Origin of the sequence: Paraburkholderia sp. (assembly GCF_035948235.1) — a bacterium.
In the GTDB taxonomy this organism is placed as follows: domain Bacteria; phylum Pseudomonadota; class Gammaproteobacteria; order Burkholderiales; family Burkholderiaceae; genus Paraburkholderia.
In genome coordinates this window covers 1-41,356 of sequence record NZ_DASZJJ010000145.1, presented here as the reverse complement: position 1 = coordinate 41,356, position 41,356 = coordinate 1, and the positions used below count along the sequence as shown (strand labels likewise).

Genomic DNA, 41,356 nt, shown 5'->3' with positions numbered 1-41,356 from the left:
GTTCGATGACGATCCCAACCGCTCGAACGAGAAAATCCTCGAAGCGATCCAGGCCGCATGGATCGAGGACGCGGGCTACTGATTCCACCTGATCCCGCGTTCTTGTAGTCGATATGAAAAAGGCGATTCACCTTCACGGTGAATCGCCTTTTGTGTTTTGGCGCGGGCTTCAGCGCATCACGCTTCAGGCTGCGGAGAGCGTGCCGTGTTCGATGCGCACGCGCTGGCCTTGCTGGAACGGCGGCGCTTCGTGATAGGTGAAATAGCGCGTCTTGCCGTTATCCATGCGCACGCGCACTGAATACGCCGTGGTGCTGCGCAGGTGCTTCTCGACCGAGTTGCCGGCCAGACCGCCGCCGAGTGCGCCAAGCAGGGTCATCGCCGTGCGGCCGCCACCGGCGCCGAACTGGTTGCCGACCACGCCGCCCGCCACCGCGCCGCCCACCGCGCCAATCCCGGTGCCGTGGCCTTCCTGACGCGTAGCGGAAATGCCTTCGACGACGCCGCACGATGCGCACGCTGGCTGTTGCGGCTGCGCCTCCTGGGCGTATTGCTGTTGTTGCGCGGATTGCGGCGGCGGGGCGGCCGGGGCTTGCGCCTGCGCTTGCTGCTGTTGAACGGGCGTGGGTTGCGGCTGCGTCGGCGCGTTGTTCTGCGCGTACTGGGCGCTCGTTGCGGGCGCAACGGCCTGCGTGGAATCGACCACCGGCTGGGAGGCCATCACGGTCGTCTGGCCGGTCTGGCTTTGCGCGCTTTGTTCGGCGTTGCTGGACGCTTTCGGGAACACGCCGGTGATGGCCGCCGTGGCTGCGAGGCTTGCAACGATCACCGCGCCCGCTGCCGTTGCAACAAGCGGATGAATCCGGCGATGTCCGGCCGGCGTGGTCTGTGTGGTCAGTTTCGGATCAGGATTGTTCATGACAGGCTCCGTCTTTGGCAGAGTTGGCTGGAAGTGCTACTGGTCAAACCAGTCTGAGCCAATTCCGCGACCCGGGCGTTTCAATTTGTAAGCCGTTGTGCATGAGCCGCGTTACGAAAACTCCCAAACGCTGAACAGTCATCGCGCAGCCCTGCATGACGGGGTTTTCGGAGATAACGCAAATCACATACCCAGGCCCTCCCAACCTTTGCCGGAAGGCTTTTACGCCTGGTTACAAACAATCCACTCCAATAGCGCCCAAAAAAACGGGGCGCATGCGGAATCAACCGCATGCGCCCCATCAGGCGCGCCGCCCGCGTTTCCCGGGCAGCATAGTCCTTCACCAACTCAATCTTCGCGGCGCAGATGCGGGAAGAGAATGACGTCGCGGATGCTCGGGCTGTCGGTGAGCAGCATCACCAGACGGTCGATGCCGATACCGCAGCCGCCCGTCGGGGGCATACCGTATTCCAGCGCGCGGATGTAGTCGGCGTCGTAGAACATCGCTTCCTCGTCGCCGGCGTCCTTCTGCTCGACCTGCTTCTTGAAGCGCGCAGCCTGGTCTTCCGGATCGTTCAACTCCGAGAAGCCGTTGGCGATTTCGCGGCCCGTGATGAACAGCTCGAAACGCTCGGTGATGCCCGGCAGCGTGTCCGATGCGCGCGCGAGCGGCGAGACTTCGACCGGGTAGTCGATGATGTACGTCGGTTCCCACAGTTGCGATTCGGCGGTCTCTTCGAAGAGAGCCAGTTGCAGCGAGCCCACGCCCGCGTTGAGGAACTGCGGCTGGTTCGCGTCCACGCCGAACTTCTTCAGCTCGGTGCGCAGGAAGGCGGCGTCGGCGAGTTGCTCGGTCGTGTATTGCGGCGCGTACTTCTGGATCGCCTGCACGATCGTCAGACGATGGAACGGCTTGGAGAGATCGAGTTCGCGGCCCTGATACGTCAGGGTGGCGCTGCCGCGCGCGTCGATGGCGGCCTGGCGGATCAGCTGTTCCGTGAAGTCCATCAGCCACGTGTAATCCGTGTACGCGGCGTAGAACTCCATCATCGTGAATTCCGGATTGTGACGCGGCGAAACGCCTTCGTTACGGAAATTCCGGTTAATTTCGAACACACGCTCGAAGCCGCCCACGACGAGGCGCTTCAGGTACAGCTCGGGCGCGATACGCATGTACATCTGCATATCGAGCGCGTTGTGATGCGTGATGAAGGGCTTGGCCGCCGCGCCGCCCGGGATCGGGTGCAGCATCGGCGTTTCGACTTCCATGAAGTTCGCGTCCGACATGAAGCGGCGCACCGACGAGATCGCCTTGGTACGCGCCACGAACGTTTCGCGCGCTTCCGGCGTGACGATCAGGTCGACGTAGCGCTGGCGATAGCGCATTTCCTGGTCCGAAAGACCATGGAACTTGTCCGGCAGCGGACGCAGCGACTTCGACAGCAGACGCAGTTCCGTGCAGCGTACCGACAGCTCGCCCTTGTTGGTGCGGAACAGCACGCCGGTGGCGGCGACGATGTCACCCAGATCCCACTTCTTGAACGCGTCGTAAGTGGCTTCGCCCACGTCGGCGGGCGTGATGAAGAACTGGATCTGGCCCGAGCCGTCGCGCACCGTCGCGAAGCTCGCCTTGCCCATCACGCGCTTGAGCATCATGCGGCCGGCGATTTTCACTTCGAGCGGATTCGCTTCGAGCGCGTCTTTATCCGTGTCGGCGTGGTCGCGTTGCAGGTCGGCGGCGTGGTGAGTAGGGCGGAAGTCGTTCGGGAAGGCGACGCCCGCCTCGCGCAGCGCGCGCAGTTTCTCGCGGCGCTCGGCGATGATCTGGTTGTCGTCGATGTCGGGCACGGCGGTGGTCTGCGCGTTCTGCTGGGTCGGTTCGGTCATGATGGCTCGGGTTCTTTGAGTTCGGTTCCCGCAGCGCCGCGCATCGTCACGATGCGGGGCTCAGGGAGAGGGCGGCCGCTGCAGGTCAGGGCCGCCGTGGCGCATAACAATCTAGACGCTGTTACACGCCCTGTTTCAGGCTTGCGCTGATGAAGGCGTCGAGATCGCCGTCGAGCACGGCCTTGGTGTTGCTGATTTCGACGTTGGTACGCAGATCCTTGATACGGCTGTTGTCGAGCACGTAGGAGCGGATCTGGTGGCCCCAGCCCACGTCCGACTTGCCCGCTTCGAGCTTGTCCTGCTCGGACTGGCGCTTGCGCATTTCGGCTTCGTACAGGCGCGATTTGAGCATGGCCATGGCTTCGGCGCGGTTGCGGTGCTGCGAGCGGTCGTTCTGGCACTGCACGACGATGCCCGACGGCACGTGCGTGATACGCACGGCGGAGTCGGTCTTGTTGATGTGCTGACCGCCCGCGCCCGAAGCGCGGTAGGTATCGATACGCAGATCGGCCGGATTGACGTCGATCTCGAACGAATCGTCGATTTCCGGATACACGAACACCGACGAGAACGACGTATGACGGCCGCCCGACGAGTCGAACGGCGACTTGCGCACGAGGCGGTGAATGCCGGTTTCGGTGCGCAGGAAGCCGTAGGCGTATTCGCCTTCGACCTTGATGGTCGCGCTCTTGATGCCGGCGACGTCGCCTTCCGATTCTTCGAGCACTTCGATCTTGAAGCCCTTGCGCTCGCAGTAACGCACGTACTGGCGCAGCAGCATGGAGGCCCAGTCGCAGGCCTCGGTGCCGCCGGCGCCGGCCTGGATGTCGATGAAGGCGTTATTCGGATCGGCCGGGTTCGCGAACATGCGGCGGAACTCGACGTCGGCTACGCGCTTTTCGATTTCCTGGGCATCGGCTTCGATGGAAACGAGCGTGTCCTCGTCGCCTTCTTCGCGTGCCATCTCGAAGAGATCGAGCGTATCGCGCGTGTCGTTTTCGATGCCGTCGAGCGTGTGCACCACGCCTTCGAGCAGCTTCTTTTCCTTGCCGAGACCCTGGGCGTGCTTGGAGTCGTTCCAGACGTTAGGGTCTTCGAGTTCGCTGTTGACTTCGACGAGCCGTCGGGCTTTTACGTCGTAGTCAAAGATACCCCCGGAGCTCGCCCGCGCGTGAGCGCAGGTCCGCCAAGAGGGCTTCGATCGCGTTGAGACGTTCCGCTTCCATTTTTTGTCGTGATCCGGCGTGTAAAACCTTGAATTATAGCCGATTGAACAGGGCTTGGCCCGGCCCACGGGCCGCAGCGCAACGAGCTTGCGGCCCGTTGCGGCGTGTTTTCAGATCACGGTCTGATGGATCGGACGACGGAATTGGATGACGGATGAAGCGCGCGTCGCGGGGTCAGAGCAGCGCGTGCTCCACCACCAGTTGCACGCGCGATACGCCGTTCCAGGTGTCGCTCACGAGCCGGTAGGCGATGGTGGTGTGCTGGGGCAGCGTTTCGGTGTGGTTGAACCAGATGGCGTTGAAGCGCTGGCGTCCGCGCAGCAGTTGCAGCTTCAGATGCTTGTCCTTCACGAGCGCCTGCGAGGCCACCTCGAATTCGCCCGAAAACACCGGTGCCGGAAAGCCCTGACCCCAGACCGCCGCGTCGATCATCTGGACGAAATCGGGCGAGAAATACGCGTTTTCCAGATCGCCGTCGGTTTCCACGGTTCGTGCGAGCGCCTCGGCGCTGAGCCACTCGCGGCCCACGCGCTCGAACGCGGCGGCGAAACGCGGCACGTCGGCGGCGGCGATCGTCATGCCCGCAGCCATCGCGTGTCCGCCGAACTTGTGGATCAGGCCCGGTTCACGCTTGGAAATCAGGTCGACCGCGTCGCGCAGGTGGAAGCCGGGAATCGAGCGGCCCGAGCCCTTGACCAGCTCGCCCTCGTCGTCGGCGGGGGCGAAGGTGAAGGACGGGCGATGGAATTTTTCCTTGAGCCGCCCCGCGACGATGCCGATCACACCCTGATGCCAGCCCTCGTTGAAGAGGGTAATCGTGGCGTTGCCTTGCGGATCGACATCGGCGAGATCGGCGAGCGCCTGCTGCTGCATGCCGGCCTCGATTTCACGGCGCTCGCGGTTCATCCCGTCGAGCTGCTGCGCGAGTTCCCAGGCGCGGCCCGCGTCGTCGGTGGTCAGCAATTCGATGCCGAGCGACATGTCGGAGAGGCGGCCCGCCGCGTTCAGACGCGGGCCGAGCGCGAAGCCCATGTCGAAGCCCGAAGCGGTTTTCGCCTCGCGGCCCGCGGCGCGGAACAGCGCGGCGATGCCCGGCTGCATGCGGCCGTTGCGGATGCGTTGCAGACCTTGCGCGACCAGCACGCGGTTATTGCTGTCGAGCTTCACGACGTCGGCGACGGTGCCAAGCGCCACCAGATCGAGCAGGCCGTCCAGACGCGGCTCGGGGCGTTCGTCGTTGAACGCGCCGCGCTTGCGCAGTTCGGCGCGCAGCGCGAGCAGCGTGTAGAACATCACGCCCACGCCCGCGATGCACTTGCTCGGAAACTCGCAGCCCGGCTGATTCGGATTGACGATGGCGCGCGCGTCGGGGAGCGTGTCGCCGGGCAAATGGTGATCGGTCACGAGCACTTCGATGCCGAGCTCATTGGCTGCTTCCACGCCTTCCACGCTGGCGATGCCGTTGTCCACCGTGATCAGCACGTCGGGCGGGCCGCCCTTGCGCTGCGCGGCCAGCGCGACGATTTCGGGCGTGAGGCCGTAGCCGTACTCGAAGCGATTCGGCACCAGATAGTCGATCTGCGCGCCCATCATGCGCAGGCCGCGCACGGCCACGGCGCAGGCGGTTGCGCCGTCGCAGTCGTAGTCGGCGACCACGAGCATGCGGCAGTCGGCTTCGAGCGCGTCGGCGAGCAGTTCAGCGGCTTCGTCGAGCCCCTTCATGCTGGCGGGCGGGATCAGGCGGCCGAAGCCGGTTTCGATGTCGTCGGGCTGGCACACGCCGCGCGAGGCGTAGAGCCGCGCGAGCACCGGATGCAGGCCGTGACGGATGAGCGCTTCGGTATCGGCGGGGGAACAGGCGCGGGTGACGATTCGGGTCATGCGTGAGCGCTTTTAGCGTTGAGTGAAGCGGTTATTTGGGCTTGATCGGGCTTATTCGATAAAGAGCGACGCGAATTCGCGGCGTCGCCAGAATTTGCGCAGGTCGCCGCGCGTGGCGTTGAGCGTGACCGAGCCGGTATCGCCGCACAGCGTCACGGCGAGTTCGGCCAGTTCGCCGCTTTCGAGCGCGGCGAGCGCGGGCGCGAACCAGTCGCGTTCGAGCTGCGCGAAGGCCGCGTTCCAGCGGCCCCAGTCCTGCTGGATATAGGCCGCGGAAAACGGGTCCAGCTCGATGAGCGTCGTGCCTGAGGCGCTGCTGTTCGTGGCGGACTGCGCGTTGAACGCGGCGGGCACTGCGCCCAGTTCCGCACCGCAGGCGAGCGCCAGTCCGCGCGTGGCCGCCGCGTCCGAGCGCACGCGTGCGAATGCACGCTGCACGGGGCGCAGCGCGCCTTGCGCATGGAACCAGATCGAATTGACGGCGGGCAGGCCGCGCGACTCGCGCGCTTCGTTGACGGGGTGTTCGAACCAGGCCATCTGCACCTCGTTCTGCACCTTCATCCACGCGCGCGAGCGCTGGCCCGAATGGGCCTCGTGCGGCAGCCAGATTTCAATGTTGCGGCCGCTCGCGCGCAACGGCGAGGCGCCCGCGAGCGTGCCGAACTGATCGCTCGACAGATACCAGCGCTGCGGCGTGGGGGCTTCGACGCGGATGCCCAGCTCCTCGATCAGCGGCTTCGCCACCGCGAAGAGTGCGGCGGCGTCGGCATCCGTCAGTTCGAGCGAAGCGGGGTCGATCAGCACCAGATGATCGTGCGCGATGCGCACGTGCACGGGCTGGATGCAGGCCCAGGTGGCGTCGCCGGGCGTGCCGCCGTCGGCGAGCAGCATCCACGGGGCGAGCGGCGCTTCATCTTCAGCGGCGGCGCCATTTGTCCTGGCGGCCGATCCGGGCGCGGCGGCACCGAAAGCGCGCGCCACCCAGCGCTCGTGCGGCAGCGTGCGCTGGAAATCCTCGCCGATCACCTGATCGCCCAGACGCCCGCGGGCGATCAGCTTCGACAACGCAGGGTACTGAAGGCCGGCGAGGGCGGTGGACGCCACGGCCGCCGAGGGCAGCGCGAACGGAACGAGAAGATGGAGACGGTCAGCAGGCATGATGGAGCGCATTGTACTTCGGAGCCGGGTGCGCACGGCTCGGGATTCGGGACGAGTATCCCAGCGCACATCGCAGCGCGGCAGCCCGCTTCCATACGAATCAGCGACTTACGTACGCCCTGATACAAATCTGCGCGGCACCTGCGGGCGCAATGCGCGTCCAACCATCGGGGCGCGAGGGGCCGCGCGCGATGCCGCAAAGTCCTTCGGGGGGCGGTAGTGTGGCAAACTTCGCGCTTGATCGGCGATCTGCTCCGGCACGTAATAACGTCGCATGCGCAGCGCATTGACGAAGCAGAAGCAACGAAGCACAAAAGGATTCGCTTGAAACTTCCCTACGAATGGCAGATAGGCTGGCGCTACACGCGCGCCGGCAAGCGCACGACCGGCAACGGTTTCATCTCGTTCATCGCGCTCATTTCGATGTCGGGCATCGCGCTCGGCGTTGCGGCGCTGATCGTCGTGCTGTCGGTGATGAACGGCTTCCAGCGCGATGTGCGCGACCGCATGCTCTCCGTGCTCGCGCACGTCGAGATCTTCTCGCCGACGGGCTCGATGCCCGACTGGCAGCTCACGGCGAAAGAAGCCAAAACCAATCCCGAGGTGATTGGCGCTGCGCCCTACGTGGACGCCCAGGCGCTGCTCACGCGCGGCGACAGCGTGAGCGGCGTGGCGCTGCGCGGCGTCGAGCCGTCCGAAGAGCCGCAGGTCTCGGATATCGGCAAGGAAATGAAGCTCGGCAGCCTCAACGACCTGACGCCGGGCAGCTTCAATATCGTGCTGGGCGCCGATCTGGCGGTGAGTCTGGGCGTCACGGCGGGCGACAAGGTCACGCTGGTCGCGCCCGAAGGCACCATCACGCCGGCGGGCATGCTGCCGCGCCTGAAGCAGTTCACGGTGGTGGGCGTGTTCGAATCGGGGCACTACGAGTACGACAGCACACTGGCGCTCACCAACATCCGCGACGCCGAGGTGCTGTACCGCCTTGCCGCACCCAGCGGCGTGCGTCTGCGCCTGAAGGACATGCAGCGCGCGCCGGCAGTGGCGCGACAGCTCGTGCATACGCTGTCGGGCGATCTGTACATCCGCGACTGGACGCAGCAGAACAAGACCTGGTTCTCGGCCGTGCAGATCGAAAAGCGCATGATGTTCATCATCCTCACGCTGATCATCGCGGTGGCCGCGTTCAATCTGGTGTCGTCGCTGGTGATGACGGTCACCAACAAACAGGCCGATATCGCCATTCTGCGCACGCTCGGCGCGCAGCCGGGCTCGATCATGAAGATCTTCGTGGTGCAGGGCGTGACGATTGGCTTCGTGGGCACGGCGATCGGCGTGGCGCTCGGTTGCCTGATCGCCTGGAGCATTCCGTGGCTTGTGCCGATGATCGAGCATCTGCTCGGCGTGCAGTTCCTGCCGCCTTCGGTCTATTTCATCAGTGAACTGCCCTCGGAACTCGTCCCCGGCGACGTGATCCGCATCGGTTTGATTGCGTTCGTGCTGTCCGCGCTGGCGACGCTTTATCCCAGCTGGCGCGCGGCCAAGGTACGTCCCGCGGAGGCACTGCGTTATGAATGAGCGTCAATCGATCCAGGCCGCCGCAGGCGATTACCCGTACGTGATCGAAGCGAATGGCATCTCGAAGGTATTCGGCCAGGGCGCGCTTTCGGTGCAGGTCCTGCACGACACCGACATCACGGTGAAGCGCGGCGAAAAGCTCGCGATCGTGGGCGCGTCGGGCTCGGGCAAGAGCACGCTGCTGCACGTGCTGGGCGGCCTCGACGAGCCGGGCACGGGCAATGTCAAGCTGCTCGGCAAGCCGTTTACGGAGCTGTCCGAGCGCGATCGCAACGATCTGCGCAATCGCGCGCTTGGCTTCGTCTATCAGTTCCACCATCTGCTGCCCGAATTTTCGGCGCTCGACAACGTGGCGATGCCGCTGCGCATCCGCCGCATGCCGCAGGAAGCGGCGCGCGCCGAAGCGCTGGCGATCCTCGAGCGCGTGGGTCTGGCGCATCGCGCGCGCCATCGTCCGGGCGAGCTGTCGGGCGGCGAGCGCCAGCGTGTGGCCATCGCGCGTGCGCTGGTGACCAAGCCCGCCTGCGTGCTAGCCGATGAGCCGACCGGCAATCTCGACGGCGGCACGGCAGACAACGTCTTCAATCTGATGATGGAACTGTCCGACCAGTTCGACACCAGCTTCGTGATCGTCACGCACGACGCCGAACTGGCAGCGCGCTGCGATCGCATCGTGCGCCTGCGCGACGGCATGCTGCACGAAGAGCCGGTCGTGCCGGTCTGAACGCAAGCTGAGGCGCGCCCGCGATGTGGATCGATACGCATTGCCATCTCGATGCCGGCGAGTTCGACGCTGACCGCGATACGGTCGCGTCGAATGCGCGCGCCGCGGGTGTCTCGCGCATCGTGATTCCGGCGGTTGCGCGCGAGAATTTCGACACGGTGCGCGCGCTGGCGCATCGCACGCCCGGCGCGGTCTACGCGCTGGGGATTCATCCGCTCTACACACCGAACGCGCGCGACGAGGATCTCGCCGAACTGCGCACGCAGATCGAGGCGAGTCTCGACGATCCGAAGTTTGTCGGCATCGGCGAAATCGGGCTCGATTTTTTTGTGCCGGGTCTCGACGAGACGCGCCAGCAGCACTTCTACGACGCGCAATTGAGGCTGGCACGCGAGTTCGATCTGCCTGCCATCTGTCACGTGCGCAAATCGCAGGACAAGGTGCTCGCGGGCTTGCGCCGCAATGGCGTGCGCCGCGGCATCGCGCACGCGTTCAACGGCAGTTTCCAGCAGGCCGATGCCTTCATCGCTCAGGGCATGCATCTGGGCTTTGGCGGCAACACGACTTTCGAGCGTGCCTTGCAGATCCGGCGTCTGGCCGAACAGCTGCCGCTGAAAGCGATCGTCATGGAAACCGACGCGCCCGATATCTCGCCGTCCTGGCTTTACAAACAGCGCAACACGCCGGATCAGGTGCCGCACATTGGCGCCGTGCTGGCGGCCTTGCGTGGCATGACGCCCGAGGAACTCGCCCTTGGCACAACGGCTAACGCTGCGGCGGCGTTGCCGCGGCTCGCGCTTTCGTCTGCATAATTTCCTCGTGAGGTGAGGCGCTTTTTGCGCTTTGAAGCGGTGACGTGATCTTGCGTGTGCAAGATTGCGCGGGCCGTGTTTCGCCTCGTTCGAGGAGGGGCGATGCGGGCTGTGTGGTGCGGATTTGCGCTGGGCGTGATCGTGTTGCAGCGGCAGGCGAGCTTGCCGGGGTGGGGCGCGTGGGTTGCGCTGGCGCTTTGCGTGATGCTGCTGGTGGTATGGGCCGTTTGGGCCACGCGCGAGCGCGAAAGCGCACAAGGCAGGCGATCGCTTCGCCGCGCTTCGGCGTGGCTGGCGATCTGGCTCGCCTCGGCTTGTATCGGCCTGGGCTACGCGGCCTGGCGCGCGGAACTGCGGCTTGCGCAGACGCTTCCCGTTGCGTGGCAGAAGCGCGATATCGAAGTGATGGGTCACATCGCTCGCATGCTGTCGCGGGATGCGGGCGCCGCGAGCTTTCTCTTTTCGGTGGAGTCGTGGGGCGCGGTTGAGACGACGGCGCAAATGCTGCCCGATCTGCTCCAGTTGAGCTGGGTCGCGCGCGATGCGCCATTGCCATCGCTCGTGCCCGGCGCTCGCTGGCGGCTGAACGTGCGACTCAAGCGCCCGCATGCGGAAGGCAATTTCGGCTTGCGTGACGGCGAGGCGACGTTGCTCTCGCGCGGTGTGCGTGCAACTGGCTACGTGAGCGACGAGCAGCACGCCCGCCGGCTGCTGCCGGACGCCCAGGGCCTCGGCGTGCGCATCGAACGCTCGCGAGCCTCAGTGCGTGCGCGAATTGACCGGGTCCTCGCGGGTGCGCCGCATCGCGGCATTGTCATCGCGCTCGCGACCGGCGCGCAGGACGCCGTCAGCGACGATGACTGGCGGCTGCTGCGCAACACGGGAACGAGTCACCTCGTCGCGATCTCGGGCCTGCATCTGGCCTTTGTGGCCGGGCTGGCGGGCTGGGCCGCAGGGGCGCTCTGGCGGCGTGCGCGCTGGCGTGGCGTCGAAGCGCCGCTCATCGTCCCCGCGCAGCAGGTGGCGGTGACGGGCGCGGCGCTGGCCGCCGCCGCTTACGCAGCGCTCGCGGGGTTCAACGTGCCGGTGCAGCGGGCGCTGTGGATGCTGGCAGTCGCGGCCGTTGCGCTCTGGCGCTCGCGAGAAGTGTCGCGAAGTCATGTGCTCGCGTGGGCGATGGGGCTGGTTCTGCTGCGCGATCCGTGGGCGGTGACGGCGCCGGGCTTCTGGCTGTCGTTTGGCGCGGTCGGCGCGATTCTGTTTGCGGCCAGCGGGGTGCCGCGCGTTCGTCACGACGACGAATCCGCGCTGTCGCCGGACGAACTCGATCCAATGCGCGACCACGAAGTCCCGCCGCCGCGCGTGGGCCGGTGGCCTGCGATCTGGCTGCGCGTGGTGGCGGTCGGTGCGATCTTCGATTCATCGCGCTGGCGGCAGGCTACTCGTCGCATCGCGGGTCGCATGGCCGATAGTGCGCGCGTCCAATGGGCGGTCACGCTGGCGCTCGCGCCGCTTACTGCCTACTGGTTCCTGCAGATCCCGCTGATCGGCCCGCTCGCGAACGCGGCGGCGATCCCGTGGGTGAGCCTGTTCGTGACGCCGATGGTGTTGGCGGGCGCGGTGCTTCCCGCGCCGCTCGACGGCTTTGTCTGGCAGGCCGCGCATGCGATGCTGGGTTGGCTGCTTGACGCACTAGGGATGCTCGAAGGCTGGCCGTGGGCCTTGTTGCGCTTGCCGCAGCCAGGCGTCTGGGCGCTGGCTTGCGCGGCAGTCGGCGTCGCATGGATGCTCGCGCCGCGTGGCTGGCCGCTGCGCTGGCTCGCTGCGTTCACCTGGCTGCCTTTGTTGTTGCCGTCGCCGCACGGGCCGCCGCCGGGGGCGTTCCGGCTCACCGCGCTGGACATCGGTCAGGGCACTTCGGTGCTCGTCGAGACCTCGGGCCACGCGCTGCTATTCGATGCCGGGCCCGGCCCCGAGTCGACCCACGCCGGCGAGCGCATCGTCGCACCGTATCTGCAGACGCATGGCGTAAAGCGGCTCGACACGCTCATGATCAGCCACGACGACTCCGATCATTCGGGCGGCGCGCCCGCCGTGCTGGACGCCGTGCCGGTAAGCGAGTTCGTGGCCGGCATTCTGCCGGCTCACCCGCTTTGGGCGAGCGCGCGCAAGCTGGGCGCGCAGACCGTGCAATGCGCGGCAGGGCAGCGCTGGCAATGGGACGGCGTGGCGTTCGAAGTGCTCTGGCCCGATCCGGGGCCGCTCGTCGGCAAGCCCAATATGCATTGCTGCGTGCTGCGCGTGTCCACGGCGCAAGGCGATGCGGGCGCAGTGTCCGCCCTGATCGCCGCCGATATCGAAGCAGGCACCGAGCGCACGCTCGTGGCGCGCGCCGCCGCTGGGCTGCATTCGCAGGTGCTTGTGGTGCCGCACCACGGCAGCCGCACGTCGTCGACTGAACCGTTCCTCGATTCTGTCTGGCCGCTCGTCGCGATATTTCAGGTAGGCTATTTGAATCGCTTTCATCATCCGCATCCTGCCGTGTACGCGCGTTACGTGTCGCGTCATATCGTGCTCGCGCGCAGCGACGCCGATGGTGCGGTGCGGATCGATGCCGCGCCCGGCGCGCTTGCCGTCGAACGCTTTCGGGACACGCAGCGGCGTTACTGGATGGAAGTGGCGGCTGATTGACGAAGGATCGCGATACGCGAATGCGGCACAAGCGCGGCGCAACAAAACCAACAAAACCAACAAGACAAACAGAGGGAGCGGGCGGCGCGTCAGCACGCGCGACGGCGCAACCGCCAACTGGAACGGAGACAACAAGACATTGAAGAACGTCATCCACTTTTCTCACGCCAACGGCTTTCCGGCCTCGACCTACGGCACGCTCTTCGCCGAACTGGGCGACACCTACGAGCTGCGCTATATCGAGCGCATCGGGCACGACACGCGCTTTCCGGTCACGCGCGACTGGCCGCATCTCGTCGATCAGTTGCTGGAGGACGTCGGCCGTCGCTATGAGGAACCGGTCTGGCTGGTCGGCCATTCGCTGGGCGGTTACCTGTCGTTGATGGCGGCGCTTAAAAAGCCGCAGTGGGTGAGGGGAGTCGTGATGCTCGATTCGCCCGTGATCGCCGGGTGGCGCAGCAGCATGCTCAAGGTGTCGCAGTGGACCGGTCTGGACGAACGCCTGTCACCGGCGGCGGCCACCCGCACGCGCCGCACCCAATGGGCGAATCGCGACGAGGCCTGGCGCCACTTCCATTCGAAGCCGGCGTTTGCGCGCTGGGATGAGCGCGTTCTGTCCGACTATATCGATCACGGTATTCCTCAGACTTCGGCCGACGGTACGCGCACGCTCGCCTTCGACCGGCGCACCGAATATCTGATCTACCGCACCTTGCCGCATACCTTCGGCACGCGGCTCGCGCATGGCTCGCCGGTGCCGGTCAGCTTCATCGCGGGCACCCAGTCGAAGGAGATGCGCCAGGTTGGCATGGCAGCGACGCGGCGTCTTGCCGGCGAGCGGCTCGAATGGATCGAGGGCAGCCATCTGTACCCCATGGAGCGGCCGATCGAGACTGCGCGCGCGGTGCAGCGCATGCTCTATGCGATGGATAACGGCCGCTGAAAACCGGCTGACGCGTGGAGCCGATGATGGGACCGATTGTGGCGGGGTCAAAGGGAGCGATCGCTTGCCCAGCATGAATGGGGGAGCTTCACGCGCGTGTGCGGCGACTGCACACGCGATTGCACAAAGTGCTCAAGCAAAATTCAGGGTTAGCCCTTGCTTTACGGTATAATCCGTTTTTCCCGCGAGCATTCAGCGATGACCAAATATGTTTTCGTCACCGGCGGCGTAGTTTCGTCCCTAGGCAAGGGTATTGCCGCCGCCTCCCTCGCCGCGATCCTCGAATCGCGCGGTCTGAAAGTCACCCTCCTCAAGCTCGATCCCTACATCAACGTCGACCCCGGCACGATGAGCCCGTTTCAGCACGGCGAAGTGTTCGTGACGGAAGATGGAGCGGAGACTGACCTCGACCTCGGCCACTATGAGCGCTTCATCACCACGAAGATGCGCAAGGCCAACAACTTCACCACGGGCCAGATTTACGAATCGGTGATCCGCAAGGAACGCCGCGGCGATTATCTCGGCAAGACGGTGCAGGTCATCCCGCACATCACCAATTAGATCCAGGCATTCGTCGAACGCGGCGCGGCATCCGCGACGTGCGGCGAGCCGGACGTGGCGATCGTCGAAGTGGGCGGCACCGTTGGCGACATCGAGTCGCTGCCGTTCCTCGAAGCCGCGCGTCAGATGAGCCTGCGCCTCGGTCGCAACAGCTGCTGTTTCGTGCACCTGACGCTTGTGCCGTTCATCGCGACGGCGGGCGAGCTGAAGACCAAGCCCACGCAGCACAGCGTGCAGAAGCTGCGCGAAATCGGTATCTATCCGAACGTGCTGCTGTGCCGCGCCGACCGCCGCATCCCGGACGACGAGCGCGCGAAGATCTCGATGTTCTCGAACGTGCGCGAAGACTCCGTGATCTCGGTGTGGGACGCCGACAGCATCTACAAGATTCCGCAGATGCTGCACGATCAGGGCCTCGACTCGATCGTCTGCGACGAACTGAAGCTCTCCGCCAAGCCCGCCGATCTGTCGATCTGGTCGGAAATGGTCGAGAAGCTCGAAAACCCGCAGCACGAAGTCACGATCGGCATGGTCGGCAAGTATGTCGACCTGACCGAGTCGTACAAGTCGCTGATCGAAGCGCTGCGTCATGCGTCGATCAAGACCTCGACCAAGGTCAACATCGAGTACATCGATTCGGAACAGATCGACGAAGAGGGCGTGGACAGCCTCAAGCATCTCGACGCGATCCTCGTGCCGGGCGGTTTCGGCCGTCGTGGCACCGAAGGCAAGATCAAGGCGATCCAGTACGCTCGTGAAGCGAAGGTGCCGTATCTGGGCATCTGCCTCGGCATGCAGCTCGCGGTGATCGAATTTGCCCGCGATGTGGTCGGCCTGAAGCACGCCAACAGCACGGAATTCGACCAGGACACGCCGGATCGCGTCGTCGCGCTCATCACCGAATGGGCCGACCGCGAAGGCAAGGTCGAAAAGCGCAGCGAAGATTCGGATCTGGGCGGCACCATGCGTCTGGGTTCGCAGCGTTGCCCGATCAAGCCCGGCACGCTCGCATCGGAAATCTATGGCAAGGACGTGAACGAGCGCCACCGCCACCGTTATGAAGTCAATAACGGCTACGTGCCCAAGCTCGAAGCCAGCGGCCTTATCATCAGCGCCCGTACCCCGAGCGAAGATCTGCCGGAAATGATGGAACTGCCGCGCGATATGCACCCCTGGTTCGTCGGCGTCCAGTTCCACCCGGAATTCACGTCCACGCCGCGCGATGGCCATCCGCTGTTCAAGGCCTATGTCGAAGCGGCAGTCGCGCACCAGCAGGCGCGCGCTGAGGAGAAAGCATGAATCTGTGCGGTTTCGAGGTTGGTCTCGACAAGCCGTTCTTCCTGATCGCAGGCACCTGTGTCGTCGAATCTGAACAGATGACGATCGACACGGCGGGCCGCCTGAAGGAAATCACCGAAAAGCTCGGCATCCCGTTCATCTACAAGTCGTCGTTCGACAAGGCCAATCGTTCGAGCGGCAAGTCGTTCCGCGGTCTGGGGATGGACGAGGGTCTGCGCATCCTGTCCGAAGTGAAGCGTCAGCTCGGCCTGCCCGTGCTGACCGACGTGCACACGGAAGAGGAAGTGGGGCCGGTGGCATCGGTCGTGGACGTCCTGCAGACGCCCGCGTTCCTGTGCCGTCAGACCGATTTCATCCACGCTTGCGCACGTTCGGGCAAGCCGGTGAACATCAAGAAAGGCCAGTTCCTCGCGCCGCACGACATGAAGAACGTGATCGACAAGGCGCGCGACGCGGCGCGTGAAGCGGGGCTTTCCGAAGACCGCTTCATGGCCTGCGAGCGCGGTGTCTCGTTCGGTTACAACAACCTCGTTTCGGACATGCGCTCGCTTGCGATCATGCGCGAGACGGCAGCGCCGGTCGTGATGGACGTCACGCACTCGGTGCAGCTGCCGGGCGGCCAGGGCACCAGCTCGGGCGGCCAGCGCGAATTCGTGCCGGTGCTCGCGCGCGCGGCCGTCGCCACGGGCGTGGCGGGTCTCTTCATGGAGACTCACCCGAACCCGGCGCAGGCGAAGTCCGACGGTCCGAACGCCGTGCCGCTCAATCGCATGGCCGACCTGCTCGAAACGCTCGTGACGCTCGACCAGGCGGTCAAGCGCACGCCGTTCCTCGAGAACGACTTCAACTGACGGGTTGAATAGAATCACGTAGGACCGCACCGGCGCACTTCTTGTGCGTCGTGTGCTTTGTCGTATCGCTTTGTCGTTTTTATGCGCCGCTTCGATTGCATGGGCGGCGCAGATGGAGGAGCCGCGGCGAGCGGCCCGGCGGTGCAGCAGGTGTCATGAAGCGATGCCATGCTGCGCAGACCGGAACGCGCGCCGCGCCGGATGTACAAGGCAGCGTGGCGGCGCAGCGGTTACGGTAAGTGCGTGACCCTCGCGCCGCAACAAGTTGAACCCGACGACCACGCCGCCTGTCCCATGTGACGGTGTGTCCCGTGCAAGCGCGAAAACAGCGCCGTGCGGGCCTGTGCAGAGGGTGTGTGTCTCGCAAGAATTACTGTCATTTCCTGAGGAAACCATGAGTGCAATCGTAGATATCATCGGTCGCGAGATTCTGGATTCGCGCGGCAATCCCACCGTCGAATGCGACGTGCTGCTCGAATCGGGCACGATGGGCCGTGCGGCAGTGCCGTCGGGCGCGTCGACCGGTTCGCGTGAAGCGATCGAACTGCGCGACGGCGAAGCCGGCCGCTACAACGGCAAGGGCGTGTTGAAGGCTGTCGAGCACATCAACACCGAAATCTCCGAGGCAATCATGGGCCTCGACGCGTCGGAACAGGCCTTCCTCGACAAGACCCTGCTCGAACTGGACGGCACCGACAACAAGTCGCGTCTGGGCGCAAACGCCATGCTGGCCGTGTCGATGGCCGTTGCCAAGGCTGCCGCCGAAGAAGCCGGCCTGCCGCTGTACCGCTACTTCGGCGGTTCGGGCGCGATGCAACTGCCGGTGCCGATGATGAACATCGTCAACGGCGGCGCGCACGCCAACAACAGCCTGGACATCCAGGAATTCATGATCGTGCCGGTGAGCCAGCCGACCTTCCGTGAAGCGCTGCGTTGCGGCGCGGAAGTGTTCCACGCGCTCAAGAAGATCCTTTCGGATCGCGGCATGAGCACGGCCGTGGGCGACGAAGGCGGTTTCGCACCGAACTTCGGCAGCAACGACGAATGCCTTTCGACCATCCTGCAAGCGATCGAAAAGGCTGGCTACCGCGCCGGTGAGGACGTGCTGCTCGCGCTCGACTGCGCAGCCAGCGAGTTCTACCACGACGGCAAGTACCAGCTGGCGGGCGAAGGCCTGCAACTGTCGTCGGCCGAATTCGCCGACTACCTGGCAACGCTCGCCGACAAGTTCCCGATCGTCTCGATCGAAGACGGCATGCACGAGTCCGACTGGGCCGGCTGGAAGCTGCTGACCGACAAGCTGGGCAAGAAGGTCCAGCTGGTGGGCGACGACCTGTTCGTCACCAACACGCGCATCCTGAAGGAAGGCATCGACAAGGGCATCGCCAACTCGATCCTGATCAAGATCAACCAGATCGGCACGCTGACGGAAACCTTCGCAGCAATCGAAATGGCCAAGCGCGCCGGCTACACGGCCGTGATCTCGCACCGTTCGGGTGAAACCGAAGATTCGACCATCGCGGACATCGCGGTCGGCCTGAATGCCGGTCAGATCAAGACGGGTTCGCTGTCGCGTTCGGACCGTATCTCGAAGTACAACCAGCTGCTGCGCATCGAGGAAGATCTCGGTGATATCGCCAGCTACCCGGGCAAGTCGGCGTTCTATAACCTGCGTTAAGCGGACCTGAGCCCGGCAGCGGCCTTGCTGTCCACCTTCGTTATCCCTTCCGCCGCCCTGCGTTAAGCGCAGGGCGGCGTGTATTTATCCGGCACTACTCATGCGGCTCGTCACTGTCGTCCTGATCATCCTGCTTGTGCTGATCCAGTATCCGCTCTGGTGGGGCCATGGCGGCTGGCTGCGCGTGCACGAACTGCAAGGCGAGCTGGCCCAGCAGCAAAAACAGAACGACGACGAGAAACTGCGCAACGAACGCATCGCGGGCGAGGTGCAGGATCTGCAGAACGGCACGGCGGCGGTCGAAGAGCGCGCGCGCTACGAGATGGGCATGGTGAAGGACGGCGAGGTGTTCGTGCAGTTCGTTTCGCCGAACCAGCCGTTGCCTGCGACGCCGCTTGGTTCATCGAATACGTCGACGCGCGGCGAGATGTCGACGCCGGTGAAGGTGGTGCCGAATCCGGTGTCACGCGTGCCGGAGAAGCGACACGGTCACGGCAAGGAAGCGAAGAAGGCGGGCTGAACCCGTTTTGGCGAAGGACAAGAAAAAGCGCGGCATCCGTGAGGATGTCGCGCTTTTTGTTTATGCGGCAGTGAACGGCCAAAAAGGCGCTTACCAGCCCCAACCCCAGCCCGGATAGCCATAACCGATGCCGCCGCCCCAGCCGCGTCCCCAGCCGCCGCTGGAGTAGCTGCCATAGACGCTCACAGGCGGCGCATAGGCGCGCGACCAGGCCTCGGCGGCGGCTTCGGCTGCCATGGCGCGGTCCTGTTCGTTGAGCGCCTGCTGGTCAATGGCGTCGTAGCGCCTGAGTTGCTCCGGCGACAGCGCTGGCGCGGTGGCGACACCGCCCGCCGGGTTGGCGAACTGATTGGCGGGCAGCCGGCTATAGATCGGCGACGGCCCTGGCGGATCGAGCGTACAGCCGCTCGTCAGCACGATACCCGCGCCCAGCGCGGCGGTCGTCACGATGGCGATCAGCGCCCGGCCGGTTCGCCTTCCAGACGGTTCTGCAGTTTGATCAGCCCCGAAGCTCTTGTTCATGTCTTTTCCTTCCCCAGTCGAACGAAGCGTCCCACCGGCCTGGCTCGCGCGTCCTGAACCGGAGAAGGCCCGGGATTCAGTGACGCTGGTCCGCTGCGGGGGACACACCTTCTGAGAGCCCAGGCGTGGCGAAAAGTTGCGCCACATCGACGGGATCGAACTCATAGCGCTGGTTGCAGTAGTCGCAATGCACTTCGACATGGCCGCGCTCGACGATCACGCCGTCGATTTCCTCGCGGCCCAGCATCTTGAGCATCGCGCCCACTTTCTCGCGCGTGCAGCTGCACGAGAAGCGCGTGCCGGTGGGCTCGAAGTGCTGCACGTTCTCTTGCCAGAAGAGGCGCCGGAACAGCGTTTCCGGTTCCTGTTCGAGCAGTTCCTCGCGCGAGAGCGTGCCGCCGAGCGTGCACACGCGTTCCCACGTATCGGCGTCGAGTTCGTGCGGATGCGGCACGATGCCGCCGTCGCCAGGCAGCTTCTGCAACAGCATGCCGACTGCGCGATCCTCGTTGGCGCCCAGCCACAGACGCGTATCGAGCTGCTCCGAGTGGTGCATATAGTGTTCGAGCACGTCGGCGATCGAGGTGAGCGGGCCGTCCTCGCCGTTCATCGGCACGATGCCCTGGTACGGCTGCTGGCCGGGCTGCTTGTTGGTCGGGTCGAGCGTGATGACGCAACGGCCCTGGCCGCTGGCGTTGACGAGCTTGTCGAGCGTGAGATCGGCGGGGAACACGGATGCGTCGTCGGCGTCGATGCCATCCGACAGACGCGCGGTCGCGCGCATCGACAGGTCCGAGCTGCACTGCACGACCAGCATGCGCACCGGGCCGTCGCCCATGATCTGCATGATCAGCGTGCCGTCGAACTTCAGGTTGGCCGAGAGCAGGGCGCACGCCGCCATCATCTCGCCGAGCACGGTGCGCACGGGGGCCGGGTACTGGCGGCGCGTGAGCACCTCTTGCCACGTATTGCGCAGCGAGACGATCTCGCCACGCACCGGCGCGGCGCTGAACATGAATTTTTGCAACTGGTCGTTCACAATCTTTTCCTTCGTTTCGTTCCTGGCGGCGCGGCCCGCGGCGCACAGCGGCTTTTAGCCGATGCGCACGAGCTGCGCCTTGAAATACTGCCTGCGCTCGCTATAGACATCCGCGTTGCGCTTGAGACCGGCGATGTCCGCCTCGGTCAGTTCACGCACCACTTTCGCGGGCGCACCGAGAATCAGCGAGTTGTCGGGGAATACCTTGCCTTCGGTCACCACCGCGCCTGCACCAACCAGACAGTTGCGGCCGATTACCGCGCCATTCAAGACCACCGCCTGAATCCCGATGAGTGCGCCTTCCTTGACCGTGCAGCCATGCAGCATCGCCTGATGGCCGATCGTCACGTTCGCTTCCAGCGTGAGCGGGTAGCCGGGGTCGGTGTGCAGCACCGCGCCTTCCTGGACGTTGCTGCGCGGGCCGACCGAAATCAGCTCGTTGTCGCCTCGCAGCGTCGCGCCAAACCAGACGCTCGAATCCTCGGCGAGTTCGACCTTGCCGACGATGGTGGCGTTGTCTGCGACAAACACGCTTTCGTGAATGGTGGGCGCGGCTTCTCCAAGCTTGTAGATCGTCACGGTGTTGCGTCTCCTGTTTTCTTGCGGTGGCTGCGGCCTGCGCGGCATGGGCCGGCGTTGGCACCGAACATGGCGCGGGCGGCGCAGTGCGGGTTAATCGCGTATTGTAAACGGTTGCGCCCGATGCTTCCGGGGCGCCCCTTTTTCGCTCTTCCGAGCGTCCTGCCGATTTTTCTCCGTTTTGCGATGAGTTCCGTGTTTTCCTCCGCCACGTCAGCTGTCCAGCCTGCCGATCCCGCTCCCACCGGTTGGCGCGCCGCCGCCCTCGACGCGCTGTGCGAACGCGATCCGCTCGCCAAAGCCGATGCCGTCAGCGCGCTCCATACGCAGACGCTCGAAGCCGCGGCGCGCGGCGAGTCTCACTGGGATACCGCCCGTGTGCTGGAAGCGCCTGCCGTGCTGCCGGGCCGCCCGCAGCGCCCCGAGCTGGTGGAGCCGCGCAGCCTGCAGCGCCGCAGCATGAGCACGCCGCAAGGACGCGTCGTGCTGCTGCACGCGCTCGCGCATATCGAGTTCAACGCGATCAATCTCGCGCTCGACGCCGTCTGGCGTTTCACCGACATGCCCGACGCTTTCTACGCCGACTGGCTCAAAGTCGCCGCCGAGGAGGCCTATCACTTTTCGCTGCTGCGCCAGCGGCTGGCCGACTACGGTCACAGTTACGGCGATTTCCCCGCGCACAACGGCCTGTGGGAAATGTGCGAACGCACCTGTGACGACGTGCTTGCACGCATGGCGCTCGTGCCGCGCGTGCTGGAGGCGCGTGGCCTCGACGCCTCGCCGCCCATCCGCGCGCGCCTGAAGCAGGCCAGCGACCACGAATCCGCCGCCATCCTCGACATCATCCTGCGTGACGAGGTGGGGCACGTGCGCATCGGCAATCACTGGTTCCGCTTCCTGTGCGACCAGCGTGGCCTCGATCCGCATGCGGCGTGGCTCGACCTCGCCGCCCAATACCATGCGCCGAAGATGCGCGGGCCGTTCAACTTCGAGGCGCGGCGCTCGGCAGGCTTCGACGAAGCCGAACTCGATACGCTGATCGCCCAGGATGCCGGCGAAAAATGACATTCTTGCGGTCCATCTGTCAGAGCGTATCGATATAATCGAACGACCATTCGTTTTTCTGCGAGCGCAATGAACCTTTCCCGATCCGAATTCGTCGCCGTGAACGGCATCCGTTTGCACGTGCGCCGCTGGGGCGCCGAGGACGCGCCCGTGCTCTTCATGCTGCATGGCTGGATGGACGTGGCGGCGTCGTTCCAGTTTGTCGTCGATGCGCTGGGTGGCGACTGGCAGGTGATCGCGCCCGATATGCGCGGCTTCGGCCTGTCGGACTGGCCGGCGGCGCAGCAGGGCGGCGGCAGCTACTGGTTCCACGATTACGTCGCCGATCTCGACGCGCTGCTGGACCATTACGCGCCGCAAGGCGAGGTGAATCTGGTCGGGCACAGCCTGGGCGCGAACGTGGTGTGTTTCTACGCGGGTGTGCGGCCCGAGCGCGTGCGCCGGGTGGTCGATCTGGAAGGCTTCGGTATGCCCGCGACTGTGCCTGCGCAGGCGCCCAAACGCGTGCGCGACTGGCTCGACGAGATGCGCACGCCGCAGCAGTTGCGCCCCTATGCGACGCTCGCCGACGTGGCCGCGCGGCTCACAAAGACCAACCCACGCCTGCTGCCGGCGCGGGCGCGCTTTCTCGCGCAGCACTGGTCGAAGCCGGTGACGGGCGAGGCGAACGGCGAGGGCGGCTACATGCTGCTCGGCGACCCCGCGCACAAGATGGTCAACCCGGTGTTGTACCGGCTCGAAGAGATCATGGCCGTGTGGGCCTGCGTGAGCGCGAAAGTGCTGCACGTGGAAGCGACGAATTCCGAAACGCTGGCGCGCATCGCGGGCAAGGTGCCGATCGATGTCTTCAAAAAGCGTTTTGAGGCCTTTCCCGACTGGCGCGAGCGTCTGATCGAGGATGCGGGGCACATGGTCCACCACGATCAGCCCGAGGCCGTGGCGCGCCTCATCGAGGCTTTCTGCGCTGCTTAGGCAGCGTTGAGGCGGGGCGGAGCGCGTCGGCACGGCTTCGCCGCGTTGCAGTAAAATGGTCGCTTACTCCTATGACGCCCGCAATGAACGCCGATCTCCACTGTCACTCCACTGTCTCCGACGGCCAGATGGCCCCGGCTGCCGTCGCCCAACTGGCGAAGGCGGGTGGCGTGGCGCTGTGGGCGCTCACCGATCACGACGAACTCGGCGGCCAGCGCGAAGCGCGCGAGGCGGCTGAAGCGCTCGGCATGCGCTACCTGAGCGGCGTCGAAATCTCCGTCACGTGGGCGTCGCGCACGGTGCACATCGTCGGGCTGCATGTCGATCCCGAGTGCCCGGCGCTGGTGGAGGGCCTCGCGCGCACGCGCAACGGCCGCGCAGCACGCGCCGAAGCGATCGGCGAAAAGCTGGAAACGCTCGGTATTCCCGATGCCTATGAAGGCGCGCTGCGCTATGTCTCGAACCCCGACCTGATTTCGCGCACGCACTTCGCGCGCTTCCTGGTCGAATCGGGCCGCGCGCAGAATATGCAGGACGCTTTCACGCGCTGGCTCGGCGACGGCAAGGCCGGCTACGTCTCGCACCGCTGGGCCAAACTTGCCGATGCGCTGGGCTGGATCAAGGCGGCCGGCGGCGAAGCCGTGGTCGCGCACCCAGGCCGCTACAACTACACGCAGCTCGAACTCGACGCCTTCTTCGGCGAGTTCATCGACCTGGGCGGCAAGGCAATCGAAGTCGTCACCGGCAGCCACACGCCGGATCAATACGGCGAGTATGCTGCGGTAGCACGCCGCTTCGGCTTCGAGGCGTCGCGCGGTTCCGATTTCCACGCCAAGGGCCCGGATTCGATCGAGCCCGGCACGCTGCCGCCGCTGCCGTCCGATCTCAAGCCTGTCTGGGAGCGATGGCTGTAGGCCGCGTTTGCCGCGCGGCCCGTCGCCTTCGTCTCCAATCACCGTCAAACGGCTGTCCGCCGTGCGCACGCCGCTCTCGCGCGGCATGCCACGGATAGCGCGTGAATAACGCGTAAAGTGCGCCTTCCCATCCGCTTTGCCTTCGTTAGCTGATTACTGCCATGTCACAGTTTTTTCGGCTTCACCCAGAAAATCCGCAGCCGCGCCTCGTCAAGCAGGCGGTGCAGATCATCCGCGATGGCGGCGTGATCGCGCTGCCGACCGATTCGAGCTACGCGCTGGCCGCGCGCATCGACGACAAGCAGGCCGCAGAACGTCTGCGCCGCATCCGTCATCTCGACGAGAAAGCGCTGCTTTCGCTGATGGTGCGCGATCTGTCTGAACTGGCGAACTTCGCGATGGTGGACAACCGCCAGTACCGGCTCATCAAGTCGGTGACGCCGGGGCCGTATGTGTTCGTGCTGGAAGCCACCAAGGAAGTGCCGCGGCGGCTGTCGCATCCGTCGCGCAAAACCATCGGCCTGCGCGTGCCGGGGCACCCGATTCCGCTCGCGATCCTCGAAGAACTGGGCGAGCCGCTGCTCGCATCGACGCTGATCCTGCCGCCCGACACCGACCCGCTCAACGATCCGGAAGAAATTCGCGATCGCCTGGAAAAGCAGCTCGATCTTGTGATCGACGGCGGCGCGTGTCCGTGGGAGCCGTCCACCATCATCGATCTGAGCGGCCCGGAACCCGTGCTGGTACGTGCCGGGCGCGGTTCGCTCGCGCCGTTCGGACTGGAAGAGGAGGCGTGACGCGCGCATTTATCGGGCTGCTTTGTACGCACATCGACGTCCACGAAGCAGCGCACCGCTAGCGCATTGTTACAATACGCCGCCATGGAAGCCTCGATCATTCAGACGCTCGTCGTCTACGCCTTGCCCGTCATCTTCGCGATCACGTTGCACGAAGCCGCGCACGGCTATGTCGCGCGCATGCTCGGCGACAATACCGCCTATGTGCTCGGCCGCGTGTCGCTCAATCCGATGCGCCATATCGATCCGGTCGGCACCATCGCGATGCCGCTGATTCTGTATTTCCTCACCAGCGGCGCCTTCGTGTTCGGCTACGCCAAGCCGGTGCCGATTGCCTTCGGCAATCTGCGCAATCCGCGCTGGGGCACATTGTGGGTCGCGGCCGCGGGGCCGGCCTGCAACTTCGTGCAGGCGCTCGTGTGGGGCGTGTTCGGCGTGGCGCTCGCGGTGATGGGTATCGACGAGCCGTTCTTCACGCGCATGGCCGCTGCCGGCGTGGGCGTGAATCTGGTGCTTGGCGTGCTCAATCTGTTTCCGCTGCCGCCGATGGACGGCGGCCGGGTGCTCGCGGCTCTGTTGCCCACGCGTGCGAGCATTGCGCTCTCGCGCCTCGAGCCCTATGGTTTCATCATCGTGATGGCGCTGCTGGTCTCCGGCGTCTTCACGCGATTCTGGCTGCGCCCGCTCGTTTCGATCGGCTACGACGTGGTGACGGCAGTGCTTACTCCCCTTGTTTCGCTCTTCTCATAACATCATGTTCCCAGACCGTATTTTCTCCGGCATGCGGCCCACCGGGTCGCTGCATCTCGGCCACTATCACGGCGTGCTGAAAAACTGGGTCCGGCTTCAGTCCGAATACCCGTGCTTCTTCTGCGTGGTCGACTGGCACGCGCTCACGACGCACTACGAGACGCCGGATGTGATCGAGAAGAACGTCTGGGACGTGCTGATCGACTGGCTCGCATCGGGCATCGACCCGAACCAGGCCACGCTCTTCATCCAGAGCCGCGTGCCCGAGCATGCAGAACTGGCGCTGCTGCTCGGCATGAGCACGCCGCTGTCCTGGCTCGAACGCGTGCCGACCTACAAGGAACAGATCGAAAAGCTGCGCGACAAGGATCTGGGCACCTACGGCTTCCTGGGCTACCCGGTGCTGATGGCCGCCGACATTCTGCTGTATCGCGCCTCGCTCGTGCCGGTCGGCGAAGATCAGGTGCCGCACGTTGAAATGGCGCGCGAAATGGCGCGCCGCTTCAACTACATGTACGGCCGCGAGCCGGGCTTCGAAGAGAAGGCCAACGAAGCCGCGAAGAAGCTGGGCGGCAAGCGCTCGAAGCTCTATCACGAGTTGCGCGTCGCCTATCAGCAGGAAGGCAACGAGGAAGCGCTCGAACAGGCGCGCGCGATGTTGTCCGAATCGCAGAGCCTGTCGATGAGCGACCGCGAGCGCCTGTTCGGCTATCTCGAAGGCTCGCGCAAGATCATTCTGCCGGAGCCGCAGGTGCTGCTGACCGAGGCGTCGCGCATGCCGGGTCTCGACGGCCAGAAGATGTCGAAGTCGTACGGCAACACGATCGCGCTGCGCGAAGACGCGCAATCGATCGAGAAGAAGGTCCGCACGATGCCGACCGACCCGGCGCGCGTGCGCCGTACCGATCCGGGCGATCCGGACAAGTGCCCGGTATGGCAGCTGCACCAGGTCTACACCGACGCCGAGACGCACGACTGGGTGCAGAAGGGCTGCCGTTCGGCCGGCATCGGCTGTCTGGAGTGCAAGCAGCCGGTGATCGAGGGCATTCTGCGCGAGCAGCAGCCGATGCTCGAGCGCGCGCAGAAGTACATGGACGATCCGTCGCTGCTGCGCGCCATCGTCGCCGACGGTTGCGACCGCGCCCGCAAGTACGCTACGGAGACCATGCGCGACGTGCGCGAGGCGATGGGCCTCTCGTACAGCTAAGGCATGTCGATTCACGGAGTGGGTGAGCCGTCGGAATGGGTGCGCCAGTGGGCGCACCTGATCGCGCCGGGCGGCACCGTGCTCGACCTTGCGTCGGGCGCGGGCCGTCATGCGCGCTGGCTGGCCCAGCGCGGTCACCCGGTCGCGGCGCTCGATCGCGACGCCGACGCGCTCGCGACCTTGCGCGACGTGCCCGGCGTTGGCACGTTAGAGTGCGACCTCGAAGGCGCCCCCTGGCCGCTGCCCGACGATGCGCGCTTCGCCGCCATCGTCGTCACGAACTATCTGCATCGTCCCTTGATGGGGCGGCTGCTCGACGCGCTCGCGCCTGGCGGCGTGCTGATTTACGAAACTTTCGCGCAAGGCAACGAAACGGTGGGCAAGCCGTCGAATCCGGCCTTCCTGCTGGCGCCGGGCGAATTGCTGGCGGTCTGCGCGCCCACCTTGCGCGTTATCGCCTATCAAGACGGATTTATCCTGCATCCTCGTGAGGCTTTCGTGCAGCGCATCTGCGCCGTGCGCGAATGGGCCGTCGAAGCGGCAAACCTTACCAGGCTAACCACGATGACGGGGTCGGACACGTCATCGGAAATACCCGGTCATACACAGACGACTCAGGTACTACCCGTATCGCGTTACGTTCTGACCGCCTAATCCGCTACAATCGCGGTTTAACGTACTCATTTCTTTGACGTTTCATGGCTAACGGCACTCAGCACGGCATCACGCTTGGCGGCAGCATTCCCGCGATCGTCACCCCCATGCACGAAGACGGCAGTCTCGATCTGCCGGCCTTCCGCAAACTGATCGACTGGCACGCGGAAGAGGGCACGGACGCCCTCGTCGTGGTAGGCACGAGCGGTGAATCCGCTACCCTGGACGTCGAAGAACACATCCTCATGGTCAAGACGGCCGTCGAGCACGCTGCCGGCCGCATGCCGATCATCGCGGGCGCGGGCGGCAACTCGACCGCCGAGGCCATCGAACTCACGAAGCACGCGAAGGAAGTCGGCGCGCAGGCTTCGCTGCAGGTCGTGCCCTATTACAACAAGCCCACGCAAGAGGGCCAGTACCTTCACTTCAAGAAGATCGCTGAAGCGGTCGATCTGCCGGTGATCCTGTACAACGTGCCGGGCCGCACCGTCGCCGATATGGCGAACGAGACGATCCTGCGTCTGGCGCAGGTGCCGGGCATCATTGGCGTGAAGGAAGCGACGGGCAATATCGACCGTGCCGCGCACCTCATCAAGCACGCGCCGGAAGGCTTCAAGATTTTCAGCGGTGACGATCCCACTGCGATCGCGCTGATGCTGCTGGGCGGTCACGGCAATATCTCGGTGACCGCGAACGTCGCACCGCGTCAGATGAGCGACCTGTGCAAGGCCGCCATTGCCGGCGACGTGAAGACGGCGCGTGAGATTCATCTGAATCTCCTGTCGCTGCACAAGAACCTGTTCATCGAATCGAATCCGATTCCGGTGAAGTGGGCGCTGCAGGAGCTCGGCCGCATCGAAGGCGGCATCCGCCTGCCGCTCACGCCGCTCGACGCGCGTTACCACGACGTGGTGCGCACGGCGCTGCGCGAGGCCGGCCTGCTCGGCTAAGCCGACGCGCCGCATTTTCAATCGACGTCGCCATCGCCCAACCGCTGACAGACTTCTGACGGCACCAGGCTTAGCGTTCCCGTATTACGAAGGTCCACATGAAACGTTCCGTTCTTTCCCTCCACGCAACCCGCATGGCGGTGCTGGCGCTCGCAATTGGCTCGCTCGCAGGCTGCGAGTCGCTGAACGACATGTTCGCGTCGGATCGCGTCAACTACAAGGACACGCCGAGCGCACCGCCGCTGGCAGTGCCGCAGGATCTGTCGTCGGCGCCTGGCGGCCAGAAGTACGTCGCGCCGGCGCCCACGCTGACGCTTGGCGGCAGCGCGCAGCGCACCGTTACCAGCGCCGGCAATGCCACGCTGGGCGTGCCGAGCTCGCAGGACCCGCTGGGCATGCACGTCGAGCGCGATGGCGATCACCGCTGGCTCGTGATCGACGGCCGCTCGCCTGACGACGTCTGGCCGCAACTGCAGGAATTCTGGTCGGAAAGCGGCTTCACGCTGACCACCGATTCGGCCTCCACCGGCATCATGACCACGGACTGGGCCGAAAACCGCGCCAATATTCCGGACGACTGGTTCCGCCGCACGATTGGCCGCGTGATCGATTTCGCGTATTCCTCGGGTACGCGCGACCGCTTCCGCACGCTGGTGTCGCGCGGTCCGGACGGCCAGACCGACATTTCCGTCACGCATAGCGCGATGGAAGAAGTGCTGACGGGCCAGGACAAGACCGGTTCGAAGTGGGTCGAGCGTCCGCGCGATCCGGCTCTCGAAGCCGCGTTCCTTGCCAAGATCATGCAGAAGTTCGGCCTGACCGATGCGCAGTCGAAGCAACTGCTGACGGACGCTCGTACGTCGTCGGTGGCGGCCAAGGTTGCTGCGGGCCCGGACGGCACGACGCTCGATCTGCCGGAAGCGTTCGACAGCGCCTGGCTGCGTGTGGGTCTCGCGCTCGATCGCACCAACTTCACGGTCGACAACCGCGACCGCTCGAAGGGCATTTACTACGTGCGCTACGCGGATTCGATGCAGGAACTCAAGGGTGACGGCCTGTTCGGCAAGCTGTTCTACAACCCGAAGAAGGACGCGAAGAATCAGGGTCCGGAATTCCTCGTCGCAGTGCGCGCGAAGGGCGATACGCAAACCCAGGTCGCGGTGCTCAACCAGAACGGCCAGGTGGATACGTCGTCGGACGCGCAGCGCATCGTGACCGCGCTGCACGCCCAGTTGAACTGATCCGGCCGTGCGATTTGCGAGCCTCGGCAGCGGTAGCGAAGGCAACGCACTGGTGGTAGAAGCAGGCGGCGGCGCGACGCCCACGCGCGTGCTGCTCGACTGCGGTTTTTCCGCGAAGGAAGTGGAGCGGCGGCTCGCGCGAGCGGGTCTCGCCGCCGACACCCTGAGCGCGATCCTCATTACCCACGAACACAGCGACCATATCGGCAGCGCGCTCACGCTGGCGCGCCGCTGGTCGATTCCGCTCTACACGAGTTGGGGCACGGCCCGCGCGGTTGGCGCCGACGATGCTGCGGGCGTCGAGCTCAACGTCCTCTGGGGCGACGAGACGGTCGAAATCGGTGAGTTGGGCGTGTTGCCCTATACGGTGCCGCACGACGCGCGCGAGCCGCTGCAGTTCGTCTTCAGCGATGGGGCGAGCCGTCTGGGCGTGCTGACCGACGTTGGCGAATCGACGTCGCATATCAACGCGGTGCTCAGCGGGTGCGATGCGCTCGTGCTCGAATTCAACCACGATCTCGACATGCTGGCCTCGAGCCGCTATCCGGCGTCGCTCAAGGCTCGCATCAGCGGGTCATATGGTCATTTGAACAATGACGCAGCGGGGGAGATTCTCGCGGCACTCGACCGGTCGAAGCTGCGGCATCTGATTGCCGCGCATTTGAGCCAGCAGAACAACACGCCGGAACTCGCGCGTGCGGCGATGGCGGCGGTGCTGGGCAATGCGATGACCGAAATCGGGGTTGCAACGCAGGCGGAAGGATTTGACTGGGTGGCGTTGTAACGCCGGACGCCCGAAACGAAAAAAACCCATGATTTGCGTCATGGGCTTTTTATTTGGTGAAGCAGGTCGAATACGATCCGACCCCTCAAGCTTTAGTTACGATTGCCGCCGAAAATCCCGAGGATTGCCAGCAGGTTCGTGAACACGTTGTACAGATCGAGGTAGATCGCGAGCGTCGCCGAGATGTAATTGGTCTCGCCGCCGTTCACGACGCGCTGTACGTCGAACAGCATGTAAGCCGAGAAGATCACGATCGCCAGTACGGACACCGTGAGCATCAGCGCGGGCAGGTGCAGGAACATGTTCGCGATGCCGGCGAGCAGGATCACGATCACGCCCATGAACAGCCACTTGCCCAGACCCGAGAAGTCACGCTTGCTGACCGTGGCAATAGTGGCCATCGCGGCGAAAATCACGCCGGTGCCGCCGAATGCGAGCATGATGAGCGACGGGCCGTTCGAAAAGCCAAGGATGAACGACAGCAGGCGCGAGAGCATCAGGCCCATGAAGAACGTGAAGCCCAGCAGCACGAACACGCCGACCGAGCTGTTCTTGGTGCGCTCGATGGCAAACATGAAGCCGAAGGCGATCGCGAAGAACGCGAGCAGGCTCATGGCGGGGCTGGTGGCGGCGAAAAGCGAGAAGCCCGTGGTGACGCCCACCCACGCGCCGAGCACCGTCGGCACCATCGACAGCGCGAGCAGCCAGTAGGTGTTGCGCAGTACGCGGTTGCGGGTCTCGGCGGAGGCGACGGTGCCGCCGCGGCCGAAGTTGTAGGGATACTCGTTCATGCTTTCTCCTTGCGTGAGACGCGTGGTCCGCGGCGCGCGGCTAATGCGCGTGCCACTCCTCGTAAGATATGCGCGGCGCTCCAGAGTTTCAACGGTTTGCCACACGGTTCGAGCTATCGTGACAGAGCGTATGCCGGGATTCTTAAGCCCCGCTGAAAGCCCCGGCGGCGCGGCTTTTGAGCTTGTTTTGACCGGCTATCCGGCCTAACAGGGTTCAATCGCAATCATACATTGGAACATGCTACAATTGCGGATTCATTTGGATCTGTAACCTCTTAATTTTCTGGAGTTTTTATGGCGATCGAACGCACCCTGTCGATTATCAAGCCGGACGCAGTGGCAAAGAACGTGATCGGTCAGATCTACAGCCGCTTCGAAAACGCTGGCCTGAAGATCGTTGCCTCGCGCATGGTCCAACTCTCGCGCGCTGACGCAGAGAAGTTCTATGCTGTTCACGCAGAACGTCCGTTCTTCAAGGACCTCGTCGAATTCATGATCTCGGGTCCGGTCGTGATCCAGGCTCTGGAGGGCGAAAACGCCATCCTGAAGCACCGCGATCTGATGGGCGCAACGGACCCGAAGAAGGCGGAAAAGGGCACGATCCGCGCTGACTTCGCAGACAGCATCGATGCAAACGCAGTCCACGGTTCGGACGCAGCGGAAACGGCACGCGTTGAAATCGCGTTCTTCTTCCCGGAAGTCAACGTTTACTCGCGTTAATTAACGCGCGGTAAGCGGTAGTTCACAGTAGCATAGGTCGCGAACGGCGATGACGCTTACCGCCCGGTTTCGGGCTTTCCCGAGACCGGCGGTGAGCGCGCTCTCGCACTGAAATGGCAGGATTCGACATGACGAGCAGTTCCACCGTCAACCTTCTCGATCTCGACGCCCAAGGGCTCGTCGCTTATTGCGAAAGCCTGGGCGAGAAGCCGTTTCGCGCCAAACAGCTTCAGCGCTGGATCCATCAATACAATGCCGCCGATTTCGACGGCATGACGGACCTGGCCAAATCGCTGCGCGAGAAGCTCAAAGGGCGCGCCACGATCGGCATGCCCGACATCATTTCCGACAACGTTTCCTCCGACGGCACGCGCAAATGGCTCGTGGACGTCGGCAACGGTAACGCGGTCGAAACCGTGTTCATCCCGGAAGAAACGCGTGGCACGCTGTGCGTGTCCTCGCAGGCTGGGTGCGCGGTCAATTGCCGGTTCTGTTCGACCGGCAAGCAGGGTTTTTCACGCAATCTCACCACCGCCGAAATCATCGGCCAGCTGCGCATGTCGGAATTCGCCCTGCGCGCCTCGCTTCTGGGCGAAGCGGGCGGCCGTGCCAACGGCGGTGAAGGCAAGGGCGAGCGCGTCATCACCAACGTCGTGATGATGGGCATGGGCGAGCCGCTGCTCAATTACGACGCGGTCGTGCCGGCCATGCGCCTGATGCTCGACGACAACGCCTATGGCCTGTCGCGCCGCCGCGTCACGCTCTCGACCTCGGGCGTGGTGCCGATGATGGACCGCCTTGGTGCGGATCTGCCGGTGGCGCTGGCCGTCTCGCTGCACGCGCCGAACGACGCGCTGCGCGACGAGCTCGTGCCGCTCAACCGCAAATACCCGTTGCGCGAGCTGATGGCGGCGTGCCAGCGCTATCTGAAGGTGGCGCCGCGCGACTTCATCACGTTCGAGTACTGCATGCTCGACGGCGTCAACGACACGGAAGAGCACGCACGCCAGTTGCTGGCCGTGACGCGCGACGTGCCGTGCAAGTTCAATCTGATCCCGTTCAACCCGTTCCCGGAATCGGGCCTGTTGCGCTCGAAGAACGAGCAGATCAAGCGATTTGCCCAGATCCTGATGGACGCGGGCGTGGTGACGACCGTGCGCAAGACGCGCGGCGACGACATCGATGCCGCTTGCGGTCAGCTCGCCGGCGAGGTGAAGGACCGCACCCGTCTGGCCGAGCGCACCCAGCGCGCGGGCCAGAAGGTCATCGAAGTCCGGCCGGTCCAGCATTGAAGGGACGGCTGAAGGGCACTGAAGGTTTGGATTGGTGCCAGGCCGCAGCGGCTGCGCGGGGGGAGACGCAGCGCTGTCGGCGGTTTGACAAGTAACGTTGCAGAAGCGATCGGATGCGGCACAGACGCCGCGCATTTTGTTATAAACGGTCTGCGATTCGGGACGGGGCGCGGTGCGCCCGCCGGTCGTGGGTTAGAAAAGAATCGACGCAAGGACTTTGGGATGAGCGAGCCGCAGCACCCTTTCGGGACAGACGGGACAGAGACCAACGCAGGCCGTCTGGCGCACGAGGCTGCGCCGTCGCCTGTACAGGCCGTGCCTGAGACGCTCGGCGCAGTGGGCGCGCGTTTGGCGCAGTTGCGTCAGGCGAAGGGCTGGTCGGTCGAGGATGTCTCGGCGCGCCTGAAAGTGTCGGTGTCGAAGTTGCGCGAACTCGAGGCGGGCGACATCAGCCATCTGCCCGACGCGACTTTCGCGGTCGGCGTGGTGCGCGCCTACGCGAAGCTGCTCGGCGCGGACCCGGCTCCGTTCACCCAGGCGCTGCGCCGCGAACGCGGCGAAGCGCAGCAGGATCTGTCGATGCCGGCTTCTGCGGGCGCCGATCTGCCGCGCGGACGCGTGTCGTTGTCGCTTGGCGGCGGGGGCGGCGTGCGTGCGCCGCGTCGCCGCGCATCGTGGCTTTGGGGTGTTGCGCTGGTCGTCGTGGCGGTGATTGTGATCGGCATGTGGCGCACCAACAGCGGCGATTCGTCGGCATGGTTCGCGCGCATCAAGTCGATGGCGAACGGCGTGGGCAGCAGCACCGCAAGTGGCGACGCAGGCGCATCGTCGGCGACGGTGGCGGAGGGGGCCACATCGGGCGCTTCGGACGCGCAGGGCGTTGACCAGCAAGGCGCACAGAACGGCGCAGCGGCTGACGCTCAGGCCGGCGCGGATCAGGGCGCGGCGAGCGCGCCGCAGGCGGCAGCGTTGGCGCCTGCCGCACCCGCAGCGCCTGCCAGTGCGGCGCCGGTGGCGAATACCGCAGCGGCAGCAGTACCGAAAGCGGCGAGCGCTGCCCAGACCCAGGCGCAGGCAGCAAGCGCGCCGGCAGCGCAGGGCGCGTCGGCACCCGTGGCGGCAGCAGGCGACACCTCGACGTTCGCGATCCGCGTGACGCAGGACACCTGGGTCAGCGTGCGTCAGAAAGACGGTAAAGAGGTCTTCTCCGGCCTGGTTCACGGCAGCGACGCCCGTGAAATCAACGGCGTGGGACCGCTGAAGATTACGGTGGGCAACAAGGCCGGCATCGAGTCGATGACCATCGACGGTCAGCCGGTCGACGCGGCGAAGTACGCGTCGGCGCGCGGCAACGTCGCGCGCTTCGTGCTGCCCTGATAGAGACATGGCATGCGTCGCGGCCGGCGAAGATCAGTTTGCCGGCCGCGACGCTTTTTCAATTCGCGCAGCGTAGCCGTTCGTTGTGAACAGTGGCGCGCGCGAGGTGTAAATGGGTTTTTCGATGCAAAGCGAAACGCAATCCCCGACCAGCAATAGTCAGATCGTGTCCAATGAACCGATCCTCGGCGGCCACGCGCCGCGCCGCAAGTCGCACGCCGTGCACGTGCGCTGGGGCGGTCAACTGGTGACCATCGGTGGCGACGCGCCGGTGCGCGTGCAGTCGATGACCAATACCGATACCGCGGACGCGATCGGTACCGCGATCCAGATCAAGGAACTCGCGCAGGCCGGCTCGGAACTCGTGCGTATCACGGTCAACACGCCGGAAGCGGCGGCAGCCGTGCCGCACGTGCGCGACCAGCTCGACCGCATGGGCGTGATGGTGCCGCTCGTCGGCGACTTCCACTACAACGGCCATCTGCTGCTGCGCGATCATCCCGCATGCGCGGAAGCGCTCTCGAAGTACCGGATCAACCCGGGCAACGTGGGCCAGGGCGCCAAGCGCGACACGCAGTACGCGCAGATGATCGAAGCGGCCATCAAGTACGACAAGCCGGTGCGTATCGGCGTGAACTGGGGCAGCCTGGATCAGGATCTGCTCGCGCGCATGATGGACGAAAACGCGGCGCGCAGCGTGCCGTGGGAAGCGCAAAGCGTGATGTACGAAGCGCTGATCCAGTCGGCGATTGGTTCGGCGGAACGCGCGGTTGAACTCGGCCTCACCCGCGACAAGATCATTCTGTCGTGCAAGGTCAGCGGCGTGCAGGATCTGATCGCCGTGTACCAGCAGCTTGCCAAGCGTTGCGATTTCGCGCTGCACCTGGGCCTGACGGAAGCGGGCATGGGTTCGAAGGGTATCGTCGCTTCGACGGCGGCGCTCTCGGTGCTGCTCCAGCAGGGTATCGGCGACACCATCCGTATTTCGCTCACCCCGGAACCGGGCGGTGCGCGCACGGGCGAAGTGGTGGTTGGCCAGGAAATCCTGCAGACCATGGGTCTGCGCTCGTTCACGCCGATGGTCATCGCTTGCCCCGGTTGCGGCCGCACGACCAGCACGCTGTTCCAGGAACTCGCTTCGCAGATCCAGGGTTATCTGCGCGCGCAGATGCCGGTGTGGCGCGAGTCCTATCCGGGCGTCGAAACCATGAACGTGGCCGTGATGGGTTGTATCGTCAACGGCCCGGGCGAGTCGAAGCACGCGAACATCGGCATCAGCCTGCCGGGCTCGGGCGAGAACCCGGCCGCACCGGTCTTCATCGACGGCGAAAAGGTCAAGACGCTACGCGGCGAGCGCATCGCCGAAGAGTTCCAGCAGATCGTGAGCGACTACGTCGCGCGCAAGTACGGCAAGGCCGAAGCGACGGCGTAAGCGCGCCCGCCACGGACTTCCGGATATCGACCTACGCAACGCACTCGCAACGACAATTCGCATCGCAATGACTGAACAGAAAAGAAAGCCCGAAAAGCTCACCGGCGTGAAGGGCATGAACGACATCCTGCCGCAGGATGCAGGGCTGTGGGACTTCTTCGAAACGACCGTGAAGTCCATGCTCCGTTCGTACGGATACCAGAACATCCGTACGCCGATCGTCGAGCACACGCAGCTTTTCACGCGCGGCATCGGTGAAGTGACCGACATCGTCGAAAAAGAGATGTACAGCTTCACCGACGCGCTGAACGGCGAAAATCTCACGATGCGCCCGGAAAACACGGCGGCGGTCGTGCGCGCGTCGATCGAGCACAACATGCTCTACGACGGCCCGAAGCGCCTGTGGTACATCGGCCCGATGTTCCGTCACGAGCGTCCGCAGCGCGGCCGCTATCGCCAGTTCCATCAGGTTGGGGTGGAAGCGCTCGGCTTCGCAGGCCCCGATGCGGACGCGGAAATCATCCTGATGTGCCAGCGCCTCTGGGACGACCTCGGTCTGACCGGCATCAAGCTGGAGATCAATTCGCTGGGTCTCGCGGAAGAGCGCGCAGCGCACCGCGTCGAACTCATCAAGTACCTCGAACAACACGTCGACCTGCTCGATGAAGACGGCAAGCGCCGCCTCTACACGAACCCGCTGCGCGTGCTCGATACCAAGAATCCCGCGCTGCAGGAAATGGCCGACAAGGCGCCTAAGCTGATCGACTTCCTCGGCGAAGCGTCGCTCGCGCACTTCGAAGGCCTGCAGCGCATCCTGAAGTCGAACAACATCCCGTTCAAGATCAACCCGCGTCTCGTGCGCGGTCTCGATTATTACAATCTGACCGTGTTCGAATGGGTGACGGACAAGCTCGGCGCGCAGGGTACTGTCGCAGCCGGCGGCCGTTACGACCCGCTGATCGAGCAACTTGGCGGCAAGCCCACGGCGGCATGCGGCTGGGCGATGGGCATCGAGCGCATTCTCGAACTGCTCAAGGAAGAGAACCTCGTGCCGGAAGCCGAAGGCTGCGACGTCTATGTCGTGCATCAAGGCGAAGCGGCGCGCGAACAGGCGTTCATCGTCTCCGAGCGTCTGCGCGATACGGGTCTCGACGTCATTCTCCATTGCAGCGCAGACGGCCAGTCGGCCAGCTTCAAGTCGCAGATGAAGCGTGCGGATGCAAGCGGCGCGGCGTTCGCCGTGGTGCTCGGCGAGGACGAAGTGGCGCAGGGCGTGGCCGGTGTGAAGGCGCTGCGCGGTAATGCCGCGGACGCTCGCAGCGAGCAACAAACGGTAGCCTTTGAGGACTTGACCGAATATCTGATCAATGCGATGGTTGCATCCGCCGATGACGGCGAGGAATGATCCAGCGTATTTGATCACCTTGGTGGTGCGCTGCTTCGTCCTGCATTGACCTGCATTGACCTGTGTGGCGCGCCCGAAAACAGGCTTCAGAATAAACGAGGAATCGCTACGCGATGAGTTATCACGACGAACAGGAATCGATCGAGAGTTTCAAGGCCTGGTGGACGCAGTGGGGCAACGCGACCACGTGGGTCGTGCTGATCGTTCTGCTCGCGCTCGCTGCGTGGAATGGCTGGAACTTCTGGCAGCGCCGTCAGGCCGCCGAAGCCGCCGTCCTGTACGACCAGGTGCAACAGGCGGCTGCGGGCTCGGACAAGGCGATGCTCACGCGCGTCGCAACCGACATGGAAGACCGCTTCGGCGGCACGGCCTACGCGCAGATGAGCGCGCTCACGGTGGCGAAGTCGCTCTATATGGACGGTGACACGGCAGGCGCGAAGGCGCAGCTGCAATGGACCGCCGATCACGCCAGGGACGAGGAATTCCGCCAGATCGCCAAGCTGCGTCTTGCGTCGGTGCTTCTCGACGAAAAGGCCTACGATCAGGGCCTCGCGTTGATCCCGCAGCCCGATTCGGGTCCGTTCAAGGGTGTCGTGGCCGATGGCCGCGGCGACCTGCTCGCGGCAGCCGGCAAGCGCGACGACGCGCGCACGGCCTACAAGCTCGCGCTCGACAGCCTGCCGAAGACCGACGCGTCCGAGCGTCAACTGGTCCAGTTCAAGCTCGACGCTCTGGGCGGCTAACGCTGCCGGCATCGATCGCAACATCATTCAACCAACTCCATTCATGCTTCGTTCACCGATGAATCTGCTGAAACGAACCGTTGTGCCTGTCGCCTGCGCGATGACCGTTCTCGCACTGGCGGCCTGCTCGTCGACCAAAGACGAGCGCCGCGTGCCGATGCCGCTGACCGAGTTCAAGCCGGTGCTGGACGTCCAGCAGGTGTGGAAGGCGAGCGTCGGCAAGGCCGGCCGCTATCTGTTCTCGCCGGTCGCCGTGGGCGATACCGTGTACGCCGCGGGCGCCAACGGCTCGGTCGCGAAAATCGATGCGCAAACGGGCAAGGAAGTCTGGAGCGTCAAGCTCAAGGACGATCTGTCGGCGGGCGTGGGCAGCGACGGCAACCTCACGGCCGTCGGCGGCCTGAAGGGCGATGTGTACGTGCTCGACTCGAACGGCAAGCTGTCGTGGCAAGCGAAGGCGCCGGGCGAAATCATTTCGCCGCCGCTGGTTGGCAACGGCCTCGTGGTCGTGCGCACGATCGACGGTCAGGTTGTCGCGTTCAACGCGCAGACGGGCGAGCAGAAGTGGGCCTATCGCAACCGCGCTGTGCCGCTGAATCTGCGCGTCTCGGCCGGCATGACCTTCGCGGGCGACCAGGCGGTGCTCGCGGGCTTCCCGGGCGGCGCGTTCTCGGCGATCAACCTGCAAAGCGGCGACGCCTTCTGGGAAACGCCGGTGTCGTATCCGAAGGGTGTGACCGAAGTCGAGCGTATCAATGATGTGAGCGGTCCGCCCACGCTGATCGGCGCGACCACCTGCGCGGTCACGTTCCAGGGCCAGCTTGGCTGCTTCGACGCCAACTCGGGTCGTCCGATGTGGGAGAAGCCGTTCTCGAGCACGAGCGGTATCGCTCAGGACGACACCACGGTAGTTGGCGGCGACGACTGGTCGGTCGTGAAGGCCTACAACGTTGCAACCGGCGCGCAGACCTGGAGCACCGACAAGCTCAAGAATCGCGATGTCAGCGTGCCGGCAATGCTCGGCCACGCGGTGGCGGTGGGCGACTATCAGGGCTACGTGCATTTCCTTTCGCTCGACGACGGCAGCTTCGTCTCGCGCGTGAAGACCGACGGCAGCCCGATCACCGCAGCGCCTGTGCTGGCCGGCAATACGCTGGTCGTGCAGACGAAGGACGGCGATATCTACGGTCTGCGCCCGCGCTGATCGAATCCTGACGCCAGGCGCTGAATCGCCGGGCGTCACCTGGAGGGGCCGCGCCCGCGGGCAGCGGCCTCTTGTGTTTTTCCGGCGTTTTTTCTGCGTGCAAGCGGTGCCTTGATACTGCACGCCGCCCGCGAACTTAATGAGACGACGGATGGCCGGGGCGGCTACCCCCGGTGTTCCAGTCGAACGTCGAAGCGCGACTTGCCGCTTCGGGCCGGCCGGCGCGATATCGCGTCGGGACCGACAATCGGGTGCCCGGCCCGATTCGTGATAATTTGCAACTATTGCAGCATCTGCGGGCACTCATAGCAGACGCTTGCCGCGCTGCGCGCCGGACGTCCCGGCGCCGCGCCTTACTGTAGAAAAGATCAGATGAAACCCGTAATCGCCCTCGTCGGGCGCCCCAATGTGGGGAAATCCACGCTCTTCAACCGGCTCACGCGTTCGCGCGATGCGCTGGTCGCCGACCTGCCCGGTCTTACGCGCGACCGCCACTATGGCGAAGGGCGCGTGGGCGAGCGCGCCTATCTGGTGGTCGATACCGGCGGCTTCGAGCCGGTCGCCAAAGACGGCATCCTGCACGAAATGGCGCGCCAGACGCGCCAGGCCGTCGAGGAAGCCGACATCGTCGTGTTCATCTGCGACGGCCGTAATGGCCTGGCGCCGCAGGACAAGCACATCGCCGATTACCTGCGCAAGACCGGCCGGCCGATCTTCCTGGTGGTCAACAAGGCCGAGGGCATGAAGTACAGCGCCGTGGCCGCCGACTTCTACGAACTCGGTCTGGGCGACCCGCGCGCGATTTCCGCGGCGCACGGCGACGGCGTGACGGAAATGATCAACGAGGCGCTCGAACAGGCCTATGCCGATCTGCCGGAAGAGGACGAAGAAGACGCCAGCAAGCATGGCATCAAGATCGCCATCGTCGGCCGCCCGAACGTGGGCAAGTCCACGCTCGTCAATACGCTGATCGGCGAAGACCGCGTGATCGCGTTCGACATGCCGGGCACGACGCGCGATTCGATCTACGTGGACTTCGAGCGCAACGGCAAGAAGTACACGCTGATCGATACGGCTGGTCTGCGCCGCCGCGGCAAGGTGTTCGAGGCAATCGAGAAGTTCTCGGTGGTCAAGACGCTGCAGTCGATCGCCGATGCCAACGTGGTGATCCTGCTGCTCGACGCGCACACGGAAATCTCCGACCAGGACGCGCACATCGCCGGCTTCGTGGTGGAGCAGGGCCGCGCGCTGGTAGTGGGCGTGAACAAGTGGGATGGCATGGACGATCACGCGCGTGAACGCACCAAGCACCACCTGCAACGCAAGCTGAAGTTCCTCGATTTCGCGGAAATGCGCTTTATCTCGGCGACGGAAAAGTTCGGCATTGGCCCGCTGATGCGCTCGGTCGACGACGCGTACGCTGCGGCCATGGCCAAGCTGCCGACGCCGAAGCTCACGCGCGCGCTGATCGAAGCCGTGGAATTCCAGCAGCCGCGCCGCCGCGGCCCGGTTCGCCCGAAACTGCGCTATGCGCACCAGGGGGGACAGAACCCGCCGATTATCGTGATCCACGGCAATGCGCTCGACGCGGTCACGGAAACCTACAAACGCTATCTGGAAAACCGCTTCCGCGAAACTTTCTCGCTGAAGGGCACTCCATTGCGAATAGAGCTTCGTTCTTCGACGAACCCCTACACGGAAAAGAGCTGAAGTACGTGCGTTACCGCGCGTAAAGGCGCGTTCAGGCCGTCTGGCCTGGCCGCCGCAAGCGGCGCGGCGTAACGAGAATCAGCTATAGTGTAGCGATTGGTGGTGGATTTCTTTTTCTTCATCCCAATATAAGTTAAACCTGCAAAAAAATACGGAGTTTGCTATGAGCAACAAAGGGCAACTGTTACAAGACCCGTTTCTGAACGCGCTGCGCAAGGAGCACGTGCCTGTTTCGATCTACCTGGTCAACGGCATCAAGCTTCAGGGGAACATTGAATCGTTCGACCAGTACGTCGTGTTGCTCCGTAATACGGTTACGCAAATGGTTTACAAGCACGCCATTTCCACGGTGGTCCCGGCCCGTCCGGTGAACTTCCACCCGGACTCGGAAGCGTCCTGACCCATGACGCGGCCGGTCCTGGGCGCCTCGCAGGCGCTCGCGGGCCGGCCGTTTCCATTTTGATACCAGACAATTTGATC

37 protein-coding genes and 1 pseudogene are annotated in these 41,356 nt (G+C 64.6%); 29 read left to right on the top strand and 9 right to left on the bottom strand.

Translation table 11 applies throughout. The features are described from left to right. Positions 1-82, top strand: an 82-nt coding sequence (gene iscX, locus VG320_RS13005; protein ID WP_327200512.1) for a Fe-S cluster assembly protein IscX, incomplete at its 5' end; no start/stop codon positions are given. 102 nt (positions 83-184) lie between these two features. On the opposite strand, the gene VG320_RS13000 is transcribed toward iscX, so the two are convergent. The 5 genes from VG320_RS13000 to VG320_RS12980 all read right to left on the bottom strand — a co-directional run bounded on the left by VG320_RS13000 (position 185) and on the right by VG320_RS12980 (position 7,083). Then, positions 185-919 (bottom strand): glycine zipper 2TM domain-containing protein, encoded by a 735-nt coding sequence (locus VG320_RS13000; RefSeq protein WP_327200510.1) that lies wholly within the window; start codon positions 917-919, stop codon positions 185-187. A gap of 348 nt (positions 920-1,267) precedes the next feature. Continuing rightward, complete coding sequence (gene lysS / locus VG320_RS12995; RefSeq protein WP_327200509.1) at positions 1,268-2,806, bottom strand: lysine--tRNA ligase; 1,539 nt, start codon at positions 2,804-2,806, stop codon at positions 1,268-1,270. A 121-nt stretch (positions 2,807-2,927) separates the two neighbouring features. Further along, a protein-coding gene (prfB, locus tag VG320_RS12990) for a peptide chain release factor 2 (protein WP_327200508.1) occupies positions 2,928-4,032 on the bottom strand; the annotation gives its coding sequence in 2 pieces (ribosomal slippage) (positions 2,928-3,950 and positions 3,952-4,032; 1,104 coding nt in all). A gap of 174 nt (positions 4,033-4,206) precedes the next feature. Further along, complete coding sequence (recJ, locus tag VG320_RS12985) at positions 4,207-5,913, bottom strand: single-stranded-DNA-specific exonuclease RecJ (protein ID WP_327200507.1); 1,707 nt, start codon at positions 5,911-5,913, stop codon at positions 4,207-4,209. Positions 5,914-5,964: 51 nt separating this feature from the next. After that, positions 5,965-7,083, bottom strand: coding sequence for a regulator (locus VG320_RS12980; protein WP_327200506.1), 1,119 nt, complete (start codon positions 7,081-7,083; stop codon positions 5,965-5,967). Positions 7,084-7,395: 312 nt separating this feature from the next. Here VG320_RS12980 and VG320_RS12975 point away from each other — a divergent pair, with 312 nt between their 5' ends. The 9 genes and pseudogenes from VG320_RS12975 to ftsB all read left to right on the top strand — a co-directional run bounded on the left by VG320_RS12975 (position 7,396) and on the right by ftsB (position 18,728). Continuing rightward, positions 7,396-8,649 (top strand): lipoprotein-releasing ABC transporter permease subunit, encoded by a 1,254-nt coding sequence (locus tag VG320_RS12975; RefSeq protein ID WP_327200505.1) that lies wholly within the window; start codon positions 7,396-7,398, stop codon positions 8,647-8,649. Further along, positions 8,642-9,373 (top strand): lipoprotein-releasing ABC transporter ATP-binding protein LolD, encoded by a 732-nt coding sequence (gene lolD / locus VG320_RS12970; RefSeq protein ID WP_327200504.1) that lies wholly within the window; start codon positions 8,642-8,644, stop codon positions 9,371-9,373. The genes VG320_RS12975 and lolD overlap by 8 nt, the downstream gene beginning before the upstream one ends. Positions 9,374-9,396: 23 nt before the next feature. After that, entirely contained in the window at positions 9,397-10,185 is a 789-nt protein-coding gene (locus VG320_RS12965) for a TatD family hydrolase (protein WP_327200503.1), read from the top strand. A 102-nt stretch (positions 10,186-10,287) separates the two neighbouring features. Beyond that, on the top strand, positions 10,288-12,876 hold the full coding sequence (locus tag VG320_RS12960; RefSeq protein WP_327200502.1) for a DNA internalization-related competence protein ComEC/Rec2: 2,589 nt from the start codon (positions 10,288-10,290) through the stop codon (positions 12,874-12,876). 139 nt (positions 12,877-13,015) lie between these two features. Then, the gene (locus VG320_RS12955) at positions 13,016-13,819 is read left to right on the top strand and encodes an alpha/beta hydrolase (RefSeq protein ID WP_327200501.1); all 804 of its coding nucleotides are present in this window, start codon (positions 13,016-13,018) and stop codon (positions 13,817-13,819) included. A gap of 198 nt (positions 13,820-14,017) precedes the next feature. Beyond that, positions 14,018-15,679: pseudogene (locus VG320_RS12950) on the top strand (CTP synthase). Next, positions 15,676-16,530, top strand: coding sequence for a 3-deoxy-8-phosphooctulonate synthase (gene kdsA / locus VG320_RS12945; protein WP_322043269.1), 855 nt, complete (start codon positions 15,676-15,678; stop codon positions 16,528-16,530). The pseudogene VG320_RS12950 and the gene kdsA overlap by 4 nt, the downstream one beginning before the upstream one ends. A 394-nt stretch (positions 16,531-16,924) precedes the next feature. Then, positions 16,925-18,208, top strand: a complete 1,284-nt coding sequence (eno, locus tag VG320_RS12940; protein WP_103703989.1) for a phosphopyruvate hydratase — start codon at positions 16,925-16,927, stop codon at positions 18,206-18,208. Between the two features lie 100 nt (positions 18,209-18,308). Next, positions 18,309-18,728 carry a cell division protein FtsB gene (ftsB, locus tag VG320_RS12935; protein WP_327200500.1) on the top strand — a complete coding sequence of 140 codons (420 nt, stop codon included), beginning with the start codon at positions 18,309-18,311 and terminating at the stop codon, positions 18,726-18,728. Between the two features lie 90 nt (positions 18,729-18,818). Here ftsB and VG320_RS12930 read toward each other — a convergent pair whose 3' ends face one another. From VG320_RS12930 to VG320_RS12920, 3 genes are all read right to left on the bottom strand, one after another. Next, positions 18,819-19,250 (bottom strand): hypothetical protein, encoded by a 432-nt coding sequence (locus VG320_RS12930; RefSeq protein WP_327200499.1) that lies wholly within the window; start codon positions 19,248-19,250, stop codon positions 18,819-18,821. Between the two features lie 76 nt (positions 19,251-19,326). Continuing rightward, positions 19,327-20,289 (bottom strand): Hsp33 family molecular chaperone HslO, encoded by a 963-nt coding sequence (gene hslO / locus VG320_RS12925; RefSeq protein ID WP_327200498.1) that lies wholly within the window; start codon positions 20,287-20,289, stop codon positions 19,327-19,329. A gap of 54 nt (positions 20,290-20,343) precedes the next feature. Further along, complete coding sequence (locus tag VG320_RS12920; RefSeq protein WP_327200497.1) at positions 20,344-20,868, bottom strand: gamma carbonic anhydrase family protein; 525 nt, start codon at positions 20,866-20,868, stop codon at positions 20,344-20,346. Positions 20,869-21,054: 186 nt separating this feature from the next. Here VG320_RS12920 and VG320_RS12915 point away from each other — a divergent pair, with 186 nt between their 5' ends. From VG320_RS12915 to VG320_RS12870, 10 genes are all read left to right on the top strand, one after another. Then, on the top strand, positions 21,055-21,933 hold the full coding sequence (locus VG320_RS12915) for a ferritin-like domain-containing protein (RefSeq protein WP_327200496.1): 879 nt from the start codon (positions 21,055-21,057) through the stop codon (positions 21,931-21,933). A gap of 69 nt (positions 21,934-22,002) precedes the next feature. Beyond that, positions 22,003-22,905, top strand: a complete 903-nt coding sequence (locus VG320_RS12910; RefSeq protein ID WP_327200495.1) for an alpha/beta hydrolase — start codon at positions 22,003-22,005, stop codon at positions 22,903-22,905. 83 nt (positions 22,906-22,988) lie between these two features. Then, a complete protein-coding gene (locus tag VG320_RS12905) occupies positions 22,989-23,819 on the top strand; it encodes a 3',5'-nucleoside bisphosphate phosphatase (protein WP_414696029.1) in 831 nt (276 codons plus the stop codon). Between the two features lie 161 nt (positions 23,820-23,980). After that, positions 23,981-24,616, top strand: a complete 636-nt coding sequence (locus VG320_RS12900; protein ID WP_327200493.1) for an L-threonylcarbamoyladenylate synthase — start codon at positions 23,981-23,983, stop codon at positions 24,614-24,616. 84 nt (positions 24,617-24,700) lie between these two features. Beyond that, positions 24,701-25,366 carry a site-2 protease family protein gene (locus VG320_RS12895; RefSeq protein WP_327200492.1) on the top strand — a complete coding sequence of 222 codons (666 nt, stop codon included), beginning with the start codon at positions 24,701-24,703 and terminating at the stop codon, positions 25,364-25,366. 4 nt (positions 25,367-25,370) lie between these two features. Next, complete coding sequence (locus tag VG320_RS12890; protein WP_327200491.1) at positions 25,371-26,573, top strand: tryptophan--tRNA ligase; 1,203 nt, start codon at positions 25,371-25,373, stop codon at positions 26,571-26,573. Between the two features lie 3 nt (positions 26,574-26,576). Continuing rightward, positions 26,577-27,227, top strand: a complete 651-nt coding sequence (locus VG320_RS12885; RefSeq protein ID WP_327200490.1) for a class I SAM-dependent methyltransferase — start codon at positions 26,577-26,579, stop codon at positions 27,225-27,227. A gap of 44 nt (positions 27,228-27,271) precedes the next feature. Beyond that, positions 27,272-28,177, top strand: coding sequence for a 4-hydroxy-tetrahydrodipicolinate synthase (gene dapA / locus VG320_RS12880; RefSeq protein ID WP_327200489.1), 906 nt, complete (start codon positions 27,272-27,274; stop codon positions 28,175-28,177). A gap of 98 nt (positions 28,178-28,275) precedes the next feature. Beyond that, on the top strand, positions 28,276-29,418 hold the full coding sequence (gene bamC / locus VG320_RS12875) for an outer membrane protein assembly factor BamC (protein WP_327200488.1): 1,143 nt from the start codon (positions 28,276-28,278) through the stop codon (positions 29,416-29,418). A 7-nt stretch (positions 29,419-29,425) separates the two neighbouring features. Continuing rightward, a complete protein-coding gene (locus VG320_RS12870) occupies positions 29,426-30,202 on the top strand; it encodes an MBL fold metallo-hydrolase (RefSeq protein ID WP_327200487.1) in 777 nt (258 codons plus the stop codon). A gap of 92 nt (positions 30,203-30,294) precedes the next feature. Here VG320_RS12870 and VG320_RS12865 read toward each other — a convergent pair whose 3' ends face one another. After that, entirely contained in the window at positions 30,295-30,993 is a 699-nt protein-coding gene (locus tag VG320_RS12865) for a Bax inhibitor-1/YccA family protein (protein ID WP_327200486.1), read from the bottom strand. 294 nt (positions 30,994-31,287) lie between these two features. Here VG320_RS12865 and ndk point away from each other — a divergent pair, with 294 nt between their 5' ends. The 9 genes from ndk to hfq all read left to right on the top strand — a co-directional run bounded on the left by ndk (position 31,288) and on the right by hfq (position 41,276). Beyond that, on the top strand, positions 31,288-31,713 hold the full coding sequence (ndk, locus tag VG320_RS12860; RefSeq protein WP_027814909.1) for a nucleoside-diphosphate kinase: 426 nt from the start codon (positions 31,288-31,290) through the stop codon (positions 31,711-31,713). 128 nt (positions 31,714-31,841) lie between these two features. Beyond that, positions 31,842-33,005 carry a 23S rRNA (adenine(2503)-C(2))-methyltransferase RlmN gene (gene rlmN / locus VG320_RS12855; protein WP_327200485.1) on the top strand — a complete coding sequence of 388 codons (1,164 nt, stop codon included), beginning with the start codon at positions 31,842-31,844 and terminating at the stop codon, positions 33,003-33,005. A 222-nt stretch (positions 33,006-33,227) separates the two neighbouring features. Beyond that, positions 33,228-34,382, top strand: coding sequence for a helix-turn-helix domain-containing protein (locus VG320_RS12850; RefSeq protein WP_327200484.1), 1,155 nt, complete (start codon positions 33,228-33,230; stop codon positions 34,380-34,382). 112 nt (positions 34,383-34,494) lie between these two features. Then, entirely contained in the window at positions 34,495-35,814 is a 1,320-nt protein-coding gene (gene ispG, locus VG320_RS12845) for a flavodoxin-dependent (E)-4-hydroxy-3-methylbut-2-enyl-diphosphate synthase (protein ID WP_103703975.1), read from the top strand. A gap of 67 nt (positions 35,815-35,881) precedes the next feature. Beyond that, positions 35,882-37,219, top strand: coding sequence for a histidine--tRNA ligase (gene hisS, locus VG320_RS12840; protein WP_327200483.1), 1,338 nt, complete (start codon positions 35,882-35,884; stop codon positions 37,217-37,219). 113 nt (positions 37,220-37,332) lie between these two features. Next, positions 37,333-37,962 carry a tetratricopeptide repeat protein gene (locus tag VG320_RS12835; protein WP_327200482.1) on the top strand — a complete coding sequence of 210 codons (630 nt, stop codon included), beginning with the start codon at positions 37,333-37,335 and terminating at the stop codon, positions 37,960-37,962. Positions 37,963-38,020: 58 nt separating this feature from the next. Beyond that, on the top strand, positions 38,021-39,166 hold the full coding sequence (bamB, locus tag VG320_RS12830) for an outer membrane protein assembly factor BamB (RefSeq protein ID WP_327200511.1): 1,146 nt from the start codon (positions 38,021-38,023) through the stop codon (positions 39,164-39,166). Between the two features lie 372 nt (positions 39,167-39,538). Further along, positions 39,539-40,876 carry a ribosome biogenesis GTPase Der gene (der, locus tag VG320_RS12825; protein ID WP_327200481.1) on the top strand — a complete coding sequence of 446 codons (1,338 nt, stop codon included), beginning with the start codon at positions 39,539-39,541 and terminating at the stop codon, positions 40,874-40,876. A gap of 163 nt (positions 40,877-41,039) precedes the next feature. Continuing rightward, on the top strand, positions 41,040-41,276 hold the full coding sequence (hfq, locus tag VG320_RS12820; protein ID WP_027814901.1) for an RNA chaperone Hfq: 237 nt from the start codon (positions 41,040-41,042) through the stop codon (positions 41,274-41,276). The last annotated feature ends 80 nt before the right edge of the window (positions 41,277-41,356 follow it).

Bases quoted from the DNA above. Each gene is read 5' to 3' on its own strand.
- rlmN (WP_327200485.1), top strand. From the start codon at position 31,842: ATGACGAGCAGTTCCACCGTCAACCTTCTCGATCTCGACGCCCAAGGG.
- recJ (WP_327200507.1), bottom strand. From the start codon at position 5,913: ATGACCCGAATCGTCACCCGCGCCTGTTCCCCCGCCGATACCGAAGCG.
- VG320_RS12850 (WP_327200484.1), top strand. From the start codon at position 33,228: ATGAGCGAGCCGCAGCACCCTTTCGGGACAGACGGGACAGAGACCAAC.
- ndk (WP_027814909.1), top strand. From the start codon at position 31,288: ATGGCGATCGAACGCACCCTGTCGATTATCAAGCCGGACGCAGTGGCA.
- kdsA (WP_322043269.1), top strand. From the start codon at position 15,676: ATGAATCTGTGCGGTTTCGAGGTTGGTCTCGACAAGCCGTTCTTCCTG.
- VG320_RS12890 (WP_327200491.1), top strand. From the start codon at position 25,371: ATGTTCCCAGACCGTATTTTCTCCGGCATGCGGCCCACCGGGTCGCTG.
- VG320_RS12965 (WP_327200503.1), top strand. From the start codon at position 9,397: ATGTGGATCGATACGCATTGCCATCTCGATGCCGGCGAGTTCGACGCT.
- eno (WP_103703989.1), top strand. From the start codon at position 16,925: ATGAGTGCAATCGTAGATATCATCGGTCGCGAGATTCTGGATTCGCGC.
- VG320_RS12835 (WP_327200482.1), top strand. From the start codon at position 37,333: ATGAGTTATCACGACGAACAGGAATCGATCGAGAGTTTCAAGGCCTGG.
- VG320_RS12980 (WP_327200506.1), bottom strand. From the start codon at position 7,083: ATGCGCTCCATCATGCCTGCTGACCGTCTCCATCTTCTCGTTCCGTTC.
- VG320_RS12885 (WP_327200490.1), top strand. From the start codon at position 26,577: ATGTCGATTCACGGAGTGGGTGAGCCGTCGGAATGGGTGCGCCAGTGG.
- VG320_RS12910 (WP_327200495.1), top strand. From the start codon at position 22,003: ATGAACCTTTCCCGATCCGAATTCGTCGCCGTGAACGGCATCCGTTTG.
- ispG (WP_103703975.1), top strand. From the start codon at position 34,495: ATGGGTTTTTCGATGCAAAGCGAAACGCAATCCCCGACCAGCAATAGT.
- lysS (WP_327200509.1), bottom strand. From the start codon at position 2,806: ATGACCGAACCGACCCAGCAGAACGCGCAGACCACCGCCGTGCCCGAC.
- ftsB (WP_327200500.1), top strand. From the start codon at position 18,309: ATGCGGCTCGTCACTGTCGTCCTGATCATCCTGCTTGTGCTGATCCAG.
- dapA (WP_327200489.1), top strand. From the start codon at position 27,272: ATGGCTAACGGCACTCAGCACGGCATCACGCTTGGCGGCAGCATTCCC.
- lolD (WP_327200504.1), top strand. From the start codon at position 8,642: ATGAATGAGCGTCAATCGATCCAGGCCGCCGCAGGCGATTACCCGTAC.
- VG320_RS12895 (WP_327200492.1), top strand. From the start codon at position 24,701: ATGGAAGCCTCGATCATTCAGACGCTCGTCGTCTACGCCTTGCCCGTC.
- VG320_RS12960 (WP_327200502.1), top strand. From the start codon at position 10,288: ATGCGGGCTGTGTGGTGCGGATTTGCGCTGGGCGTGATCGTGTTGCAG.
- bamC (WP_327200488.1), top strand. From the start codon at position 28,276: ATGAAACGTTCCGTTCTTTCCCTCCACGCAACCCGCATGGCGGTGCTG.
- VG320_RS12930 (WP_327200499.1), bottom strand. From the start codon at position 19,250: ATGAACAAGAGCTTCGGGGCTGATCAAACTGCAGAACCGTCTGGAAGG.
- VG320_RS12900 (WP_327200493.1), top strand. From the start codon at position 23,981: ATGTCACAGTTTTTTCGGCTTCACCCAGAAAATCCGCAGCCGCGCCTC.
- bamB (WP_327200511.1), top strand. From the start codon at position 38,021: ATGAATCTGCTGAAACGAACCGTTGTGCCTGTCGCCTGCGCGATGACC.
- VG320_RS13000 (WP_327200510.1), bottom strand. From the start codon at position 919: ATGAACAATCCTGATCCGAAACTGACCACACAGACCACGCCGGCCGGA.
- VG320_RS12905 (WP_414696029.1), top strand. From the start codon at position 22,989: ATGAACGCCGATCTCCACTGTCACTCCACTGTCTCCGACGGCCAGATG.
- hisS (WP_327200483.1), top strand. From the start codon at position 35,882: ATGACTGAACAGAAAAGAAAGCCCGAAAAGCTCACCGGCGTGAAGGGC.
- VG320_RS12915 (WP_327200496.1), top strand. From the start codon at position 21,055: ATGAGTTCCGTGTTTTCCTCCGCCACGTCAGCTGTCCAGCCTGCCGAT.
- der (WP_327200481.1), top strand. From the start codon at position 39,539: ATGAAACCCGTAATCGCCCTCGTCGGGCGCCCCAATGTGGGGAAATCC.
- hfq (WP_027814901.1), top strand. From the start codon at position 41,040: ATGAGCAACAAAGGGCAACTGTTACAAGACCCGTTTCTGAACGCGCTG.
- VG320_RS12865 (WP_327200486.1), bottom strand. From the start codon at position 30,993: ATGAACGAGTATCCCTACAACTTCGGCCGCGGCGGCACCGTCGCCTCC.